The 55,079-nt window shown below is 71.6% G+C and carries 56 protein-coding genes (2 of these 56 only partly in view); 27 read left to right on the top strand and 29 right to left on the bottom strand.

What is annotated here, in order from left to right; genetic code table 11:
* Both ACYU8V_RS03470 and ACYU8V_RS03465 read left to right on the top strand, forming a co-directional pair.
* Positions 1–618 carry the 3' end of an FAD-dependent oxidoreductase gene (locus ACYU8V_RS03470; RefSeq protein ID WP_460845180.1) on the top strand. Its footprint begins 906 nt before the window's first position, so only the last 618 of its 1,524 coding nucleotides appear in the window; the start codon falls outside the window, past its left edge; its stop codon occupies positions 616–618.
* 58 nt (positions 619–676) lie between these two features.
* Complete coding sequence (locus ACYU8V_RS03465; RefSeq protein WP_460845179.1) at positions 677–1,399, top strand: TetR/AcrR family transcriptional regulator; 723 nt, start codon at positions 677–679, stop codon at positions 1,397–1,399.
* A 4-nt stretch (positions 1,400–1,403) separates the two neighbouring features.
* Here ACYU8V_RS03465 and ACYU8V_RS03460 read toward each other — a convergent pair whose 3' ends face one another.
* A complete protein-coding gene (locus ACYU8V_RS03460) occupies positions 1,404–2,447 on the bottom strand; it encodes an LLM class F420-dependent oxidoreductase (protein WP_460845176.1) in 1,044 nt (347 codons plus the stop codon).
* A 60-nt stretch (positions 2,448–2,507) separates the two neighbouring features.
* On the opposite strand from ACYU8V_RS03460, the gene ACYU8V_RS03455 reads away from it, so the two are divergent.
* From ACYU8V_RS03455 to ACYU8V_RS03440, 4 genes are read left to right on the top strand one after another with little or no spacing between them, the layout of a single operon-like run.
* Positions 2,508–3,464, top strand: coding sequence for a Zn-ribbon domain-containing OB-fold protein (locus ACYU8V_RS03455; RefSeq protein ID WP_460845174.1), 957 nt, complete (start codon positions 2,508–2,510; stop codon positions 3,462–3,464).
* 60 nt (positions 3,465–3,524) lie between these two features.
* Positions 3,525–4,580 carry a thiolase domain-containing protein gene (locus ACYU8V_RS03450; protein ID WP_460845172.1) on the top strand — a complete coding sequence of 352 codons (1,056 nt, stop codon included), beginning with the start codon at positions 3,525–3,527 and terminating at the stop codon, positions 4,578–4,580.
* Positions 4,580–5,740, top strand: coding sequence for a thiolase domain-containing protein (locus tag ACYU8V_RS03445; RefSeq protein ID WP_460845170.1), 1,161 nt, complete (start codon positions 4,580–4,582; stop codon positions 5,738–5,740). The genes ACYU8V_RS03450 and ACYU8V_RS03445 overlap by 1 nt, the downstream gene beginning before the upstream one ends.
* Positions 5,740–6,552 carry an enoyl-CoA hydratase gene (locus ACYU8V_RS03440; RefSeq protein ID WP_460845169.1) on the top strand — a complete coding sequence of 271 codons (813 nt, stop codon included), beginning with the start codon at positions 5,740–5,742 and terminating at the stop codon, positions 6,550–6,552. The genes ACYU8V_RS03445 and ACYU8V_RS03440 overlap by 1 nt, the downstream gene beginning before the upstream one ends.
* On the opposite strand, the gene ACYU8V_RS03435 is transcribed toward ACYU8V_RS03440, so the two are convergent.
* Genes ACYU8V_RS03435 through ACYU8V_RS03420 form a run of 4 tightly spaced genes read right to left on the bottom strand, consistent with a single transcriptional unit; the run spans position 6,549 to position 11,670 of the window.
* Positions 6,549–7,358 carry a metallophosphoesterase gene (locus tag ACYU8V_RS03435; protein ID WP_460845167.1) on the bottom strand — a complete coding sequence of 270 codons (810 nt, stop codon included), beginning with the start codon at positions 7,356–7,358 and terminating at the stop codon, positions 6,549–6,551. The genes ACYU8V_RS03440 and ACYU8V_RS03435 overlap by 4 nt on opposite strands.
* Positions 7,355–9,244, bottom strand: coding sequence for a putative nucleotidyltransferase substrate binding domain-containing protein (locus ACYU8V_RS03430; protein WP_460845166.1), 1,890 nt, complete (start codon positions 9,242–9,244; stop codon positions 7,355–7,357). The genes ACYU8V_RS03435 and ACYU8V_RS03430 overlap by 4 nt, the downstream gene beginning before the upstream one ends.
* A gap of 3 nt (positions 9,245–9,247) precedes the next feature.
* Positions 9,248–10,105, bottom strand: coding sequence for a glutamate ABC transporter substrate-binding protein (locus ACYU8V_RS03425; RefSeq protein WP_460845163.1), 858 nt, complete (start codon positions 10,103–10,105; stop codon positions 9,248–9,250).
* Between the two features lie 5 nt (positions 10,106–10,110).
* The gene (locus tag ACYU8V_RS03420; protein WP_460845162.1) at positions 10,111–11,670 is read right to left on the bottom strand and encodes an amino acid permease; all 1,560 of its coding nucleotides are present in this window, start codon (positions 11,668–11,670) and stop codon (positions 10,111–10,113) included.
* A gap of 164 nt (positions 11,671–11,834) precedes the next feature.
* Between ACYU8V_RS03420 and map the strand changes: the two genes are divergently transcribed.
* Positions 11,835–12,602, top strand: a complete 768-nt coding sequence (map, locus tag ACYU8V_RS03415; protein WP_460845160.1) for a type I methionyl aminopeptidase — start codon at positions 11,835–11,837, stop codon at positions 12,600–12,602.
* A 2-nt stretch (positions 12,603–12,604) separates the two neighbouring features.
* Complete coding sequence (locus ACYU8V_RS03410) at positions 12,605–13,141, top strand: MOSC domain-containing protein (protein ID WP_460845159.1); 537 nt, start codon at positions 12,605–12,607, stop codon at positions 13,139–13,141.
* 3 nt (positions 13,142–13,144) lie between these two features.
* On the opposite strand, the gene ACYU8V_RS03405 is transcribed toward ACYU8V_RS03410, so the two are convergent.
* Both ACYU8V_RS03405 and ACYU8V_RS03400 read right to left on the bottom strand, forming a co-directional pair.
* On the bottom strand, positions 13,145–14,380 hold the full coding sequence (locus ACYU8V_RS03405) for a cytochrome P450 (protein ID WP_460845157.1): 1,236 nt from the start codon (positions 14,378–14,380) through the stop codon (positions 13,145–13,147).
* A gap of 13 nt (positions 14,381–14,393) precedes the next feature.
* The gene (locus tag ACYU8V_RS03400) at positions 14,394–15,629 is read right to left on the bottom strand and encodes a cytochrome P450 (RefSeq protein WP_460845156.1); all 1,236 of its coding nucleotides are present in this window, start codon (positions 15,627–15,629) and stop codon (positions 14,394–14,396) included.
* A gap of 181 nt (positions 15,630–15,810) precedes the next feature.
* Here ACYU8V_RS03400 and ACYU8V_RS03395 point away from each other — a divergent pair, with 181 nt between their 5' ends.
* Genes ACYU8V_RS03395 through ACYU8V_RS03385 form a run of 3 tightly spaced genes read left to right on the top strand, consistent with a single transcriptional unit; the run spans position 15,811 to position 19,036 of the window.
* Positions 15,811–16,929, top strand: a complete 1,119-nt coding sequence (locus ACYU8V_RS03395; protein WP_460845155.1) for a steroid 3-ketoacyl-CoA thiolase — start codon at positions 15,811–15,813, stop codon at positions 16,927–16,929.
* 36 nt (positions 16,930–16,965) lie between these two features.
* Positions 16,966–18,399, top strand: coding sequence for an NAD(P)/FAD-dependent oxidoreductase (locus tag ACYU8V_RS03390; RefSeq protein WP_460845154.1), 1,434 nt, complete (start codon positions 16,966–16,968; stop codon positions 18,397–18,399).
* 13 nt (positions 18,400–18,412) lie between these two features.
* Positions 18,413–19,036, top strand: a complete 624-nt coding sequence (locus ACYU8V_RS03385) for a trimeric intracellular cation channel family protein (RefSeq protein WP_460845153.1) — start codon at positions 18,413–18,415, stop codon at positions 19,034–19,036.
* 7 nt (positions 19,037–19,043) lie between these two features.
* On the opposite strand, the gene ACYU8V_RS03380 is transcribed toward ACYU8V_RS03385, so the two are convergent.
* Together ACYU8V_RS03380 and ACYU8V_RS03375 are read right to left on the bottom strand one after the other, a co-directional pair.
* Complete coding sequence (locus ACYU8V_RS03380; protein ID WP_460845151.1) at positions 19,044–19,928, bottom strand: SDR family oxidoreductase; 885 nt, start codon at positions 19,926–19,928, stop codon at positions 19,044–19,046.
* A complete protein-coding gene (locus ACYU8V_RS03375) occupies positions 19,925–20,695 on the bottom strand; it encodes an SDR family oxidoreductase (protein WP_460845149.1) in 771 nt (256 codons plus the stop codon). The genes ACYU8V_RS03380 and ACYU8V_RS03375 overlap by 4 nt, the downstream gene beginning before the upstream one ends.
* Positions 20,696–20,736: 41 nt before the next feature.
* Between ACYU8V_RS03375 and ACYU8V_RS03370 the strand changes: the two genes are divergently transcribed.
* The 4 genes from ACYU8V_RS03370 to ACYU8V_RS03355 are packed head-to-tail and all read left to right on the top strand — an operon-like array spanning position 20,737 to position 24,215.
* A complete protein-coding gene (locus tag ACYU8V_RS03370) occupies positions 20,737–21,513 on the top strand; it encodes an enoyl-CoA hydratase family protein (RefSeq protein ID WP_460845148.1) in 777 nt (258 codons plus the stop codon).
* On the top strand, positions 21,510–22,400 hold the full coding sequence (locus tag ACYU8V_RS03365; protein ID WP_460845146.1) for a CoA transferase subunit A: 891 nt from the start codon (positions 21,510–21,512) through the stop codon (positions 22,398–22,400). Before ACYU8V_RS03370 ends, ACYU8V_RS03365 begins: the two co-directional genes overlap by 4 nt.
* A complete protein-coding gene (locus ACYU8V_RS03360; RefSeq protein WP_460845145.1) occupies positions 22,397–23,155 on the top strand; it encodes a CoA-transferase subunit beta in 759 nt (252 codons plus the stop codon). The genes ACYU8V_RS03365 and ACYU8V_RS03360 overlap by 4 nt, the downstream gene beginning before the upstream one ends.
* Positions 23,148–24,215, top strand: a complete 1,068-nt coding sequence (locus ACYU8V_RS03355) for an NAD(P)H-dependent flavin oxidoreductase (RefSeq protein ID WP_460845143.1) — start codon at positions 23,148–23,150, stop codon at positions 24,213–24,215. Before ACYU8V_RS03360 ends, ACYU8V_RS03355 begins: the two co-directional genes overlap by 8 nt.
* Before the next feature lie 18 nt (positions 24,216–24,233).
* Here ACYU8V_RS03355 and ACYU8V_RS03350 read toward each other — a convergent pair whose 3' ends face one another.
* Positions 24,234–25,376, bottom strand: coding sequence for a choice-of-anchor P family protein (locus tag ACYU8V_RS03350; RefSeq protein ID WP_460845142.1), 1,143 nt, complete (start codon positions 25,374–25,376; stop codon positions 24,234–24,236).
* A gap of 205 nt (positions 25,377–25,581) precedes the next feature.
* Between ACYU8V_RS03350 and ACYU8V_RS03345 the strand changes: the two genes are divergently transcribed.
* Complete coding sequence (locus ACYU8V_RS03345; protein WP_460845140.1) at positions 25,582–25,950, top strand: hypothetical protein; 369 nt, start codon at positions 25,582–25,584, stop codon at positions 25,948–25,950.
* Positions 25,951–25,981: 31 nt separating this feature from the next.
* Positions 25,982–26,629 carry a PilZ domain-containing protein gene (locus ACYU8V_RS03340; protein ID WP_460845139.1) on the top strand — a complete coding sequence of 216 codons (648 nt, stop codon included), beginning with the start codon at positions 25,982–25,984 and terminating at the stop codon, positions 26,627–26,629.
* 14 nt (positions 26,630–26,643) lie between these two features.
* On the opposite strand, the gene ACYU8V_RS03335 is transcribed toward ACYU8V_RS03340, so the two are convergent.
* Genes ACYU8V_RS03335 through ACYU8V_RS03315 form a run of 5 tightly spaced genes read right to left on the bottom strand, consistent with a single transcriptional unit; the run spans position 26,644 to position 30,867 of the window.
* On the bottom strand, positions 26,644–27,807 hold the full coding sequence (locus ACYU8V_RS03335) for an acetyl-CoA C-acetyltransferase (RefSeq protein ID WP_460845138.1): 1,164 nt from the start codon (positions 27,805–27,807) through the stop codon (positions 26,644–26,646).
* Positions 27,800–28,384, bottom strand: coding sequence for a TetR/AcrR family transcriptional regulator (locus tag ACYU8V_RS03330; protein WP_460845135.1), 585 nt, complete (start codon positions 28,382–28,384; stop codon positions 27,800–27,802). Before ACYU8V_RS03330 ends, ACYU8V_RS03335 begins: the two co-directional genes overlap by 8 nt.
* A complete protein-coding gene (locus ACYU8V_RS03325; RefSeq protein WP_460845133.1) occupies positions 28,362–29,165 on the bottom strand; it encodes an SDR family oxidoreductase in 804 nt (267 codons plus the stop codon). Before ACYU8V_RS03325 ends, ACYU8V_RS03330 begins: the two co-directional genes overlap by 23 nt.
* Positions 29,162–30,358: an acyl-CoA dehydrogenase family protein gene (locus tag ACYU8V_RS03320; protein ID WP_460845132.1), complete on the bottom strand. Its 1,197-nt coding sequence runs from the start codon at positions 30,356–30,358 to the stop codon at positions 29,162–29,164. Before ACYU8V_RS03320 ends, ACYU8V_RS03325 begins: the two co-directional genes overlap by 4 nt.
* 32 nt (positions 30,359–30,390) lie before the next feature.
* Complete coding sequence (locus tag ACYU8V_RS03315; protein WP_460845131.1) at positions 30,391–30,867, bottom strand: winged helix-turn-helix transcriptional regulator; 477 nt, start codon at positions 30,865–30,867, stop codon at positions 30,391–30,393.
* A 58-nt stretch (positions 30,868–30,925) separates the two neighbouring features.
* Here ACYU8V_RS03315 and ACYU8V_RS03310 point away from each other — a divergent pair, with 58 nt between their 5' ends.
* From ACYU8V_RS03310 to ACYU8V_RS03285, 6 genes are all read left to right on the top strand, one after another.
* The gene (locus ACYU8V_RS03310; protein ID WP_460845129.1) at positions 30,926–32,341 is read left to right on the top strand and encodes an MFS transporter; all 1,416 of its coding nucleotides are present in this window, start codon (positions 30,926–30,928) and stop codon (positions 32,339–32,341) included.
* A gap of 40 nt (positions 32,342–32,381) precedes the next feature.
* Entirely contained in the window at positions 32,382–33,836 is a 1,455-nt protein-coding gene (locus ACYU8V_RS03305) for a FadD3 family acyl-CoA ligase (RefSeq protein WP_460845128.1), read from the top strand.
* 3 nt (positions 33,837–33,839) lie between these two features.
* Complete coding sequence (locus tag ACYU8V_RS03300; protein ID WP_460845127.1) at positions 33,840–34,994, top strand: acyl-CoA dehydrogenase family protein; 1,155 nt, start codon at positions 33,840–33,842, stop codon at positions 34,992–34,994.
* On the top strand, positions 34,991–35,632 hold the full coding sequence (locus ACYU8V_RS03295) for an acyl-CoA dehydrogenase family protein (RefSeq protein ID WP_460845126.1): 642 nt from the start codon (positions 34,991–34,993) through the stop codon (positions 35,630–35,632). Before ACYU8V_RS03300 ends, ACYU8V_RS03295 begins: the two co-directional genes overlap by 4 nt.
* The gene (locus tag ACYU8V_RS03290) at positions 35,632–36,573 is read left to right on the top strand and encodes an acyl-CoA dehydrogenase family protein (protein WP_460845125.1); all 942 of its coding nucleotides are present in this window, start codon (positions 35,632–35,634) and stop codon (positions 36,571–36,573) included. Before ACYU8V_RS03295 ends, ACYU8V_RS03290 begins: the two co-directional genes overlap by 1 nt.
* A gap of 70 nt (positions 36,574–36,643) precedes the next feature.
* On the top strand, positions 36,644–38,041 hold the full coding sequence (locus ACYU8V_RS03285) for a helix-turn-helix domain-containing protein (RefSeq protein WP_460845123.1): 1,398 nt from the start codon (positions 36,644–36,646) through the stop codon (positions 38,039–38,041).
* Between the two features lie 360 nt (positions 38,042–38,401).
* Here ACYU8V_RS03285 and ACYU8V_RS03280 read toward each other — a convergent pair whose 3' ends face one another.
* The 10 genes from ACYU8V_RS03280 to ACYU8V_RS03235 are packed head-to-tail and all read right to left on the bottom strand — an operon-like array spanning position 38,402 to position 47,764.
* On the bottom strand, positions 38,402–38,818 hold the full coding sequence (locus tag ACYU8V_RS03280) for a TetR/AcrR family transcriptional regulator (RefSeq protein ID WP_460845122.1): 417 nt from the start codon (positions 38,816–38,818) through the stop codon (positions 38,402–38,404).
* Between the two features lie 57 nt (positions 38,819–38,875).
* A complete protein-coding gene (locus ACYU8V_RS03275) occupies positions 38,876–39,901 on the bottom strand; it encodes a trypsin-like serine peptidase (RefSeq protein ID WP_460845120.1) in 1,026 nt (341 codons plus the stop codon).
* Between the two features lie 43 nt (positions 39,902–39,944).
* The gene (locus ACYU8V_RS03270) at positions 39,945–40,577 is read right to left on the bottom strand and encodes a flavin reductase family protein (RefSeq protein WP_460845118.1); all 633 of its coding nucleotides are present in this window, start codon (positions 40,575–40,577) and stop codon (positions 39,945–39,947) included.
* A gap of 18 nt (positions 40,578–40,595) precedes the next feature.
* The gene (hsaC, locus tag ACYU8V_RS03265) at positions 40,596–41,492 is read right to left on the bottom strand and encodes an iron-dependent extradiol dioxygenase HsaC (protein ID WP_460845117.1); all 897 of its coding nucleotides are present in this window, start codon (positions 41,490–41,492) and stop codon (positions 40,596–40,598) included.
* Positions 41,489–42,376, bottom strand: coding sequence for a 4,5:9,10-diseco-3-hydroxy-5,9,17-trioxoandrosta-1(10),2-diene-4-oate hydrolase (gene hsaD / locus ACYU8V_RS03260; protein ID WP_460845115.1), 888 nt, complete (start codon positions 42,374–42,376; stop codon positions 41,489–41,491). Before hsaD ends, hsaC begins: the two co-directional genes overlap by 4 nt.
* The gene (gene hsaA / locus ACYU8V_RS03255) at positions 42,376–43,560 is read right to left on the bottom strand and encodes a 3-hydroxy-9,10-secoandrosta-1,3,5(10)-triene-9,17-dione monooxygenase oxygenase subunit (protein WP_460845114.1); all 1,185 of its coding nucleotides are present in this window, start codon (positions 43,558–43,560) and stop codon (positions 42,376–42,378) included. The genes hsaD and hsaA overlap by 1 nt, the downstream gene beginning before the upstream one ends.
* A gap of 52 nt (positions 43,561–43,612) precedes the next feature.
* Positions 43,613–44,185, bottom strand: coding sequence for a class I SAM-dependent methyltransferase (locus ACYU8V_RS03250; RefSeq protein WP_460845666.1), 573 nt, complete (start codon positions 44,183–44,185; stop codon positions 43,613–43,615).
* Positions 44,186–44,207: 22 nt separating this feature from the next.
* A complete protein-coding gene (locus tag ACYU8V_RS03245) occupies positions 44,208–45,671 on the bottom strand; it encodes an FAD-binding oxidoreductase (RefSeq protein WP_460845111.1) in 1,464 nt (487 codons plus the stop codon).
* 6 nt (positions 45,672–45,677) lie between these two features.
* Positions 45,678–47,330 (bottom strand): long-chain fatty acid--CoA ligase, encoded by a 1,653-nt coding sequence (locus ACYU8V_RS03240; RefSeq protein ID WP_460845109.1) that lies wholly within the window; start codon positions 47,328–47,330, stop codon positions 45,678–45,680.
* A 26-nt stretch (positions 47,331–47,356) separates the two neighbouring features.
* Positions 47,357–47,764 (bottom strand): VOC family protein, encoded by a 408-nt coding sequence (locus ACYU8V_RS03235; RefSeq protein WP_460845108.1) that lies wholly within the window; start codon positions 47,762–47,764, stop codon positions 47,357–47,359.
* A gap of 17 nt (positions 47,765–47,781) precedes the next feature.
* Here ACYU8V_RS03235 and ACYU8V_RS03230 point away from each other — a divergent pair, with 17 nt between their 5' ends.
* Together ACYU8V_RS03230 and ACYU8V_RS03225 are read left to right on the top strand one after the other, a co-directional pair.
* Complete coding sequence (locus ACYU8V_RS03230) at positions 47,782–48,243, top strand: GNAT family N-acetyltransferase (protein WP_460845105.1); 462 nt, start codon at positions 47,782–47,784, stop codon at positions 48,241–48,243.
* Between the two features lie 10 nt (positions 48,244–48,253).
* Positions 48,254–49,195: a hypothetical protein gene (locus ACYU8V_RS03225; RefSeq protein WP_460845104.1), complete on the top strand. Its 942-nt coding sequence runs from the start codon at positions 48,254–48,256 to the stop codon at positions 49,193–49,195.
* A 21-nt stretch (positions 49,196–49,216) separates the two neighbouring features.
* Here ACYU8V_RS03225 and dmpG read toward each other — a convergent pair whose 3' ends face one another.
* From dmpG to ACYU8V_RS03210, 3 genes are read right to left on the bottom strand one after another with little or no spacing between them, the layout of a single operon-like run.
* Complete coding sequence (dmpG, locus tag ACYU8V_RS03220; RefSeq protein WP_460845103.1) at positions 49,217–50,302, bottom strand: 4-hydroxy-2-oxovalerate aldolase; 1,086 nt, start codon at positions 50,300–50,302, stop codon at positions 49,217–49,219.
* Complete coding sequence (locus ACYU8V_RS03215; protein WP_460845101.1) at positions 50,299–51,201, bottom strand: acetaldehyde dehydrogenase (acetylating); 903 nt, start codon at positions 51,199–51,201, stop codon at positions 50,299–50,301. Before ACYU8V_RS03215 ends, dmpG begins: the two co-directional genes overlap by 4 nt.
* Positions 51,202–51,203: 2 nt before the next feature.
* Entirely contained in the window at positions 51,204–52,019 is an 816-nt protein-coding gene (locus tag ACYU8V_RS03210; protein WP_460845100.1) for a 2-keto-4-pentenoate hydratase, read from the bottom strand.
* 25 nt (positions 52,020–52,044) lie between these two features.
* Here ACYU8V_RS03210 and kstD point away from each other — a divergent pair, with 25 nt between their 5' ends.
* The gene (kstD, locus tag ACYU8V_RS03205; protein WP_460845099.1) at positions 52,045–53,703 is read left to right on the top strand and encodes a 3-oxosteroid 1-dehydrogenase; all 1,659 of its coding nucleotides are present in this window, start codon (positions 52,045–52,047) and stop codon (positions 53,701–53,703) included.
* A complete protein-coding gene (locus ACYU8V_RS03200) occupies positions 53,693–54,532 on the top strand; it encodes a MaoC/PaaZ C-terminal domain-containing protein (RefSeq protein ID WP_460845098.1) in 840 nt (279 codons plus the stop codon). The genes kstD and ACYU8V_RS03200 overlap by 11 nt, the downstream gene beginning before the upstream one ends.
* A gap of 54 nt (positions 54,533–54,586) precedes the next feature.
* On the opposite strand, the gene ACYU8V_RS03195 is transcribed toward ACYU8V_RS03200, so the two are convergent.
* Positions 54,587–55,079: the 3' end of an Ig-like domain-containing protein gene (locus ACYU8V_RS03195; RefSeq protein WP_460845097.1), read on the bottom strand. It continues 1,076 nt past the right edge of the window; the window shows 493 of its 1,569 coding nt (coding positions 1,077–1,569); the start codon falls outside the window, past its right edge; it ends in the stop codon at positions 54,587–54,589.

Here is a 55,079-nt window from a genome sequence, read left to right as displayed (position 1 = left end):
TTCACGCTGCCCGAGATGATCGGCCTCTCCGGCGAGCACGACATCGACATCGTGGTCGAGGGCGAGATCCCGACGACCACTGCGAAGACACGGCAGCTGCGGCTGCTCGCCGGGCGCGCCCCGCTCGGCGGTGGCCGCCGGCGGATCGTGTTCCGGTTCCTGGCGGAGGCCGAGCGCATCCTCGGGACCGATCGGGCCACGGGGGTCGAGCTCAAGGGCACCGGGGAGGTCATCGAGGCGGGGCTGGTCATCCGCGCGGTCGGCTATCGGGCGCACGCCGTACCGGACCTGCCGTTCGACGAGGAGCGCGCCGTCGTCCCGAACGAGCGCGGACGCGTCACGCCGGGCACGTACGTCGCCGGGTGGATCAAGCGCGGCCCGAACGGGTTCATCGGCACCAACAAGACCGACGCGACCGAGACCGTGGGGGCGCTGCTGGAGGACGCGCGGGCCGGGCTGCTCGCCGCACCGACGACTCCCCCGCCGGCCCTGGACGCCATCGACCTGCGCGGCTGGCAGCGCATCGCCGCGGCCGAGCGCGCAGCGGGTGTCGCGGCGGACCGGCCACGGGTCAAGCTGCTGGACCGCGAGGCACTGGCGGCCGCCGCGGGACGTTAGTCCCGGGCGTAACGCGCCCGCAACCGTCCCTCGCCCGTCCTGCGGATAGGCTGCGCGCGTGACCGACGTGTTCCCGCCCCGCCGCGCTGCGCGCTGGGACGAGCACAACGCCAACCGCAAGGAGCTCATCGTCGACGCGGCGATCGAGGCCATCCAGGCGGCGCCCGAGGGCTCCGAGCCGAAGGTGCAGGAGATCGCGGAGCGGGCGGGTCTGGTGCGGACCGTCGTCTATCGCCACTTCAACGGCCGCGAGGAGCTCAACCGCACCGTGCAGCGGCGCCTCGTCGAGCAGATGTACGACGCCATCACCGCCGGGCTGAGCCTCGAGGGCACGATCCCGGAGATCATCACGCGCACCACGGCGGCGTACGTCAACTGGGTGGCGGACAACCCCAAGCTCTACCTGGCCGCGACCCGCGACCTCGGCGACGGAAAGCCCAGCGAGGCGGCCGAGGGCATCGACCAGCTGGCCGGCCGGGTGATGTCGGTGATCAGCTTCGCCGCGGGCATCATCTCCAGCGACATCGTCATCGACGCCAAGCTGCTGGAGCCGATGGTCTACGGGGTCATCGCCCAGGCGCGCGGCATGGTCGAGCACTGGACCCGGACGCCTGCAGGCGCCCTGAGCCAGGACATCGTGATCCTCACCCTGTCCCGCTCGATCTGGTTCCAGATCCAGGGCTTCGCCGGCGACCTGGGGATCCCGCTGACCCCCGACGTCGAGCTGCGCGAGCTCTTCGGTCCCCCGGACGCCTACCTGAACGGGCCGGGCGAGGCCTGAGCCGCTACGCCAGGACCTCGGCGACCTGGCGGACCTCCTCGGCGCTGCGGCAGCTGAGCAGGAGCGTCGTGACGCCGGTGGACTCCCACTCGGCGACCCGCTCCTTGACATAGGCCGCGTCACCGACGATGTGCATGTCCTCGACGAGCTCGTCGGGGATGAGCGCGGTCGCCTCGTCGCGCTTCTGGGCGAGGAAGAGCTCCTGCACCTGGTCGGTGATGGCGGCGTAGCCCATCCGCTCGAAGACGTTCTTGTGGAAGTTCTGGTCCTTGGCGCCCATGCCACCCATGTAGAGCGCGACGACGGGCTTCATGGCCTCGATGACCGCCCGGCGCTCCTCCTCGCTGGTGGTGATCTGGAGGTGGCAGGTGGCGGCGATCTCGAAGTCGGCGCGGGTACGCCGCGCGCCGGGCCGCGCGAACCCCTCGTCCAGCCAGGGCTGGTACATCCCCGCGCTCTGGGGCGTGTAGAAGATCGGGATCCAGCCATCGGCGATCTCGGCGGTCTGCGCCACGTTCTTCGGCCCCTCGGCACCCAGCCAGATCGGGATGTCAGCACGCAACGGGTGCACGATCGACTTCAGCGGCTTGCCGAGCCCCACCGCGCCCGGCCCCTGGTACGGCAGCGGATGGTGCGGGCCGTCGTTGGTGACCGGCGCCTCGCGGGCGAGCACCTGACGGATGATCGAGACGACCTCGCGGGTGCGGGCCAACGGCTTCTCGAAAGGTACGCCGTACCAGCCCTCCACCACCTGCGGACCGCTGACGCCCATGCCCAGGACCACCCGGCCGCCGCTGAGGTGGTCGAGGGTCAGGGCGTGCATCGCGATCGAGGCCGGCGTACGACCCGACATCTGCACGATCGACGTGCCGAGCCGCACGCGTGACGTTTCCCGGCCCCACCACGCCAGCGGGGTGAACGCGTCGCTCCCCCACGCCTCCGCGGTGAAGATCGCGTCCCAGCCCGCGTCCTCGGCGGCTGCGACGAGCTCGCCGGTGCCGGTGGGCGGCTGCGCGCCCCAGTAGCCGAGCTGCAATCCGAGCTTCATGCGAAACCTCCGGTGGTTGGTCGTTGAAACCGAATAATAGAACGTGTTCTACTTGGTGTCATGAGTCGCACCCTGTCGGCACCCGTGACGGTGTCATTCGACTACACCCGATCCGTCGGCCCGGTACTGGGCCGCTTCCTGACCGGCCTGCGCGAGCAGCGGATCGTCGGCGCCCGGCTCGACGACGGCCGGGTCGTGGTGCCGCCGCCGGAGTTCGACCCCACGTCGCACCGCGAGGTCGGCGACTTCGTCGACCTGCCCGACACCGGCGTCGTCACGTCGTGGACCTGGGTGAGCGAACCGGTCAAGGGCCAGCCCTTCGACCGACCGTTCGCCTTCGCGCTGATCACCATCGACGGCGCCGACTCGCCGTGGCTGCACGCGGTCGACGTGTCCTCCCCCGACGAGATCTCGACCGGGATGCGGGTGCGGGCGCGGTGGGCCGAGGAGCGGGCCGGTCTGATCACGGACCTCGTCTTCGAGCCGGAGGGCTCGGCGCCCAGCGGGGACCTGCGGCCGCCCGCGAACTACGGCGAGCCCGTGACCGGCATCGTCACGCCGGTCAGCCTCGACTACACCTACGCCGCCTCGCCCGAGGAGTCGGCGTTCTTCCGCGGCCTGGCCGAGGGCCGGATCCTGGGCCAGCGCTGCCCGGTCTGCCGCAAGGTCTACGTGCCGCCGCGGGCGGCCTGCCCTGTCGACGGCGTGCCCACCGAGGAGGAGATCGAGCTCTCCGACACCGGCACCGTGACGACGTTCTGCATCGTCAACGTCCCGTTCCTGGGGCAGAAGATCACGCCGCCGTACGTGTCGGCGTACATCCTGCTCGACGGTGCGGACATCGCCCTGCAGCACCTGATCCTCGACATCCCCGCGGAGGACATCCGGATGGGCCTGCGGGTGAAGGCGGTGTGGAAGCCGCGCGAGGAGTGGGGCACCACGATCGAGAACATCAGCCACTTCGCGCCGACCGGCGAGCCGGACGCGGACTACGACACCTACAAGCACCACCTCTGAATCTCGATACACCCGCCGCTCGTCCCTCGCGGCGGGCACTCGATCACCGAAAGGCTTCAGATGCGAGACGTTGCGGTCGTGGGCTTCGCCCAGCGACAGATGCAGGAGTACGACGGGTCGCCGAGCTGCGGCGAGCTGCTGGTGCCGATCTTCCAGGAGTGCTACGAGCAGACCGGCTGGACCCGCAAGGACATCGGCTTCTGGTGCTCGGGGTCCTCGGACTACCTGGCCGGGCGGTCGTTCTCGTTCGTCTCGGCCATCGACGCGATCGGCGTGATCCCGCCGGTCAACGAGTCGCACGTGGAGATGGACGCGGCCTGGGCGCTCTACGAGGCGTGGCTCAAGATCCAGACCGGCGAGGTCGACACCGCACTGGTCTTCGGCTTCGGCAAGGCCTCCGCGGGCGTGTTCCGCCGCACCCTCGCGCTGCAGCTCGACCCCTACACGCTGACGCCGCTGTGGCCCGACACCGTCTCCATCGCCGCGCTCCAGGCCCGCCTCGGCCTCGACGCCGGCCTGTGGGACGAGCGGGCGATGGCCGAGGTCGTCAACCGGTCGCTGACCGACGCGGAGAAGAACGAGTACGCCGTGCGGTCCGGCGGCTCCTCGGTGGAGGACCTCCTCAAGCGCCCGATGTACGCCGACCCGCTGCGCAAGCACGACGCCTCCCCCGTCACCGACGGCGCGGCCGCGATCGTGCTGGCCGCGGGCGACCGCGCCCGCGAGGTGCGCGACCGGCCGGCCTGGATCAGCGGGCTGGCCCACATCACCGACGGCCTGCACCTCGGCACCCGCGACCTGACCCGCTCGGCGTCGACGGAGCGGGCCGTCGCCGCGGCCGGCGGCGTCGACGGCGTCGACACGGCCGAGCTGCACGCGCCCTTCAGCCACCAGGAGCTCATCGTGCGCTCGGCGCTCGGGCTGGCCGACGACGTACGGATCAACCCGTCGGGCGGCCCGCTCGCGGGCAACCCGCTGTTCACCGGCGGCGCGATCCGGATCGGCGAGGCCGCTCGCCGGATCTGGGACGGGACGTCGGACAAGGCGCTCGCGACCGCGACCAGCGGTCCGGCGCTGCAGCAGAACCTGGTGTGCGTGATGGAGGGACGGAACTGATGGCGAAGACTCCTGCCGCGGTGATCGGCGTGGGCCAGACCCACCACCGCGCGAAGCGTGAGGACGTCTCGATGGCGGGCCTGTGCCGCGAGGCCATGGACCGCGCGCTGGCCGACGCCGGCATGACGCTCGACGAGATCGACGCGATCGTGGTCGGGAAGGCGCCGGACCTGTTCGAGGGCGTGATGATGCCCGAGCTCTACCTCGCCGAGGCGCTCGGCGCCGTCGGCAAGCCCCTGCTCCGCGTGCACACCGCCGGCTCCGTCGGTGGGTCGACGGCGATCGTGGCCTCGTCGCTGGTGCAGTCCGGCGTGCATCGCAAGGTGCTGACCGTGGCCTTCGAGAAGCAGTCGGAGTCGAACGCGATGTGGGCGCTGTCGGTGCCGATCCCGTTCGTGATGCCGGTGCACGCGGGCGCGGGCGGCTACTTCGCGCCGCACGTGCGGTCCTACATCCGCCGCTCCGGCGCGCCGAACCACATCGGCGCGATCGTCGCGGCCAAGGACCGCACCAACGCGCTGAAGAACCCCTACGCGCACCTGCACGAGGCCAAGACCGTCGAGCAGGTGCTGGCCTCGCAGATGCTGTGGGACCCGATCCACTACGACGAGACCTGCCCGTCCTCCGACGGCGCCTGCGCGCTGGTCATCGCCTCCGAGGACGTCGCGGCGGCCTCGCCGAACCCGGCCTGGATCCACGGCACGGCCATGCGGTCCGAGCCGACCTCCGCGGCCGAGCGCGACCAGGTCAACCCCCAGGCGGGTCGCGACGCATCGGCGTACCTCTGGAAGCAGGTGGGGATCACCGACCCGCTCGAGGAGATCGACGTCGCCGAGATCTACGTGCCGTTCGCGTGGTTCGAGCCGATGTGGATCGAGAACCTCGGCTTCACTCCCGAGGGCGAGGGCTGGAAGCTCACCGAGGCCGGCGAGACGAACCTCGGCGGCAAGCTGCCGATCAACGTCTCCGGCGGCGTGCTGTCCTCGAACCCGATCGGCGCCTCGGGCATGCTCCGCTTCGGCGAGGCGGCCCTGCAGGTGCGGGGGCTGGCGGGCGAGCACCAGGTCGACGGCGTACGACGGGCGCTGGGCCACGCCTACGGCGGCGGGTCGCAGTTCTTCTCGATGTGGGTGCTCGGCGCCGAGAAGCCCAGCAACTGATGGAGTTCGTGCTGGAGGAGCGGCACGGGTCCGACGGCGAGGTCGCGGTCGTGACCCTCAACCGCCCCGAGCGGAAGAACTCGATGGCGTTCGACGTCATGGTCCCGCTCCGGGAGCGGCTGGCCGCGCTCAGCGGCGACAACTCGGTGCGGGCGGTGGTGCTCACCGGGGCGGGCGACGCGTTCTGCTCGGGCGCCGACCAGAGCGGCGAGCGGGGGCGGATGCCGGGTGTCGCGGGCCTGACCGCGGTGTCGGTCGCGCTGCGGGCGATGGAGATCCTCGACGAGCTGATCCTGACCCTGCGCCGGATGCACCAGCCGGTGATCGCGGCCGTCAACGGACCGGCCATCGGCGGCGGGCTGTGCCTGGCGCTGGCCTGCGACGTGCGGGTCGCGGCGGCGTCGGCGTACTTCCGGGCGGCGGGGATCAACAACGGCCTCACCGCCTCCGAGCTGGGGCTCTCCTACCTGCTGCCGCGCGCGATCGGGCACTCGCGGGCCGCGGAGATCATGCTCACCGGTCGCGACGTCCCGGCCGGGGAGGCCGACCGGATCGGGCTCGTCTCCCGGGTGGTGCCGGACGGGGCGGCGGTGGACGCTGCCCTCGAGGTCGCCGCCTCCATCACCCGCTGGAGCCGGCCCGGCGTCGAGTTGACGAAGAAGACGCTGTGGGGATCGCTCGACGCCTCCAGCCTCGAGCAGCACATGCACGCCGAGGGCACCGGGCAGCTGCTGATCCGGCTGATGACCCAGAACTTCGAGGAGGCCGTGGCGGCCCGCAAGGACAAGCGCGAGCCCGTCTTCCGGGACTAGTCGAGCACCGCCTGCCACGAACCCCAGGAGTCCGCCGCGTGCTCGCCGTGCCCGGGGTCGATGCCGATGACGCGGCCACCCCGCAGCGCGACCGTGGTGTGTCGCAGCTCGTGGTCGAGGACCGCGTCCTCGACCGGGCTCCCCTGGCGGCCGGCACCGCCGGGCCAGCCGACGAGGCAGCTGTGCCCGTGGATCTGGCTGAACGGCAGGTCGTGCCCGCGCCAGCCGGCGACGACCTCGGTGTCCGCGGCCGCCCACAGCGGCCCCGCGGTCTCGTCCACCACGCCACCGTGGAACTGGCCGGTGCGCAGCAACCGGTCGTCACCGCGCCGCAGCATCTCGTTGAGCAGCGCGGCCGCGTCGGAGGCGTCGTCCGGCGCCCCGAGGTAGAGCCGCCAGTAGGACCGCGTCAGCCCGGCATGGGTCACCAGGAAGGTCTCGCCGCGCGCGTCGAACGCCACCGCCGCGCGGAGCAGGCCCTCCTGCCACCAGCCGCGCAGCGTCTTCGCGGCGGCGCGGTGCAGTCGCTCACCGAGCCGGAACTGGGGGCCGTAGACGTAGTAGGCCTCGTGGTTGCCGATCAGCTGCAGCCACCGGTCCGGGGTACGCCGCAGATGGGTGTCGACGAGCGCGACCACACCCGCCGAGTCCGGGCCGCGGTGCACCAGGTCGCCGACCTGCACCACCACGAGATCCTCGGGTATCTCCCCCGCACCCTGCTCCGGTACGCCGATCCGGGCGAGCTCGGCGCGCAGCGCGTCCAGGTGCCCGCCGACGTCGCCGATGACCGCGATCCGGCGGCTCATCGCTCGGGCGCCGTCCACGACTCGGGGTCGGCATAGGTCGAGACGTTCTCCATCCGGCGCTGCGCACCGGCGATCTCGTGCGCGGCACGCATGATGATGCTGCGGTTGATGGGGGTGAGCGCGTCCAGCCGAACGACGTCGGTCGGCGGTCGGCCCTGCGCCATCTCGCCGAGCTGGTAGCGCAGCCGCAGCCGCTGCAGGACCTCGAACACCTCGACCAGCGCCTGCGCCTGGGGCTGCGGCAGGATCGCCGTACCTCCTGCGGCGCGGAGGCGGTCGGTGGTCGGCAGCACCGAGGACCCCGCGCTGAGCGCGGACCAGCGGGCCAGGTTCACGATCGGGAGCAGCGCGTGCTCCTTGACGTCGAAGGACCCTCGCCGCCGGTTGAGCACGTCGCGAGCCGTACGTCGCCGCGCCCGCTTCGCCAGCGACTCCTGGAGGAGCAGGCGCATCGTCCCCGGATGGGTGCGCAGCTCGCCGAAGACCTTCGACACCTCCGGCAGCCCGGGGTCGCCGTGGATGGGGCGGGCGTCGACCAGGAGCGAGGTCATGATCGCCCCCTCGTCCCGCTCGGGGCTGGCCAGCCAGTGCTGCGCGGCCCTGCGCCACTCGTCGTTGGTGCGCGCGAACGCGCGCCGGGTGGGGGTCGCGCCGTGGGTGTCGATCGAGAGCCCGAGGCTGGCCAGCAGCTCGCCGACCTCCACGAACACGGCCCGGTAGCGGTCGATCTCGGCGGGCGTGACCGCGTTGTCGAACGCGACGGCCGCGTCCACGTCGGAGCTCGGCACGGCCTCGCGGCGGCCGTTGCTCCCGAGGGAGAGCCAGGTGAACGCGTCCGTGGACAGCTCGGTGTGGCGCGCGAACACCAGCCCGATGGCCCGCCGGATCATGGTGTCGATGATCGCGGAGTAGACGGTGATGACCCGGCCCGAGGCGAGGCCCTGCTCGAGGAGGTCGGCGAGCAGTGCCGCCGTACGGCCGCTGAGGGCGCGCAGCTCCTCGACCGACGCGGCCCGCCGCAGCTGCTCGTGCAGGGAGACACCGGAGGTCGTGCCGGACACGACGAGGTCGCGCGCGCCGACGACGCCGCGGAGCGCTCCGCCGGGGTCGGTGACGAGCAGGAAGTCGGCGTTGCGGTCCTGGAGCAGGATGAGCGCCTCGGCGGCCGAGGAGCCCAGCACGACGGCGGGCGGGTCGGGATCCATCAGCTCCGCCGCCCGCGTCCGGTCCGGGTCGACGGGCGCCGCGAGCACGCCGGCCCGCAGGTCGGCGTCGGTGACCAGGCCGGTGCCGCCGTCAGCGCACGAGACGGCGGCGTACCCGACCCCCGCCTCGGTCATCCGCTTCGCCGTCTCCCGCACGCTAGCGTCCGCACCGACCGTCAGCGGCGGGCCCGCCAGCAGCTCGTCCACGGTGCTGTAGCCGGCCCGCCCGGAGGCTAGCTCGACCTTGCGGCCGATCTGGGTGGCGAGGAACTCCGCCCCCGAGGGCGAGGTGAACACCACGGCGACCAGGTCGCGCGGGATCCGCGCCACCACCGCGGCGTCGGAGCCGGCCACCACCCGCGGCCCGATGGCCCGGCCGGTGAGCATCGACGAGAACCCGAACAGGCCGCCCGGGCCGAGCAGCTCGTCGGCGGCGCTGCTGAGTCCGTGGGCGTCGTTCCAGACGTCGACCCGCCCCTCGACGACGATCCAGATCTGGTCGTTGGGCTCGGTGAACGCGTCGAGGACGAGCTCCCCGCGGGCGTAGCGTCGTACCTCGGCCGCCTCGGCGGCCGCGCGCACCACCTCGGCGGGTGCCGAGGTGAACGGTGCGTGCGACCCGAGGAAGGCCTCCAGGCCGTCGGCACCGCCCGTCGCGGCCCCGCCCGTCGTGCGCGACACCGGTCAGTCGGTGCCGGGTGTCGGCGGCGCCGGCAGGCTGTAGCCGGAGGGACCCACGGTCTTCTCCAGCGCCTGCTTCCAGGCACCCGAGTCGATGTACTGGGTGAGCGCGGCGTTCACCTTGCCCACCAGGTCGGTGTCGCCCTTCTTCACGCCGACGCCGTAGAGCTCGTCGGTGAAGCCGTCGCCGACCACCTTGAGCGTCCCCTTGTACTGGTCGCTCGCCGCGTAGCCGGCCAGGATGACGTCGTCGGTGCTGACCGCGTCGACGTCGCCGTTCGCCAGCGCGGAGACGCAGTCGGAGAAGCGCGGGTACTCCCGCAGCGTGATGCTGCCCTTGTAGTGGTCCTCGATGTACTTGGCCGAGGTCGTGCCGATCACCGAGCACAGGGTCTTGCGGTGCAGGCTCGTGGGTCCGGTGATCGAGGTGTCGTCGAGCCGCACCAGCAGCGACTGGTGGGCCTCGAAGTAGGGCCCGGCGAAGTCCACGACCTGCTTGCGCGCGTCGGTGATGGAGTACGTCGAGAAGACCAGCTGCACCTTGCCGCTCTCGAGCAGCTTCTCCCGGTTGTCCGGGGTCGCCTCCACCCAGGTGATGCCCGACGGCTGTACGCCGAGGGCGCCGGCGACGTAGATCGCGGTCTCGTAGTCGAACCCGCTCAGCGTCCCGTCCGAGGACCGGTAGCCCAGGCCGGGCTGGTCCTCGTCGATGCCGATCGTCAGCTTCCCGCTCGCGATCGTGGCGCTGCTGATGACCGTCGGCGCCTTGACCTCGTGGGTGCCGCAGCCGGCCAGCAGGGTCATCCCCAGGGCGACGCCGGCCGCCGTCACGGCCGCGATGGTGCTCCGTGCGCTTCGCATCTCGCTCACACCTCCGGCAGATCGGTGATGTCGGTGTCGAACTCGTTCGCCCCGCCGTGGGCGTCGGCGTACCGCGGACCGGTATCGGTCCACAGCGACCCCATCTGCCCGTTGGTGTTGCGCTTCACGGCCGGCCGCACGGCGAGCCAGCCGATGCCCAGCAGCGCCGCCAGCACGGGGATGCCGATGATGACCACGATGAAGTCGGTCTTCTGCCAGAAGTAGGGGCTGGACTGCCAGCCCGAGATCGCCATGCCGACGATGACGAGGACCAGGAACGCCAGGCCGATGTAGCTGGTCCAGGGCGACCCGGGCGCCCGGAACGGGCTCGGTGGGACCACGCCGAGGTCGGAGAGCCGGCGCAGCCGCAGCTGGCACAGGAAGATCGTGGCCCAGGTGAACACGACGCCGATCGAGGCAGCCTCGAGGGCGATGTCGAAGGCCTCGCCCGGGGCGACCGCGTTCAGCACGATGCCCATGACGAAGACGACCGAGGTCATCAGGATCCCCGCCCACGGCACACCCGAGGAGCTCATCTTCAGTGTGAAGCGGGGCGCCTGCTTGGCCATGCCGAGGCTGCGCAGCACCCGGCCGGTGGAGTAGAGCCCGGAGTTGAGGCTGGACATCGCAGCGACGATGAGGACAGCCTGGATCACGTCACCCATCCAGTCCATGTGCATGCGCCCGAACACCGACACGAACGGGCTGATCCCCGCGACGTAGTTCGAGGTGGGCAGCATCGAGCACAGCAGCAGGATCGAGCCGACGTAGAAGACCGCGATCCGGAAGATCACCGCGTTCACGGCCTTGGGGACCTCGCGCTGGGGGTTCTCCATCTCACCGGCGGCGACGCCGACCATCTCGATGGCCGCATAGGCGAACACGACACCGGACATCACCAGGATCGGCCCGTACCAGTAGAAGCCGTCGCCGGTGGGCCAGAAGCCGCCCGGGTTGTTCCACAGGTTCTGGAAGCCCGCCTTGTGCCCGCCGACCTTGAGGCCGCCGATGACGACCACCAGGCCGACGGCGAGGAAGATGACGATGGCGCCGACCTTCAGCAGCGACGCCCAGAACTCGAACTCGCCGAAGGCGCGCGCCGACAGCAGGTTGATGCCGAGCACCACCACGAGTGCGACCATGACGCTGATCCACTGGTGCAGGTTCGGGAACCAGTGCTGCATGTACAGCCCGACCGCCGACAGCTCGGCGATGCCGGTCAGCGCCCAGTTGAGCCAGTACATCCAGCCGGTGACGTACGCCGCGCTCTCGCCGTAGAACTCGCGCATGTAGGAGACGAAAGCGCCCGACGTCGGCCGGTGCAGCACCAGCTCGCCGAGCGAGCGCATCAGGAAGTAGGCGATGACGCCCACGAACGCGTAGCTGATCAGCAGTGCCGGTCCCGTCGAGTGCAGCCGCGAGGCCGACCCGAGGAACAGGCCGGTGCCGATGGCACCGCCGATCGCGATCATCTGGACGTGGCGTCTGCCCAGGCTCTGCTTGTAGCCGACCTGCTCTGCGTGCAGCGAGCTGCCGATGGGGTTGTCGTTACGGGTGGCGGTCATGTCGGTCCCTCCGTGGTCACGAGCCCGAGGGTGCCCAGACCGGTCCGGTATGTGCAGCGCAACGGGTGTGGTGGCCCGCCGCACTGCGTGCCTCGTACGAGCATCCTTCACCTACGGCGACGCGAAGGACAAGCACCCGGGCGACACGCCCTAGGCTGGACCCCGTGATCGAGCTCCGCACCCCCGCCCAGATCGAGCAGATGCAACCCGCCGGACGCTTCGTCGCGTCCGTGATCAGCGCCCTCGCCGACAAGGCGGCCGTGGGGGTGAACCTGCTCGAGCTCGACGAGCTCGCCCACAAGATGATCAAGGACGCCGGTGCGGAGTCCTGCTACATCGACTACCACCCCTCGTTCGGCGCCAGCCCGTTCGGCAAGGTGCTCTGCACGAGCGTCAACGACGCGGTGCTGCACGGCCTCCCGCACGACTACGTGCTGCAGGACGGCGATCTGCTGTCCGTCGACTTCGCCGCGTCGGTCGACGGTTGGGTGGCGGACTCGGCGCTGTCGGTGATCGTCGGCACCCCGGACCCGAAGGACCAGGCGCTCATCGACGTCACGCAGCGTGCGCTCGACGCGGGCATCGCGGCCGCCCGCCCGGGCAACAAGCTCGGCGACATCTCCTTCGCGATCGGCAGCGTCGCGCACGAGGCCGGCCTGTCGGTCAACCTCCAGTTCGGCGGCCACGGCGTCGGCCGGACGATGCACGGTGAGCCGCACGTCCCGAACGACGGCCGCGCCGGACGCGGCCTGAAGCTCAAGCCGGGCCTGGTGATCGCGATCGAGCCGTGGTTCCTGCAGTCCACCGACGAGATCGTGTTCGACCCCGACGGCTGGACCATCCGGTCGGCCGACGGATCGCGCGGCGCGCACGTCGAGCACACCGTGGCCATCACCAGCGGCGACCCGCTCGTCCTCACCGCCCGGGGCTGACCATGGGCGAGGTCGTGGCCGTGCACCGGCACGCCTCGCACGAGTTCAGCAAGACGTCGTACGACGAGGTGCGACTGCTCGAGGGCCTCGGCGTCGAGGGCGACGCGCACCTCGGCGTGACCGTCCAGCACCGCTCCCGTGTCGCGCAGGACCCGTCGCAGCCGAACCTGCGCCAGGTGCACCTGATCCACGCCGAGCTGTTCGACCAGCTCGCCGCGGCGGGCTTCTCCGTCGCCCCCGGCCAGCTCGGCGAGAACATCACCACCCGCGGCCTGGACCTGCTCGGCCTCCCGGTCGGCACGCGGCTGCATCTCGGCGAGGCGGTCGTGACGGTGACCGGGCTGCGCAACCCGTGCGTGCAGATCGACGCGTTCTCCCCCGGGCTGCTCAAGCGGCTGGTCCGCCCCGGAGCGGACGGCACGGTCGAGCGGCTCGCCGGCGTGATGGGCGTCGTGAGCCGCAGTGGCACCGTCGGACCCGGGACGCCGGTCGAGGTGACGCTCCCGCCCGGCCCGCACCACCCGCTGATCCGGGTGTGAGCCTCAGGCGTAGCGGACCTGCAGGTCCTTGATCCCGTTGATCCACCCGTGCCGGAGGCGCTTGGGCCGCTCCAGCCTGCTGATGTCGGGCGCATGGTCGGCGAGGGCGTTGAAGATCATCCAGATCTCCTGGCGGGCGAGGTTGGCGCCCAGGCAGTAGTGCGCGCCGTGACCGCCGAAGCCGACGTGCGGATTCGGGTCGCGACGCACGTCGAAGCGGAACGGGTCCTCGAACACGTCCTCGTCGAAGTTCGCCGAGGCGTAGAACATCGCCACCCGCTCGCCCTGGGCGACGGCGACTCCCCCGACCTCGGTGTCGGCCATCGCGGTGCGTTGGAAGACGGTGACCGGGGTGGCCCAGCGGACGACCTCGTCGACCATCGCCTCGGGCCGCTCCCGCTTCCAGATCTCCCACTGCTCGGGGTTGTCGAGGAAGGCGTCCATGCCGTGGGTGATGGCGTTGCGGGTGGTCTCGTTGCCCGCGACGGCGAGCAGGATGACGAAGTAGCCGAACTCGTCGTCGGTCAGGCCGCGGCCGTCGTTGTCGGCGTTCAGCAGCTTGGTGACGAGGTCGTCGCGCGGCGCGTCCTTGCGCTCCGCGGCCATCGCCATCGCGTACATCAGCACCTCGGCGGCAGCGTCCTGGTTGTCACCGGCGAAGTCCGGGTCCTCGTTGGCGAGCATCGAGTTGGACCAGTGGAAGAGCTTCTTCCGGTCCTCCTGAGGTACGCCGATGAGGTCCGCGATCGCCTGCAGCGGCAGCTCGGCTGCCACGTCCTCGACGAAGTTCCCGCTCCCGGACGCCACCGCGTCCTGCACGATCCGCACCGCACGGTCCCGCATGGTCGACCGCATCTGCTCGATCCCGCGCGGCGTGAAGCCGCGGGAGACGATCCGGCGCATCGTCTCGTGCTGGGGCGGGTCCTGGTTGAGGATCATCACCCGCTGCAGCTCGATCATCTCGCGGGTCATCCCCTCCGCGAAGCGGATGATGGCGCCGTTCTCCTCGGAGGAGAACACACGGCTGTTGCGCGAGACGGCGGCGACGTCGGCGTGCCGGGTCACCGCCCAGTACCCGTTGCGGGACTCGGGCGCGAAGCCGTCGTACGCCCCCGGCCTCTGCTCGATCCAGCTCACCGGGGCGCTGCGCCGCAGGGCACGGAAGTGCTCGTGCGGCACGGCGTCCCAGTTGACGTCAGGATCGGTGAAGTCGAAGCCGGGGGGCAGTACGTCGGACATCGCTAGCCTCTGCTCACTTGTAGTCGACCTGGAGCTCCTTGATGGCGTTCAGCCAACCACTGCGCAGCCGGCGCGGCTCGCCGGCCAGCTTGATGTCGGGCGCCAGGTCGGCCAGCGCGTTGAAGATCAGGTTGATCTGCAGGCGGGCCAGGTTCGCGCCCAGGCAGTAGTGCGCGCCGTGGCCGCCGAAGGCCACGTGCGGGTTGCTCTCGCGCAGGATGTTGAAGGTGAACGGGTCCTCGAAGACGGTGTCGTCGAAGTTGGCCGAGGCGTAGAACAGGCCGACCCGGTCGCCCTTCCTGATCGGCTGTCCCGCCAGCTCGGTGTCCTGCTTGGCGGTGCGCTGGAAGACGGTGACCGGGGTGGCCCAGCGGACGATCTCGTCGATCGCCGTCTCGGGCCGCTCGCGCTTCCAGAGGTCCCACTGGTCGGGGTTCTCCAGGAACGCGTGCATGCCGTGCGTGGTCGCGTTGCGCGTCGTCTCGTTGCCCGCGACGGTGAGCAGGATGACGAAGAAGCCGAACTCGTCATTGGTCAGCGCGCCGTGGTCGTCGTCCTGGCCGGCACTGATCAGCCGGGTCACGATGTCGTCCTGCGGGTTCGCCCGGCGCTCGTTGGCGAGCTGGTCGAAGTAGCCCAGGATCTCCATCGAGGCGATCGCGGGGTCGGCGCCGATCTCCGGGTCGTCGTACCCCATCATCTGGTTGGACCACTCGAAGAGCTTCTTGCGGTCCTCCTGCGGTACGCCGAGGAAGTCCGCGATCGCCTGCAGCGGCAGCTCGGCCGCGATCTGCTCGACGAAGTCGCCGCTGCCGCCCTCGACGGCGCGCGCCACGATCTCGTGGGCCCGCTGCGCGAGGACGTCCTTCATCGAGGCGATCACGCGCGGGGTGAAGCCGCGGGAGACGATGCCGCGCATCTTGGTGTGGCTCGGCGGGTCGTGGTGGATCAGCATCGCGCGCTGGACCTCGACCTGGTCGCGGGTCATGTCCGGCGCGAACCGGATGATCACGCCGTTCTCCTCGGTCGACCAGTTCTCGTTGTCCTTGGAGACCTGGCGGACCTCCTCGTGGCGCGTGCACGCCCAGTAGCCGGTGTCGAGGAAGCCGGCGCGGGCCTCGGGCACCTGCTCGACCCAGTGGATCGGCGCGTGGGCGCGCATCGCCTTGAACTCCTCGTGCGGCAGGCCCACCGCGTTGATGTCGGGATCGGTGGGGTCCCATCCCTCGGGGAGGTCGAGTCCGGTCACGGGCGTCGCTGCTTGGGTCACTGCGTCGGTCGCTTTCGCTCGGGCAGGCGGTCTCGATGGACGCCACCTGCAACACGTTCTAGTCGCACGCTACAGCGTGTCCGAGAAATACGAAAGAGTTTCGTAACTGTGTCGCGGATCAAATGAGAACACGTTCTAGTTCGGTGCTAGATTGGGTCGCATGGGCAACCCCGTCATCGTCGAAGCAGTCCGCACCCCCCTCGGCAAGCGCAACGGCTGGCTCGCCGGCGTGCACCCCGCGAACCTGCTCGGATTCGTGCAGTCCGAGGTGCTGCGCCGGGCCGGCGTCGACTCCGAGCTGATCGAGCAGGTGATCGGCGGGATCGTCTCGCAGGCCGGCGAGCAGTCCAACGACACGGTGCGCCGGGCCTGGCTGCACGCGGGCCTCGCCCAGCACACGGGAGGCACGACCCTCGACGCCCAGTGCGGATCCGGCCAGCAGGCCGCGCACCTGATCAACGACCTCGTCCGCGCCGGCACCATCGAGGCCGGCGTGGCTTGCGGCGTGGAGTCGATGTCGCGCATCCCCCTCGGCGCCAACGTGCCGGCCGGCATGGGCGACCCGCGGCCCGAGGACTGGACCATCGACATGCCGAACCAGTTCGAGGGCGCCGACCGGATCGCCCGCCACCGCGGCATCTCGCGCGCCGACCTCGAGGCGTTCGGGGTCGCGTCACAGGCCAAGGCCCGCGTCGCGGTCGACGAGGGGCGGTTCAAGCGGGAGATCGCGGCGTACGGCGACGTGGACACCGACCAGGGCCTGCGGGACACGACCGCCGAGTCGCTGGCCGGCCTCAAGCCCGTGCTCGAGGGCGGCCTGCACACGGCCGGCACGTCCTCGCAGATCTCCGACGGCGCGGCCGCCGCGCTGATCATGGACGAGGACAAGGCACGTGCGCTCGGGCTGAAGCCGCGGGCGCGGATCACCTTCCATGCCCTCGTCGGCTCGGACCCCTACTTCCACCTCGACGGCCCCGTCGACGCGACCCAGCGCGTGCTCGACCGCACCGGCATGGCGATGAGCGACTTCGACATCTTCGAGGTCAACGAGGCGTTCGCCTCGGTCGTGCTGTCGTGGGCGCAGGTGCACGGGGTCGACATGGACCGGGTCAACGTCAACGGCGGCGCCATCGCGCTCGGGCACCCCGTGGGCGCCACCGGCGTACGCCTCATCACCACGGCCCTGCACGAGCTGGAGCGCCGCGACGCGTCGACGGCACTGATCTCGATGTGCGCGGGCGGCGCGATGGCGACGGCGACGGTCATCGAGCGGATGTGACCGCGACACGGGGTCCGGACCTGCAAGACTCGCCCCATGGGCTCCCGTCACCACGTCGTCGTCATCGGTTCCGGCTTCGGCGGACTCTTCGCCACCAAGGCCCTCAAGGGCGCGAACGTGGACGTCACGCTGATCTCGAAGACCACCCACCACCTGTTCCAGCCACTGCTCTACCAGGTCGCGACCGGCATCCTGGCGCAGGGCGAGATCGCCCCTCCGACGCGTGAGGTCCTGGCCCACCAGAAGAACGCCCGGGTCGTGCTCGGCGAGGTCAACGCCATCGACCTGAAGGCGCGCACGGTCACCTCCGACATCCAGGGCCGCGTGCACCAGCTCAGCTACGACTCGCTGATCATCGCCGCGGGCGCCGGCCAGTCGTACTTCGGCAACGACCACTTCGCCGACTTCGCTCCGGGCATGAAGACCATCGACGACGCCCTCGAGCTCCGCGGCCGGATCTTCGGCGCCTTCGAGCTGGCCGAGCTGGCCCAGGCCAAGGAGGAGCTCGAGCGCTACCTGACCTTCGTCGTCGTCGGCGCCGGACCGACCGGGGTGGAGATGGCGGGTCAGATCGCCGAGCTCGCCAACCACACGCTGCGCCACGACTTCCGCAGCTTCGACCCCCGGCAGGCGCGGGTGGTCATGGTCGACGCGGCGCCCCAGGTGCTGCCGCCGTTCGGGGCGAAGCTCGGCCAGGTCGCGCAGAAGGCGCTGGAGAAGCGGGGCGTCGAGGTCATGCTCGGCGGCATCGTCACCACCGTCGACGAGCGCGGCATCGAGCTGCAGTACAAGGACGGGACCAGCACCCGCATCGAGACCGCCACCAAGGTGTGGGCCGCCGGCGTCCAGGCATCCCCGCTCGGCAAGACGCTCGCCGAGCAGACCGGCGCGACGCTGGACCGGGCCGGGCGCATCGCGGTCAACCCCGACCTCACCCTCCCCGGTCACCCCGAGGTGTTCGTGATCGGCGACATGATGGCGCTGGACAACCTTCCCGGCGTTGCGCAGGTCGCCATCCAGGGTGGCAAGTACGCCGCCAAGACCATCTCGCGCCGCGTCGACGAGAAGGCGCCGCCGGAGGCGTTCAAGTACTTCGACAAGGGCTCGATGGCCACCATCTCGCGCTTCAACGCCGTCGCCCTGGTCGGCAAGCTGCACTTCACCGGCCTGATCGCGTGGTTCATGTGGCTGGCCGTGCACCTGCTCTATCTGACCGGCTTCAAGAACCGGGTCGCGGCGCTGCTGCACTGGCTGGTCACCTTCGTCACCAACGACCGGTCCGAGCGCACCGCCACGGCCCAGCAGATCTACGCCCGCCGCGCCATCGGCAAGCTCGAGGGCGGCACCGCCGCCGTCGCGGCCTCGTCGACGGAGTGGAACGAGATCCGCGCCCGTCTCGAGCAGCAGGCCGCCGAGGAGGCCCGCCTCACCGACAACCGCAAGCGCGGGTCCAAGGTCGACGCGGGCTGACGGTCACCCGCGCATGCTCGTCGTCGACCTGCTGGCGACCGGGGTGTTCGCGGTGTCGGGCGGACTGACCGCGGTCCGGGCCCGGATGGACGTCGTCGGGGTGATGGTCCTCGCGGCCGTCACAGGGATCGGCGGCGGCCTGATCCGCGACGTGCTGATCGGGGTCACTCCCCCGGTCACGCTGACCGACTGGCGCTACGTGGTGGTGCCGATCGCGGCCGGGCTCGCGACCTTCCTGTTCCACCCGCAGCTCGGTCGTCTCGGGCGATCGATCAACGTCTTCGACGCCTTCGGCCTCGGCCTGTTCAGCGTGACGGGCGCGCTCAAGGCGGCCGACCACGGGGTGACGCCGATCGGGGCGATCGCCCTGGGCGTGGTGACGGGCGTCGGCGGCGGGGTGCTGCGTGACGTGCTCACCGACCAGGTCCCGCTGGTCCTGCGCAAGAGCGAGCTCTACGCGATCCCGGCCGCGGTGGGCGCCGCGCTCGCGGTGCTCGGCGACCGCACCGGTCGGCCCGACAGCCTCGTCGTACCGGTCGCCGCGGCCGTCACCATCGGCTGGCGGCTGCTGGCGATCCGGCGGGGCTGGACCTCCCCCGACGCCGAGGACCCTGCGCGGTGGCGCCGGCGCTGGTGAGCCGGGCTCAGGCCTGCGTGCCGTAGACCGGCTCGGGGGCGGGAGCCTGGGCGAGCAGGTCCTGCAGTGCCGGTCCGACCTTCTCCGCCTCCCAACGGCCGCCGGCATCGGCGGACGGCCCGTGCGACCAGGCGTTCTCCACGGTCATCCGGGAGCCGTCGACCTCGATGACCCGGCCCGTCACCCCGCCGGACTCCTCCGACGCCAGCCACGCGACGATCGGCGAGTTGTCCTCGGGCAGCGCCATCGCGGAGGTGTCGAAGGCCCCCTCGGTCATCCGGGTCTTCGCCACCGGGGCGATCGCGTTGACGGTCACGCCGACCCGGCCGAGCTCGGCCGCGGCCACCAGGGTCATCGTCGCGATCCCGCCCTTGGCCGCCGAGTAGACGACCTGGCCGATCGAGCCCTGCAGCCCGGCGCCGGAGGTCGTGTTGATCACCCGCGCGACCCGCTGGCGGCCCTCCTTGGACTCCGCGCGCCAGTACGCCGCCGCGTGCCGCAGCGGCGCGAAGTGCCCCTTGAGGTGGACCCGCATGACGGCGTCGAACTCCTCCTCGGTGGCGTTGACCAGCATCCGATCGCGGACGAAGCCGGCGTTGTTGACGAGGATGTCGAGGGCGCCGTACGTGTCGATCGCCTGCTGCACCATCGCGGCGGCCTGCTCGAAGTCCGCCACGTCGGCACCGTTGACCACGGCCTCGCCGCCCATCGCCTCGATCTCGGCGACGACGCCGTGGGCCGGCGAGTCGGTCTTCTCGCCGTTGTTGGACACGCCGTAGTCGTTGACGACGACCTTGGCGCCGTGCCGGGCGAGCTCGAGCGCATGCGCGCGTCCGATGCCGCGACCGGCTCCGGTGACGATCGCGACGCGACCTTCCAACAACCTGCTCACGGGGTGGCTCCTTGCTCTTGCTGGGCGATGTGGAGGAAGACGGGCTGCTCGCCGCCGCCGTGGCAGGCGATGCGGGCGCCGGAGACGTACGACGCCAGGTCGCTGGCCAGGAAGGCCACCACCCGGCCGATCTCGGCGACGTCGGCCATCCGGCCAGCGGGGATGGTGGCCTCGATGGCGGCCACGGTCGCGTCGCCGCCGTAGTGGTCGGCGGTGTCGGCGGTGCGCACCAGGCCCACGTCGACCGCGTTGACGCGCACCCGCGGCCCCCACTCCATGGCGAGGCTGCCGGTGAGCGAGTCGAGACCGGCCTTGGCGGCGCCGTACGCGGCCGTGCCGGGGCTCGGGCGGGTGCCGGAGACCGAGGAGATGTTGACGATCGAGCCGCCGCCGGCCTGCTGCATGACGCGGTTGGCGGCCTGGGCGACGGTGAGGGCGGCGGTCAGGTTGAGGCCGAGGATCTTGTCGTGGAAACGCGGGCTCGCGGTCGCCGCGTCGGCGTACGGCGCTCCCCCGGCGTTGTTGACCACGATGTCGAGCCGCCCGTGGTCGGCGACGATGCCGTCCACGAGCGCGGCGACCGCCTCCGGATCCCGTACGTCGCACAGCCGGTGCTCCGCTCCCGCCGGCGGCGCGGCCTCGGTGCGGCCACAGGTGACCACGGTCGCGCCGGCCTCGAGCAGCACCTCGCTGATGCCGCGACCGATGCCGCGCGCACCACCGGTCACGAGGGCCATCCGGCCGGAGAGGTCGATCTCAAGACTCACGAGCCTCACCCTACCAAGCATTTGCTTGGTAGGGTGACCGCATGACATCAGGAAGCGTGAGCAGCGAGCTCCGCGACGACGGCATCCGGGTCATCACGATGGCCGCTCCTCCGGTCAACGCGCTGACCGTGCAGGGCTGGTTCGACGTGGCCGCCGCCCTCGACGAGGCCTCGGCCGACCCGAGCACCAAGGTCGTGGTCCTGCGTGCGGAGGGCAGAGGCTTCAACGCCGGCGTCGACATCAAGGAGATGCAGCACACCACCGGCTTCGACGCGCTGCTCGGCGCGAACAAGGGCTGCTACGCGGCCTTCAAGGCGGTCTACGAGTGCAGCGTGCCGGTGATCGCCGCCGTCAACGGCTTCTGCGTCGGCGGCGGCGTCGGCCTGGTCGGCAACGCGGACATCGTGGTCGCGAGCGAGGACGCCTACTTCGGCGTACCGGAGGTCAACCAGGGTGCCCTCGGCGCCGCGACCCACATGGCGCGGCTCGTGCCGCAGCACATGATGCGCACCCTGTACTTCACCGCCCGCACGATCCCCGCGAAGGACCTGGTCCAGTTCGGTTCCGTGCTCGAGGTCGTTCCGCGCGAGCGGCTGCTCGACGCCGCGCTGAAGGTCGCCGGCGAGATCGCCGCGAAGAACACCAAGGTGATCCGGGCCGCCAAGGAGGCACTCAACGGGATCGAGCGGATCAACGGGGTCGACGTCAACGCGTCGTACCGCTGGGAGCAGGGGTTCACCTTCGAGCTGAACCTGATGGGCGTCAGCGACGAGCTCCGCGACGACTTCGCGGGCACCGACAAGGGAGCGAAGAAGTGACCCGACCGCGCGACAAGCGGATGACGATCGACGAGGTCGTCGCCACGCTCGAGGACGGCATGACCATCGGCATCGGCGGCTGGGGCCCGCGGCGCAAGCCGATGGCGCTGGTCCGCGCGATCCTGCGGTCGGAGCTGAAGGACCTGACCATCGTCAGCTGGGGCGGCGCGGACGTCGGCCTGCTCGCGCGCGCCGGCAAGATCCGCCGGCTGGTCTACGCCTTCGTCTCGCTGGACTCGATCCCGCTCGAGCCCAACTTCCAGCGCGCCCGCCAGGCGGGCACCATCCCCGAGATCGTCGAGCTCGACGAGGGCATGTTCCAGACCGGCCTGTACGCCGCCGCGCAGCGACTCCCGTTTCTCCCGATGCGTGCAGGCCTGGGTTCCGACGTGCTCGTCAACAACCCGTGGATCAGGATGGTCACGAGCCCGTACGCCGACGCGGACGGCGCCTTCGAGGAGCTGACCGCCGTCCCCGCGCTCCATCTCGACGTCGCCCTGGTGCACCTCAACCGCGCCGACGCGCACGGCAATGCGACCTACCTCGGCCCGGACCCGTACTTCGACGACCTGTTCGTGCAGGCCGCCGACCGGGCGTACCTGTCCTGCGAGCAGATCGTCGACACCGCCGGGCTCACCGTCGACACCCCGGTGCAGCGACTGCTGATCAGCCGGATGGACGTCACCGGCGTCGTCGAGACCCCGAACGGCGCGCACTTCACCAACTGCGTGCCGGACTACGAGCGCGACGAGCGCTTCCAGAAGGCGTACGCCGCCGCGGCGGGTGGGTCCGACGAGGACTGGGCCGCCTTCGAGGAGCGCTTCCTCGCCGGCGACGAAGCCACCTATCAGGCCGCCGTGCGGGCGTTCACCGAGGAGCAGGCATGAGCAGCGCAACCAGGGCGGACGTCTGCGCGGCCGCCATCGCCGACGCGTTCGCGGACGACGGGGAGATCTTCGCCAGCCCGATGGGGATGCTGCCGATGCTGGGCGTCCGCCTGGCCAAGCTGACCTCCAACCCGGACCTGGTGATCTCCGACGGCGAGTCGCTGTTCCTCGGAGGAGTGCCGCCGCTGTTCGCCAAGGCCGACGTCGTCGAGGGCTGGATCCCGTTCCGTCGCGTCTTCGACGTGGTCGCCCACGGCAAGAGGCACGTGATGATGGGCGCCACCCAGGTCGATCGGCACGGCAACCAGAACATCTCCGCCATCGGTGACTTCGCCCAGCCGAAGCGGCAGCTGCTCGGCAGCCGGGGCGCGCCGGGCAACACGGTCAACAACCGGACGTCGTACTGGGTGCCCAAGCACGGCCCGCGGGTCTTCGTCGAGCAGGTCGACATCGTCTCCGGCGTCGGGCCGGCGCGCGCGAAGGCGGCCGGTCCGGGTGCCGCGAAGTACAACGACATCCACCGGATCGTCAGCAACCTCGGGGTGTTCGACGTCAAGGGCGCCGACGACACGGTGCGACTGCTGTCGATCCACCCGAGCGTCGCCCTCGACGAGGTCGTCGAGGGCACCGGCTTCACGCTGGAGATCCCGGCCGACGTACCGACCACGCGCGAGCCGAGCATCGCCGAGCTCACCCTCATCAACGAGGTGCTGGACCCGAGAGGCCTGCGCTTCCGGGAGGTCCCGAATGATTGAGCAGCTGCTCAAGACGCCCTTCACCGACCTCACCGGGGTGCGCCACCCCGTCGTGCAGACCGGGATGGGCTGGGTGTCCGGGCCGCGCCTGGTCTCCGGCACCGCGAACGCCGGCGGGCTGGGCATCCTGGCCTCGGCCACGATGACCTTCGCCGAGCTGGAGAAGGCGATCATCGAGGTCAAGAGCCGCACCGACCGGCCGTTCGGGGTGAACCTGCGTGCCGACGCCGGCGACGCCCAGGACCGCTGCCGGCTGCTCATCGACCACGGGGTCAAGGTCGCGTCCTTCGCCCTCGCGCCGAAGCCCGAGCTGATCGCGACGCTCAAGGAGCACGACATCGTCGTGATGCCCTCGATCGGCGCCGCCAAGCACGCCGTCAAGGTCGCCGCATGGGGCGCCGACGCGGTGATGGTCCAGGGTGGCGAGGGCGGCGGCCACACCGGCCCGGTGCCCACCACGCTCCTGCTCCCGACGGTCCTCGACGCGGTGGACATCCCGGTCATCGCCGCCGGCGGCTTCTTCGACGGCCGTGGCCTCGCGGCCGCGCTCTCCTACGGCGCCGCGGGCGTCGGCATGGGCACCCGCTTCCTGCTCACCCAGGACTCCGCCGTGCCCGACGCCGTCAAGCAGCTCTACCTCGCCCAGGGCCTCACCGACACCGTCGTGACCGCCAAGGTCGACGGGATGCCGCACCGGATGCTGCGTACCGACCTCGTGGCGGAGCTCGAGGAGACCAGCGCCGTACGCCGGATGGGGCCGACCCTGCGCCGCACGCTGGCCTTCAAGCGCGAGTCCGGGATGACCTGGACCCAGCTGGCCAAGGACGGACGGGAGATGAAGCGTCAGCAGGGCCGGACCCTCGCGCAGATGACGCTCGCCGCCAACACCCCGATGATGCTGAAGGCGGGCCTGGTCGAGGGCGACACCTCCGCGGGCGTGCTCGCCAGCGGGCAGGTCGTCGGTGTCATCGACGACCTGCCCACCTGCGAGGAGCTCATCGACCGGGTCGTGAGCCGGGCGGCCGAGGAGCTCGGCCGCGCCGCGGCGTACCGGATCTGAGCTCCCCGGCGGAATCGGTCAGTGCTTCTTGCCACCACCCGACGTGGTCGTGGCGGGGCACCCGGCCGGCTGGTGCAGCTGGATGTTGCCGGACGCGATCGGGTTGCCGTTGTAGCCGCCGGTGAACGACAGGTCGTCGTTCGTGCCGGGCTCGCCGTTGTCGGTGGCGTTCACGACCAGGGCACCGTTGTCGTAGGTGATCTGGCGCGAGGTCGGGCCGGTGATCGTGTAGGCGCTCACCGACGAGCCCTGGATGTGCTGGCCGGTGCCGTGGTCGACGGCGTTGAAGTGACCCATCAGGCCGGGGTTCTTCAGACCGCCCACGAACCCGAAGCTGACACCCGCGCCGGTGCTCGACACGAGCTGGCCGCCGCCGGTCACGAAGTCCTTGACCGGGCAGGAGCCACCGCCGGTGGTGCTGTTCGCGCAGCTGATCCCGGCCTCCGCGTGGGAGATCACGATGTCGGCCGTGGCCACGGTGCTGAGCAGGCTGAGCGCACCGTTGACCGAGATGTGCACGGCGTTGACGACGAGGCGTCCACCGCTCATGGTCTGCTCGTTGAGCACGATCCGCACCACGCCGTTGAGCAGGTCGATGGTCGTGTTCGGCGCGGGGTTCGCGGCGATCGCGACCGGCTGGCCGAGCAGGGTGATCGCGACGTTGGCCAGGTGGGCGTTGCCGGCGTACACCGGTCCGGTCGAGGTGCAGGTGGCCGTCGACTGGGCCTGGATCACGCCGGCGCTGATGTTGAGCAGGCCGTCCACGCCGCCGGTGAGGCCGACGGTCTCGGCGTTGGCGTCGGTCGTGAGGCCGGACCCGACGACCACGGCGTCGACGACGTCCGCGTCGAGGGACACTCCGGACAGCGCCACGTTCGCGGTCAGGAGGGACCGGTCGACCTCGCCGCCGGCGGCCGGCAGCTCGCCGGTGTCGGAGAGCACGACCGGGCCGACCTTGACCAGGTCGGCGAGGGCGGTGGCCGCCGCCGACAGGCCGTAGGCGTGGCCGGCGTAGGAGGTGGCGATGGGGGTCGTCGTCGTACCGCCGCCGGAGCCGCCGCTGGGCGGCTTCGCCATCGCGGTGGCGGGCAGCGCCAGTGCGCAGGCCACGACGAGGGAGAGCAGAGTGGGAATTCTGAGGATGGTTCTGTTGCGCGACATCGGGGAGCCTTTCGGGGAGTCGGTGCGCCCGAGTCGCCGGATTCCATTGAAGGCCCGCCGCGACGGGCGCGCCATGACCGGGCCCACTGGTACCGCCCACCCGTATAGACGTCTAGGCGGCTGCGTGCCGCCACCGGCGCCCGTTCCAGGCTCAGCGGATGCCGTTGGTTGGGGCCAGGACCCAAACGCCCGATATTCTGGGGACATGGACACGCAGACGACCTCGGGCCACTCCACGGCGCCGCGGCGTCGGCACCTGATGGATCCCAACGCGCCGCGCGTCAAGCGCGACCCCGAGGCGGTGAAGCGGCTGGAGACGGTCCAGCGGCGCGTGGTCTCGGTGCTCGCCATGACCACCATCGCCCACCTCACCGCGGGCATGATCCTGGCGGCCGTCCTGGACGCCGACCACGCCTCGGTCGGCGTGCAGATCGGCCTGGTCGTCATCGGCGTGCTCTTTTGGAACGTCGGTGTCGCCGCCGTGCTCGGCATCAACCGCCGCCCGATCGTCTCCTGGTGGCACCTGACGGCCGTCCTGCCGCTCGCCATCGGTCTCTGGCTCGTTCTGCGCTAAGACGCGCCCCCGGCCTGCCGATGGGTGGGTCATGCCCGCGTACGACGGACTCGACCAATTGCTGGATGTCCTCCAGCCCGTGACCGTGTCCGTGCACCGGACCAGCGGCGCGGTCGTCACGGCAGCGACCCGGGTCCTGGACTTCGAGCAGCGCGGTGACGCGGCTGTCGTGATCGTCGCGTGCCCGCCCGGGGTCGACGGCGCGGAGCACCACTTCGAGGCCGAGCTGTCCTGGACGCACCCGCTGGGGCGGGTGAGCTGCTCGGTGGCGACCCACCCCGGACGCCGGCCGTACGGCGCCGTGTGGGTGCTCGCGCCCCGAGGACCCGCCCGCCGGGTCCAGGAGCGGCGTCACTTCCGGGTGCGGATGAGCGTTCCGCTGCGCCTGGAGTGGGAGACCGACGACGCCACCGAGCACAGCGAGGCGTTCACCGTCGATGTCAGCGAGGGCGGGGTGCTCGCGCTGCTGCACGGCGAGCCGCCGGAGGTCGGGACCGTGCTGGACACCACGCTGGTGGTCGACGGAGCCGAGCTCAGCGGCCCCGCCAGCGTCGTACGGCACGTGCCGTACCCGGGCGGTGTCGGTATCGGGGTGATGTTCCCCGAGCCCAACGCGAACGCCGACCGGCTGCGGCGGGCCGCCTTCGATGCCGAGCGCCGGATGGTCCGCGGCGTCTGAGGGGTCTGAGGGACCTAGAGGCGCTCGATGATGGTCACGTTGGCCTGACCGCCGCCCTCGCACATGGTCTGCAGGCCGTAGCGGCCGCCGGTGCGCTCGAGCTCGGACAGCAGCGTCGTCATCAGCCGCGCCCCCGTGGCGCCGATCGGGTGACCCAGCGCGATGCCGCCGCCATTGACGTTGACCTTGTCGTGCGGTGCGCCGGTCTCCTTCATCCACGCGAGCACGACCGAGGCGAACGCCTCGTTGCACTCGAACAGGTCGATGTCGTCGATGGTCATGCCGGCCTTCGCCAGGGCGTGCTTGGTCGCCTCGATCGGACCGGTCAGCATCCAGACCGGGTCGTCGCCGCGCACCGAGAGGTGGTGGATCCGGGCACGCGGGGTGAGCCCGTGGTCCGCGACGGCCTGTGCGGACGCGACCAGCACGGCCGCCGAGCCGTCGCAGATCTGCGAGGCGACACCGGCGGTGATCCGTCCGCCGGGAGCGAGCGGCTGCAGGGCCGCCATCCGCTCCAGCGAGGTCTCGCGCGGGCACTGGTCGGTGTCGAATACGGTGCCGTCGGGCAGCGGGTACGCCGTGATCTGCTCGGCGAACCGGCCCTCCGCGACCGCCGTACGGGCACGCTCGTGGGAGGCGAGGGCGAACGCCTCCATCTCCTCGCGGCTGATGTCCCACTTCTCCGCGATCATCTCGGCTGAGCGGAACTGGCTGACCTCCTGGTCGCCGTACCTCTTCGCCCAGCCGGGCGACTCCGCGAACGGCGTGGTGAAGCCGTACTGCTGGCCGACGAGCATCGCGGCCGAGATCGGGATGGCGCTCATGTTCTGCACGCCGCCGGCGACGACGAGGTCCTGGGTGCCGGACATGACGCCCTGCGCGGCGAAGTGGACCGCCTGCTGGGAGGAGCCGCACTGGCGGTCGATGGTGACGCCCGGGACGTGATCGGGCAGGCCCGCCACGAGCCACGCGGTGCGCGCGATGTCACCGGCCTGGGAGCCGATGGTGTCGCAGCAGCCGAGGATGACGTCGTCGACGGCGCCGGGGTCGATGCCGGTGCGGTCGACGAGCGCGCCGAGCGCGTGGGCGGCGAGGTCGGCGGAGTGGATGCCGGCGAGGGCTCCCCCGCGCTTGCCGACCGCGGTGCGGACGGCGTCGATGATGTAGGCCTCAGGCATTGCTGATCCCGTCTAGGAGGATGCGGACGTACTGGTCGGCGACCTCGGTGTGGGTCAGGCCGCGGCCGGGTCGGTACCAGCGGACGGCGACCCACACGGTGTCGCGGATGAAGCGGTAGGTCAGGGTGATGTCGAGGTCCTGGCGGAGCACCCCCGACGCCACGCCCTCCTCCAGCAGCGAGACCCACACCTGGCGCGACTGCGCGTTGCGGTCGGCCAGGTAGCCGAAGCCCTCGAGCCGGCTCAGGTGGTCGGCGTCGTTCTGGAAGATCGCCACCTCGGCCGGGTGGTTCTCGATCGCCTCGAAGGAGACCCGGAAGGCCCGCTCGAGCTTGGTGCGGGCGTCGGCGTCGCTGGCCAGGATCTCGTCGTACTGACCGAAGAGCTCGTCCTGGAAGGTGCGCAGCAGCTCGTCGACCATCGACTCCTTGGAGGGGAAGTGGTGGTAGAGGCTGCCGGACAGGATGCCGGCGGCGTCCGCGATGTCGCGGACGGTCGTGAACTTGTACCCCTTGCTGGCGAACTGCTGGCCGGCGATGGCGAGCAGCTCCCCCCTACGCGTGCTGGCTGCTGACACTGAGCACCTCTCCGGTCAGGTACGACGAGTAGTCGCTCGCGAGGAACACCATGACGTTCGCGACCTCCCACGGGGCGGCGGCGCGGCCGAACGCCTCGCGCTGCTTGAGCTCGACGAGCAGCTCCGGCGAGGTCACCTTCTCCAGGAACGGGTGCATCGCCAGGCTCGGCGAGACCGCGTTGACCCGGATCCCGTGGGGGGCGAGGTCGAGGGCGGAGCAGCGGGTCAGGGCCATCACGCCGGCCTTCGCGGCGGCGTAGTGGGCCTGGCCCTCCTGGGCGCGCCAGCCGATGACCGAGGCGTTGTTGACGATGACGCCCTTCCTGCCGGCCGCCACGAACCGGTTGCCGGCCGCGCGGGTGCAGCGCATCGTGCCGGTCAGGGTGATGTCGATGACCCGGCTCCAGGTCTCGTCGGTGACCTCGAGGATGTCGTCGGTGCCACCGAGGCCGGCGTTGTTGATCATGATGTCGACGCCGCCGAACTCCTCGGCCGCGTCGAGGAGCGCCTGGACGTCGGCCTCCTGGGTCACGTCGCACACCAGCTGCCGCACCCGCTCGTCGCCGAACTCGGCCGCGAGCGCCTCCTCGGCCTCGGCGAGGCGGCGGGCGTGGGTGTCGGAGAAGACGACCGCCTTCGCGCCCTCCTCCAGCGCACGTCGTACGACGGCCGCACCGATCCCGGCGCCCGCGGCGGCCGTCACGACGACGACCTTGCCCCGGAGGAGGTCGTGGCCGGGGACGTAGTCGGGGGTGGGCTGCTCGGGTCGCGTGACCGTCATGCGCGGGCCTCTCGCGGTAGGCCGAGCACACGCTCGGCAAGGATGTTCTTCTGGACCTCGTCGCTGCCGCCGTAGATGGTGTCGGCGCGGGAGAAGAGGAAGAGCCGCTGGTGGGCGTCCAGGTCGTAGCCCGGCCCCGCGAGCAGGCCCTCGCGGCCGGCCACGTCCATCGCGACCTCGCCGAGGCGGCGGTGCCAGTTGGCCCAGGCCAGCTTGAAGATCGAGCCGGCTCCGCCGCCGGCGGCGGAGTCCTGGCCGCCCTCGACCAGCGCGAGGGCGCGCAGCGCGAAGGAGCGGATGGCGGTCAGCTCGGCCTTGAGACCCGCGAGCCGGTCGCGGACCACCGGGTCGTCGATGGCGCCGTTGTCGCGGGCGCGGGCGATCACCGACCCGAGCTCGCGGGCGAAGCCCACGGTCTGGCCCAGCGTCGAGACACCGCGCTCGAAGCCGAGCAGGCCCATCGCCACGCCCCATCCGGCGCCGGGCTCGCCGACGATGTTCTCGGCAGCCGTCCGAGCGCCGGTGAGGAAGACCTCGTTGAACTCCGAGCCGGACGTGAGCTGCTCGATCGGGCGGATCTCGACCCCGTCCTGGCGCAGCGGCACGAGCAGGAACGACAGCCCGTGGTGCCGGGTCGAGCCCGGCTCGCTGCGGGCCACGACGAAGCACCAGTCGGCCACGTGGGCCATCGAGGTCCACACCTTCTGGCCGTCGAGCACCCAGTCGCCGCTCGCCTCGTCGCGGCGGGCCCGGGTCTGCACGTTGGCCAGGTCGGAGCCGGCGTTCGGCTCGGAGTAGCCCTGCGCCCACAGCTCCTCGACCGCCACGATCGGCGGGAGGAAGCGCTGCTTCTGGGCGTCGGTGCCGAACGCGATGAGCGTCGGTCCGAGCAGCTGCTCCCCGAGGTGGTTGACGCCCGCGGGGGCGTCGGCGCGGGCGTACTCCTCGTGGAAGATCACCTGCTGCCACAGGCTCAGCCCGCGCCCGCCGTACTCCTCGGGCCAGCCGACGGCCGTCCAGCCGTGCTCGGCGAGGTGCCGGTTCCAGGCGAGCCGCTCGTCGTGGGCCTCGTGCTCGCGACCCGGGCCCCCGAGGCCCCGCAGCGCGCCCCACTCGCCGGCGAGGTGGTCGTTGAGCCAGGTGCGCACCTCCGCGCGGAAGGCGCGGTCAGCAGCGCTCTCGGTCAGGTCCACCCCGACACCCTACCAAGCATTTGCTTGGTTCGTCAGCGGCGCCGTCCCGTGACGACCACGTCGGTCTCCGCGACGTCGTGGCCCGCCTCGCAGCGCAGGGCGACGTGCACCGGCGCATCGCAGTCGGCATGGGTGAGGGCGAGACGGCTGCGGTCGTCCGGGAGGTAGGTCCGACCCCACTCCAGCAGCGCGATGAGCGTCGGGGCCAGGGCCGCGCCGGACTCGGTCAGGACGTACTCGTGCCGGGTGCGCTGGCCCGGCTCCTGGTACGGCCGCTTCTCCAGCACGCCGGCGGCAACCAGCTCGCGCAGGCGCTGGGACGCGACGGCCTCGGTCACGCCGACGCGCCGGACGAGCTGCTCGAACCGCGTTGCGCCGTAGAACGCCTCGCGCAGCAGCAGCATCGCCGTCCTGTTGCCCAGCACGCCCATCGCGCGATCGATCGGGCACGCCGGTCCGAGCGGAACGTCCCCGCGCTCGGCCAGCCGCCCCGCCATCCGCATGCTCATGGGAGCCATCCTACCGGCTGGGTTGCTTTTCCCATAGCCAGCCTTCTACCCTCTGGCTATGTCCGCCCCAAGCCAGACCCGGCGCCTCGGCCTCGTCACCGCACTCCTCACCGGCGCCACGTTCCTCGCGGGCCTCGACCTGTTCATCGTCAACGTCGCCTTCGACGACATCGGCCGCGACTTCGCCGCGCACGGCTCGGCGCCGACGCTGAGCCAGCTGAGCTGGGTCCTCAACGGGTACGCCGTCGTCTTCGCCGCCCTCCTCATCCCGATGGGCCGGCTCACCGACCGCTACGGCCGCAAGGCGGGCTTCGTGGCGGGTGTCGCCGTCTTCGCCACCGCCAGCCTGGCCTGCGGCTTCGCGGTGAACGTCTGGATGCTCGTCGCCTTCCGCGTGCTCCAGGCCGTCGGCGCCGCCGCGATGACGCCGGCGAGCCTCGGCCTGCTGCTCGGGGCCCTCCCCGCCGAGCGCCGTGCCGCCGGAGCCCGGCTGTGGGCGCTGGCCAGCGCGGTGGCGGCCGCACTCGGCCCGGCCGCCGGCGGCAGCCTGGTCCAGATCTCCTGGCACTGGGCGTTCTGGATCAACGTGCCGATCGGCGCCGCGCTCGCGCTCGCCGCAATCCGCTACGTCCCGGACGTGCGGCGCAACGACGGCGCACCCCGTCCCGACCTGGTCGGCGCCGCGCTGATCGCGGGCAGCATCGCCGCCCTCATCCTCGGCATCGTCCAGGGCAACGACTGGGGCTGGGGCTCCGCCGGCGTCCTGGGATCGTTCGCCGCGTCCATCGTCCTGCTCGCCGGCTTCGTGCTGATCAGCGCCCGCCACAGCGCCCCGGTCATCGATCCCGCGCTGCTGCGGGTCCGCCAGGTGCGGTGGGCGAACCTGGCGGCCCTGACCTTCAACACCGCGTTCGGCTCCTCCCTGCTGCTCGGCATCCTCTGGATGCAGCACGCGTGGGACTACTCGGCGCTGCGCACCGGCTTCGCCGTCGCCGCCGGGCCGCTGATGGTCCCGCCGTCCTCGATCCTCGCCGCACGACTGCTCCCCCGCGTCCGGCCGGGCCGGCTGATCGCAGCCGGCAGCCTGCTGCTCGGCGTCTCGGCGCTCTGGCAGGCGGCGGTCATCTCCGCGACCCCGGCGTACGCCTCGACGTACCTGCCCGCCTGGCTGCTCGGCGGCGTCGGCGTCGGCCTGGCGATGCCCAACCTGGTCGCCGCGGCCACCGCCGGCCTCCCGCCCGAGCAGGCCTCGACCGGCGGCGGGATCGCCAGCATGGCCCGTCAGGTCGGCATGGCGCTCGGCGTCAGCATCCTGATCGGGATCCTCGGCTCCGGCTCGGTCGGCCTGGACGACGTCCGTCACGGCTGGCTGTTCATCGCGATCGCCTCGGGCGTCTCGGTGCTGACCGCCCTCACCATCGACGGCGTGCGCAGCCCGGTCCGCGAGGAGGCGGTCCTCGAGCCCGTGGGATGACCCCGCGCCCAACCAAGCAAATGCTTGGTAGGGTGTCGGCATGGACACGATCCCCGCGCTCCTCCGGCATGCCGCGGCGACGTACGGCGACAAGCCGGCGTACGTCGAGGGCGACCGCACCGTCTCCTACCAGAACCTGCAGGGCCTGGTTGCGGCCACCGCGGCAGGCTTTCGCAGGCGTGGCTTGCAGCTCGGGGAGCGTGTCGCGCTCTGGGCCCCCAACAGCATCGACTGGGCGGTCGCCGCCCTGGCCGTGACCTACGCGGGCGGAGTGCTCGTCCCGCTCAACTCGCGCTACACGGCGACGGAGGCCGCCGACATCGTCGAACGGTCGGGGGCGACCCTCGTGATCGTCGCCGACGGCTTCCTCGGACGGACCCAGATCTCAGACCTGCGTGCAGCGAGCGCGCTGCCGCACGTGCGCGAGATCCTCGACATCGCCGAACTCGGATCCGTCCGCCCGGACGGGGGCGATGGAGGGGAGTCCGTCTCCCCCGACGACGTCGCCGACATCCTCTTCACCTCCGGCACGACCGGCAGGCCCAAGGGCGCGATGAGCGCGCACCGCCAGTCCATCGGCGTCGCCCGCGCCTGGGCCGAGCTCGGCGGCGTGAGCGCCGACGACCGCTACCTCGTCGTCAACCCGTTCTTCCACTCCTTCGGCTACAAGATCGGCATCCTGGTCGGGCTGCTGACCGGCGCGACCCTCTACCCGGTGGCCGCCTTCGATGTCGACGCCACGATGGAGCTCATCGAGCGCGAGCGGATCACGCTCCTGCCCGGCGCCCCGACGATCTACCAGTCGATCCTCGCCTCGCCGAACCGCCAGAGCCACGACCTGAGCTCGCTGCGGCTGGCCGTGACGGGGGCCGCGAGCGTGCCGGTCGTGCTGATCGAGCGGATGCGTGAGGAGCTGCGGATCGACCACGTCGTCACCGCGTTCGGGATGACCGAGGCCGTGGTGGTCACCATGTGCCGGGAGGACGACTCCGCGGAGACGGTGGCGACCACGAACGGCCGCGCGATCCCGGGCATGGAGATCCGGATCGCGGACGGCGGCGAGCTGCTGGTGCGCGGCGACTACGTGATGCTCGGCTACCTCGACGACCCGAGCGCGACGGCCGAGGCGATCGACGCCGACGGCTGGCTGCACACCGGCGACGTCGGCGTGATCGACGAGGCCGGCAACCTGCGGATCACCGACCGGCTCAAGGACATGTACATCTCCGGCGGCTTCAACGTCTACCCCGCCGAGGTCGAGCAGGCCCTGCTGCGGATGGACGGCGTCACCGACGTGGCCGTCGTCGGCGTACCGGACGAGCGGATGGGCGAGGTCGGCAAGGCGTACGTCGTCGGCCCGGCCGCTCCCGAGGACGTCATCGCCTTCGCCAGGGAGCGACTGGCCAACTTCAAGGTGCCGCGGTACGTCGAGCCGATCGACGCCCTCCCCCGCAACCTGTCCGGCAAGGTCCTGAAGAACGAACTGCGAGGCTGACGAATGGATCTGGACCTGAGCGAGTCGGAGCTCGCCTTCCGCGACGAGGTGCGCGCGTGGCTGGCCGCCAACGTGCCGGCCGAGCCGCTGCCCTCCCTGGACACTCCCGAGGGCTTCGAGCTGCACCGGGAGTGGGAGGCGAAGCTGTCGGCCGCCCGCTGGTCGGTCGTGTCGTGGCCCGAGGAGTACCACGGCCGTGGCGCGTCGCTGGTCGAGTGGGTCATCTTCGAGGAGGAGTACTACCGGGCCGACGCGCCGCTGCGGGTCGGCCAGAACGGCATCTTCCTGCTCTCCCCGATCATCTTCGAGCACGGGACCAAGGAGCAGCAGGACCGCTTCCTGCCCGCGATGGCCACCGGCGAGACGGTCTGGGCGCAGTGCTGGAGCGAGCCCGAGGCGGGCTCGGACCTGGCCTCGCTGAGGTCGACGGCCCGTCGTGACGACGAGCGCGGTGGCTGGGTGCTCAACGGCCAGAAGACGTGGTCCTCGCGGGCCGCCCTCGCACACTGGGGCTTCGGCCTGTTCCGCTCCGACCCGGAGGCCGAGCGCCACCGCGGCCTGACCTACTTCCTCTTCCCGCTCGACGCGTCCGGCGTGACCGTGCGACCGATCGCCCAGCTCGACGGCGAGGCGGGCTTCGCGGAGATCTTCTTCGACGACGTCTTCGTCCCCGACGCGGACGTGCTCGGCGCGCCGGGAGACGGCTGGCGGGTCGCCATGAGCACCGCCGGCAACGAGCGCGGCCTGTCGCTGCGCTCCCCCGGCCGCTTCACCGCCGCCGCCGACCGCCTCCTGGACCTGTACGCCGCCACGCCCGACGGTCCCGACAAGGACGAGGCCGCCCGCGGCGTGGTCGACGCGTGGACCCGTGCGGAGGCCTACCGGCTCTACACCTGGGGCACGGTCACCGCCCTGGCTGCCGGCGGCGACATCGGCGCTGCGGGATCGGTCAACAAGGTCTGGTGGTCCGAGCTCGACGTCGCGCTGCACGAGACCGCGCTCGGGCTGCTGGGCGAGGCGGCCACCGAGGAGTCCCGCTGGCTCGACGGCTACATCTTCAGCCTGTCCGGGCCGATCTATGCCGGCACCAACGAGATCCAGCGCAACATCATCGCCGAGCGGATCCTCGGCCTGCCGAGGGAGGCCAAGGGCCGATGAGGTTCATCCTGACCGAGGAGCAGGTCGCGCTGCGCGACGCGCTCGACGGCGTCATCTCCGGCAGCGAACCCGCCGTCGTCTGGTCCCGGCTCGACGACCTCGGCATCAACGAACTGGTCGCCGAGGCGACACCGGTCGAGGTGGTCGTCGCCTTCGAGACACTCGGCCGGCACTGCGTCGACGACGCCGTCGCCTCCGTCGCGGGCGTGGCCGACGACGCCGAGCTGGCGACGCTCGCGACCGCGGCGTACCTGCTCGGCGCCGGCGAGCGGGTGCTGGCCGACACGGTCGCCTACGCCCGGCAGCGCCGGCAGTTCGGCCGCGAGATCGGCTCCTACCAGGCGATCAAGCACCAGCTGGCCGACGTGCGGATCGCGCTCGACTTCGCCCGGCCGCTGGTCTTCGGCGCCGCCCTGGCGCCCGCGCCCCGGTCGGTGTCGGCGGCGAAGGTGCAGGCCGGCGAGGCGGCGTACCTCGCCTCCCGCACCGGCCTGCAGGTCCACGGCGCGATCGGCTACACCCGGGAGCTCGAGCTGAGCCGGTGGATCACCCGGATCCGCGAGCTGCAGTCGGCGCAGGGGACGGCGGCGTACCACCGCCGGCGCATCCTGGACTCGCTGCTGGCGGAGCGCGCGTAGTGGACTTCTCGCTCAGCCCAGAGCAGGCGGAGCTGGCCGCCACCGTCCGCAGCGTCCTCGGCAAGCAGGCCGACCCGGACCTCGCCTGGGCGACGCTCTGCGACCAGGTCGGTGTGCCCGCCCTCGCCATCCCCGAGGAGTACGACGGAGCCGGCGTGACCTTCTTCGAGACCGCGGTGGTCCTCGAGGAGCTCGGTCGCGCCCTCACCCCGACGCCGCTGCTCGCCACCGTCGTCGCCACGGAGGCGCTGCTCGCCGGCGGCACCGCCGAGGCGAAGGCCCGTCTCCTCCCGCGGATCGCCGCCGGGGAGATCGCGACCCTCGCGCTGGACGACGCGCCGGTGCTCGACGCCGACCGGGCGGGCGTGGTGCTGGCACTGGACGGGACCGATCTGGTCGAGCTGACCGGCGCCTCGGCGAGCTGGGCCGAGTCGATGGACCAGACCCTCCACCTGGCCCGCCTCGACCGTGGCTCCGCCTCGAGCACAGTCCTGGGCGATGGCGCCGCGGCCCGAGCGCGGGCCGAGCTCGTCGGCGCCGCGGCCTGCGCCGCCCTGGCGACCGGCCTGTGCCAGCGCGCCCTCGACATGACGGTGGCCTACAGCAAGGAGCGCGTGCAGTTCGGGCGGCCGATCGGCTCGTTCCAGGCACTCAAGCACCGGATGGCCGACATGCTGGCGCGGACCGAGCTGAGCCGCTCGGTGACCTGGTCGGCGGCGTACGCACTCGCCCAGGGGTCCGACGACGCGGCGGAGCAGGTGCACGCGGCCGCGTCGTACGCCCTCGACGGCGCCCAGCACCTGGCCGGGGAGTGCATCCAGCTGCACGGCGGTATCGCGATCACCTGGGAGCACGACGCGCACGTGGTGTTCAAGCGCGCCCACGCCCTGGGCCGGCTCTTCGGCCCCGCGCACCGTCACCGGGCCGCGCTCGTCCTCTGACCGGTCAAGTTTGTCAACGAATTTGCCAAGAAGGGTGTACGCGGCGGCACATTCGCCGATGATGGAGCGCATGCACGAAGAACACGCCGAGCTGCTGCGCGCCCTCGACCCCGCCACCTTGGGTGCCCGGGTGCGTGCGGCACGGGTGGCGCGGGGGCTCACCCAGGCCCAGCTCGGCGGCGACGGCATCTCGACCGGCTACGTCTCCCGCATCGAGAGCGGCGCGCGCCGGCCGACCCTCAGCGTGCTGGCGACCCTGGCGAGCCGCCTCGACACCTCGCTCGACCACCTGTTGCGCGGCATCTCCGGCGATGAGTACGACGAGATCCGGCTGACCCTGGACTACGCCGAGCTCGCCTTGGAGACCGGCGAGCTGAGCGACGCCGAGAGCCAGGCCCGGTCGGCGCTGGCCGACGCGCGGCGCACGCGCCAGGTGACTCAGCAGAACCGGGCCGCCTACCTGCTCGGGCGGGCCGTGGAGGCGCAGGGCCGACTCACCGAGGCTGTCGCGATCTTCGAGGAGCTGGAGCGCACGGCGGCCGGACTCACGCTGGCGGAGTGCGGCATCGCGCTCGTCCGCTGCTACAAGGACCTCGGCGACCTGACCCTGGCCATCGAGACCGGCGAACGGATCGAACGGCATCTTCGCGACTCCGGCCTGCCCGACTGCGACGAGTCGGTCAGGCTGGCCGTCACGATCGCGGGCGCGTTCGTGTTCCGCGGCGACCTGAATCGTGCCGCCGCCCTGTGCGCTGCGGCCCTCGAGGCGGCGGATCGGCTGGACTCGCCGATGGCGAAGGCCGGCGCCTACTGGAACGCGAGTCTCGCGCGAGCGCGTGCCGGCGCAACGGTGGAGGCCATCGAGATGGCGGAGCGTGCGCTGGCGCTGCTCGGCGAGGGCAGCGATGCGCGGAACGTCGCGCGACTGCGGACCGAGGTGGGCCGCATGCTCCTCTGCACCGCGGACGGTGATGTCGCCGTCGCGCTGGGGCACGCGCAACGGGCTCAACGCGAGCTGACGCAGACCTCCGCGAGCGCCCTCGAGATCGCCATGGCCGACTACGTCATCGCCCAGGCTCATCTCGTCGCTGGGGATCTCACCGCAGCGGTCGACGCCGCCGAGCGCGCACTGCTGGCCACCCCGGCGGACGCACCCCTGCAGCGAGCCGAGATCCTCGTCGTGCTCGGCCGGGCCATGGCGGGAACGACGGGCCACGACGAGGCGAACAGGCTCTTCCACGCCGCGGCCGACCTGCTTCGGGAGCTGCCGCCCACGGACGACACCGCACGAGCATGGACCGATCTCGCCGCGGAGTTCGAGGCTGTCGGCGAGGTGGGCGCCGCGCTCGACGCCTACCGGAGTGCGACCGACATCGCCGGTCTCACCAGCCTTCGCCCCGTCCTGCGAGTCGGGGAGCGCCGAACCGGTCGGGCGCCCGACTCAGCAGCAGCTGCCCTGCGACGCTGAGACGACCCCTGCGTCTCCGGGCGCCGCGACGACGGCGCTGGAGGTGGCGAGAACGGCGATGAGTGCGGCGACGGCGAGCTTGATCTGCTTCATGGTGAGGTCCCTTCCCCGAGAGCGGCTGGTTCCGCGTAGCAAGATCGTGTCACAAATTGTCGAATTCGGATGGCAAATTCCTGCTATGCTCGGCCATGTCGGGGTGGGGACAAGCAGTTCGACGTCCAGGTCTTCCGGGGAAACACCCCCAGTGCTCCGGAGGACGAGGGCAGCGGACTCACGAGTTCACTTCGACTCTCGGGCCACGGCCCGGGTCGTGGCCCCTCGCGAGTCGGCGCTCGCGAGGGGCCACAACTGCGTCCGGGGCTACTCGTCGCCGTCGACGACCACAGGCAGCAGCTCGGGCACCACGAGGCCCGACAGGGAGTCCTCCCCCTGCAGCGCGGCAGCGATCGACGGAGCCGCCAGCCGGACGACCTCGTCGACCGAGGCGGACGCCAGCGGCTCCACCTCCAGCACGTAGCGCACCATCGCGAGCCCGACCAGCTGCGAGGCCACCAGCTCGGCCTTCATGGCCGACATCGAGCGCATCCGCGCGGGCGCCGCCGGGTGCAGCACGACACGGTTGATCCAGCGGTACAGCCGCGGGCTGTCGTCCCCGTGCTTGGTCGCGTTGCGGATCATCCGCAGCATCCGCGCCCGCGTCCGGGGGTGCTCGCAGAGCCTGAGGAACCGCCGGACCAGGACGATCGCGAAGTCCTCGGTCGGCTCCAGGCTGCGCATCCGTGCATCGTCCCAGACGCCGGGCACCCGCGCGCCGTGATCGCGCGTGTGAGGTCGCTAACCCCCGGCGCGGTTGATCAGCGTGCGCAGGGAGATCGGCAGCGGCTGGGCCAGGATCAGGTGCGGGCCGCTGGTGGTGATCCGCGAGGTCACCGCGAAGATCGTGCCGACGTTGATCGTCCGGCGGCCGGGCAGCAGCCACGGGCCGCCGCTGGCGCCGCCGTTGAGCCCGCAGGTCATCGCGGCGTCACCCGGCGCCGCGACCGACGAGGCGCGGGTCGGGCCGTCACAGCGCCAGGCCGTCTCCCCGTCGTACGGCGAGCCGGCGGGCCAGCCCCAGATCCGGACGCCCTGGTGGTCGGTGCCCGCGCCGAGCGCGACCCGGTTCCCGCCGGTCACGTCGACCAGCTTGCGGCCGTTGAGTCGGGCGACGGTGAGGATCGCCTGGTCCTGCTGGAACCGCTCGTCGTCGATCCAGCCGCTCGCGACGTAGGCGTGGGTCGCGACCCACTTGCCCAGCGGCGCGTTGCCGTTGCTGTAGCGCGGGACGTAGACCCAGTCGGAGTAGTAGCGCGGCGCGCCCGCCAGCAGGCCGGTGCCGAGCAGCCCGCCCTCCGGGTGCGGGCCGGTGTGGGCGCAGTGCCCGGCGGTGAGGACCTGGTTGCGGCTCCGGGTCGCGATGGCGGCCGCCGAGCAGACGTAGTCGGAGCCGCCGTCGGAGAAGAACAGCTTGCCGACGGTCTTCGGGAAGATCACGCCGCCGGTGTTGTTCTGGACGGTGTTGCTGGTCAGCCCGGTCGTGCGGGCGCTGGTCCGGGGGCTCGTCCGCGCCGTCGCGGTGGTCGTCGCGGAGTCGACCGGGATCGCCGCGAGCATCCGCGCCCTGGTCCAGTAGGCCCGGACGCGCGCGATCCGGCCGAGCGGACGGGTGGCCCGGGCGTGGACGAGCTGGACGACGCCGTCGGCGTGGGCGGGCGTGGTCGGCGCGACGGCCAGCGACCCAGCGCCGAGCGCGAGCACGGCGGTGAGGCCGGCCAGGCTCCGGCGTACGGTGTGCGGCGCGGTGTTCTTGTGATCCCCCATAACGGGGGTTCAACGGGCGAGCACTCCGCGGGTGACGGGCGTCTCAGTCGGTGGTGCGGTAGCGGCCCTGGAAGTAGAGCAGCGGCTCGCCCGCGACGCCCTGCTCGAGGTGCTCGACCCGGCCGATGACGACGAAGTGGTCGCCGGCCTCGTGCACGGTGTGGATGGTGCAGTCGAGGTGGGCGAGCGTCCCGGCGATGACCGGCGAGCCGGTGACGCCGGCGGGCGTCCACTCGATGCCGGCGAACTTGTCGGCGCCCTTGGTCGCCATCTGCGCCGACACGTGCTCCTGCTCCGAGGACAGGACGTTGACACAGAAGCGGCCGGAGCGGTGGATCAGCGGCCAGGCGCGCGAGGTGCGCGCGGGGATGAACGTCACCAGCGGCGGCTCGAGCGAGACGCTGGAGAAGGACTGGCAGGTCATGCCCACGGGGCCGTCCGGGCTCATCGTGGTGATCACGGTGATGCCGGACGCGAAGCAGCCGAGGACGTCGCGGAAGGTCCGCGCCGCCTCCCGCGCCGCCGGGTCGTCGTGGACGACGACGTCCTCGCCGGGCCGGAACTCGAAGTCGACCTCGGCGTCGCCGAGGAAGTCACCGATCAGGGAGGGGTGCGGCCACGTCTCACGAGCGTCGTCACTCATGCCTTCGGGGAGCCCGTCGGTCTGTTCGGCCATGCTGGTCACGGTATCGACTCAGCCGTTCCCGCCGAAGTTGTGTCCCCAGTAGGAGACGGCGGTGGACTCGCGCGCCACCCAGCGGCCGTCGTCGACACGCAGGCCCTCGGTGCCGAACTCCACGTCGAACCCGCCCGGCGACCGCACGTAGAAGGACACCATCTCGTCGTTCATGTGCCGGCCGAGGGTGGCCGACAGCGGGGCCTTGTGCTTCTTGACCCGCTCCAGCGCGCGGCCCACGTCGTCGAGCTCCTCGACCTCGAGCATGATGTGCACGCACTTGCTCGGGTTGGGCATCGGCAGGAACGCCAGCGAGTGGTGGCGGGGGTTGACGCCGAGGAACCGCAGCCAGACCTTCGAGCCGGGCTCCTTACCGACGAACTCCCCCGGCATGCTCATCGAGTCGCGCAGCCGGAACCCGAGCACGTCGGTGTAGAACCGCAGCGCCTCCACGTCGTCCAGCACCGGCACCACGATGTGGCCCATGCCCTGGTCGCCGGTGACGAACCTGGCGGCGTACGGCGTCACGACGGGCCGCGACTCGTAGGTGATGCCGTGGAACAGCTCGAAGACGTTGTCCCACGGGTCGCTGAACCGGATGAGCTCCTGCACGCGGCGCTCGGCCAGCTCCTCGGCCGTGCCCTCCTCGAACGCGACGCCGGCCTTCTGCAGGTGCTCGCGGGCCTCCTGCAGGGCGCGGTGGTCGGCGAGCTCCCAGCCGGTCGCGGCGAGCTCGTCGCGGTCGGAGGGCACGACGACCAGGCGGGCGCTGACCTCGTCGATGCGCCAGTACTGGTGGTCGGGGTTCGGGCCGCGGCCGGCGGCCAGGCCGAGCACCTTGCCCGCGAAGGTCTCCCACGCCGACAGGTCGGTGCTGTTGACGCGGACGTAGCCCATGGACCTGATGTCGATCATGTGCGCTCCCGGTGGTCGGAGAGGAAGGTGGTGCAGACCTTCGCGAACTCCTCGGCCGCCTCGATCTGCGCCCAGTGGCCGCAGCTCGGGAAGACGTGCAGCTGCGCCTTGGGGATCTGCTTGAGGGCGACCAGCGCGCCGTCGAGCGGATTGACCCGGTCCTCGCGGCCCCAGGTCAGCAGGGTGTGCTTGCGGATCCGGTGGACCTCGCGCCAGAGCATGCCGTCCTCGGCCCACTCCGGGTTCCAGAACGAGGCGCCCATCGAGCGCATCGCCTCGAGCGATCCCGGCGCCGTGGCGTCCGCGAAGCGCTCCTCGACCAGCTCGTCGGTGACCAGGGCCTGGTTGACGACCATGCTCGAGATGAACGCGCGCAGCCGCTCCCGGGTGGGGTCCATCGAGAACTCCATCAACCGCTGCACGCCCTCGGTCGGGTCGGCGTGGAACAGGTTGAGGCTCAGGCCGCCCGGCCCCATCAGCACCAGCCGGCCGACCCGGTCGGGGTAGGACAGCGTGAACCGCGTGGCCGTCCCGCCGCCCAGGCTGTTGCCGAGCAGGTGGACCTTCTCGATCTGCAGCTCGTCGAGCAGCTTGAGCAGATAGTCGGCGGAGTGACGGAAGTAGTTGGCCGTCACCGGCGGCTTGTCGGAGGCGCCGAAGCCGGGCTGGTCCACGAGCAGGGTGCGGAAGCTCTGCGCGAAGCGCGGCAGGGCCGAGCCGAAGTTGCTCCACGCGGAGGCGCCCGGGCCGCCACCGTGCAGCATCAGCAGCGGCAGGCCGGCGCCGATGTCGGTCGGCTCCCCCGCCTCGTAGTAGTTCAGGGTGATGTCGCCGGCCTTCGCGGACCGGCGTACGTCCTCCTTGTCGATGGGGGCCAGGGACATCAGTACATCCCCGGGTCGACCTTGTGCCCGAACTGCTGGGCGCCGTACATCTGCAGGGCGCGCTCGGGGTCGTTGGCGGCGTGCACCCGTCCCGCGTGCGAGTCGCGCCAGGCGCGCTGCAGGTAGGTGCCCTCGGCCAGCGCCCGGCCGCCGGACGCCTCGAACAGCGCGTCGATCGCCTCGATGGCGCGCGCCGTGCCGAGCACCTGGTCGCGGCGGACCCGCAGCCGCAGCTCGAGCGGGACCGTCTCGCCCCTCGCGACGTGGGCCTGCTCCTCGCGGATGTTGCTCATCAGCAGCGCCCACGCGGCGTCGATCTCGGAGGACGCGCGCGCGATGCGGACGGCGGCGAACGGGTCCAGCGACGCCTTCTCGCCGAGGTACGCCGCCCGGACCCGCTTCTGCTGCATGTCCACGTGCTCGGCGTACGCGCCCTTGGCCATGCCCACGATCGGGGTGGCGATCGTGGTGGTGAAGATCGAGTGGAAGGGCAGCTTGTACAGGTCGCTGGTGTTCACGGCCTGGCCCGGGCCCTTGCACGCGCCGGTCTCGCCCATGGACAGGGTGAACGCCTCGGGGATGAAGGTCTCCTCGACGACGATGTCGTTGGAGCCGGTGCCGCGCAGGCCGACGACGTTCCAGACGTCGACGACCTGGTACTTCTCCCGCGGCACGAGGAAGGTGCGGAAGTCGACGACCTGGCCCTCCTCGTTGAAGACCAGGCCACCGAGCAGGACCCACGAGCAGTGGTCGCTGCCCGAGGAGAAGCTCCACTTGCCGGACAGCTTGAAGCCGCCCTCGGTGATGACGGCCTTGCCCGTCGGGGCGTAGCTGGAGCTGAGCCGGGTCTTGGTGTCCTCGCCCCAGACCGCCTGCTGCGCCTCGTCGGCGAAGAGCGCGACCTGCCAGGGGTGGACGCCGACCACGCTGGAGACCCAGCCGGTCGAGCCGTCGGCGCCGGCGATGTCGCGGACGGCGGAGTAGAAGGCGACCGGGTCGGCCTCGAGACCGTCGTACCGCTTCGGCTGCAGGAGCCGGAAGAACCCGGTCTCCTCCAACTCCTTGATCGAGGCGTCCGGCACGACGCGCAGGCGATCGCCCTCGTCGGCACGGTCCCGGAAGGTCGGCAGCAGATCCCTGACGCCGTCCAGGACGGCCTGTACCTCGGGAGCGAAATCAGTCATGGACCAATACTAGAACACGTTCTCGTTTTCTGCGAGAACGTGTTCTTCCGCGTCAGCGTGTCGCGGTAAAGCCGAAGGCGCCCGCGATGTGCAGCGGCTCCACGGCGACGTCGCGCAACCCGATCCGGGTCAGCTCGGCGCGGAGGTCGTCGGGGTCGATCATCCGCACCGTCGAGCGGGTGAGCTGGTGGATCGCGCGGCTGCGCCCGGAGTCGGCGAGGTCGTAGCCCACCAGCCGGCCGCCGGGCTTGAGCACCCGCGCCGCGTCGGCCAGGACCCGCTCCCAGGTGATGGTGTGGTGCAGCATCAGCCAGCTGGTGACGGTGTCGAAGCTGCCGTCGGCGAAGGGCAGGCCGGACGCGTCGACGACCTGGGTCTCCGCGCGATCGTCGCCCGCCAGCTCACGGCCGGCGAGCCGGACCATGGCCGGGTCGACGTCGGTCGCGACGTACCGGGTGATGCCGGGCCGGGCGCGCAGGACCTCGGCCGCCATCGCCCCGCTGCCGCAGCCGATCTCGAGGACCTCCGGCCCGATCTCGTCGGTGAGCACGCGAGGCACGACGAAGCGGCGGGCGAAGACCCGCCACAGCGGCGTACGGCAGAAGACGGACTCCAGGTCGGACATGCGGGCCACGGGCCGAGCCTATTCAGAAGTCCTGGGGCTGGGTGAAGAAGCCATGGGGGTCGTACGTCGCCCGCACCTGCGCGAGCCGCGGCGCGTTGTCGCCGAAGTACGCCGACCGGTAGTCAGGCAGCGACGCGTCGGCGTAGTTGACGTAGGCGTGGTCGCCCCAGTGCGGCTGCATCGCGCCGCGGAGCCGGTGGACGGCGCGATCGGCCTGTGCGGCCGTGCCGCTGGGGAAGGTCGCGGTGTACTGCACGGTCGCCAGCGCGGCCCGGTGCACGAAGGCGGTGTCGCCCGGGGCCGGCTCCCCCGCCACGCCGCCGAGGGCGTCGATCGAGGCGCCGGTCTCCTTCAGCCCGGCCCGACCCACCGCCTCGACGGCCGCCACGAGGTCGGCGATGCCGGTCCGGTCCAGCAGGTCGTAGGCGACGTGGGAGGTCGCCGCGAACGCCTCGCGCGGGGCGCCGGCGCCGCCGTAGGCAGCCATCGCGTCGGCGTACCCACGGACGTGGACCGTGCGGCCCGACGGCGGGGGCAGGGCGCTCAGCAGGCCGTCGAGCCGGGTGTCGAGCGCGGACGCCGCGCCGATCCAGGTGCCCGACACGAACACCGTCGGTCCGGACGGATGGGTCGCGCCGCCGAGCAGCTTGAGCGTCGACCAGAGACGGTGGTCCGCGGTCGGCGCCCATCGCTGCCAGGCGTCGACCACGTCAGCCGCGCTCGGCCAGGGCCAGGCCAGGTAGAAGCTGGTGATCGTGGGCGCGAGCGAGGTCGCGAGCTCGAACGACGTCACGACGCCGAGGTGCCCGCCTCCCCCGCCACGCAGCGCCCAGAACAGGTCGGGCTCCTGGTCGGCCGAGGCCGTGCGGACCCGGCCGTCGGCGGTGACGACCTGCATCGACCGGACCGCGTCGCAGGTGAGCCCGAGCGCCCGGGTCAGCACGCCGACGCCGCCACCGAGGGCCAGGCCGCCGATCCCGACCGTCGCGCACGACCCGCCCGGGATCGCGCGGCCGCGGGCGGCGATCCGGTCGTAGACCTGGGCCAACGCCGCACCCGCGCCGATCGTGGCGGTGGTGCCGGACCAGGTCACCGCCGACAAGGGGCGAACGTCGATGACCAGCGCCCTCGGGCGGCCGCCACCCGACCAGCCCGGATAGCCGTGACCGCCGGAGCGGATCGCGATCGGCAGCCCGTGGTCCTGCGCGAACGCCAGGCCGGTCGTGATGTCGCGCGGCGCCGCGGCCGAGAGGACGGCGAGCGGTCGCTCGGCGTCGTACCGCGGGTTCTGCAGCAGCCGGACGCGGTCGTACGCCGGATCGCCGGGCACCGCCAGGGATCCGGAGAGGTGGCGGCGCAGCCGGGACCAGCGGACCGGCGCGACCGGTGCCGTGCTCGCGCCCGGTCGGGGCTCCGGGCTGCCGCAACCGGCCAGGGCGCCGAGCCCGCCGGCAGCGAGGACCGCCCGGCGGCTCCAGCCGGTCACCGCCCGTCAGCCGTCGGTGGTGCGGACCTCGAGCTCGCCGTCGGCGTACTCCTTGCGCAGGACCTTCTTGTCGAACTTGCCCACCGAGGTGCGCGGGACCTGGTCGATGAACGCCCACGCCGAGGGCAGCTGCCACTTCGCGAAGTCCTTGGCGAGGAACGCGCGCAGGTCCTCAGGGCCGGCAGACGCGCCCTCCTTGAGCACGACCGAGGCCAGCGGCCGCTCCTGCCACTTCTCGTCCGGGATGGCGACGACCGCGGCCTCGATCACGTCGGGGTGCGCCATCAGCGCGTTCTCGAGGTCGACCGACGAGATCCACTCGCCACCGGACTTGATGACGTCCTTGGCACGGTCGGTCAGGGTCAGGTAGCCGAGCGGGTCGATCCGCCCGACGTCGCCGGTGCGCAGCCACCCGTCGTGGAACTTGCTGCCCACGTCGGGGTCGTCGGACTCGTAGTAGCTGCCCGTGATCCACGGCCCGCGCACCTCGACCTCGCCGACCGCCTCGTCGTCGTGGGGCAGGGCCTCGCCGTCGTCGGCGGTGATCCGGGCCTGGACGCCGCAGACGAAGCGCCCCTGACCGCCGCGGTAGCGCCACTCGTCCTCACCGCTCACCCCGAGAGGTACGCCGGCCGCGCTGGCCACCGGCGAGGTCTCGGTCATGCCCCAGGCCTGCCGGATCTCGAGGCCGTGCCGCTCCTTGAGCGCCTTCTGCAGGGCGATCGGGACGGCCGATCCGCCGCACAGGATGCGGCGGATCGTGTCGATGCGGATGTCGGGGTGGGCGTCGAGGTAGAGCAGCACGTCGTTCCAGATCGTCGGCACGGCGCCGCTGAGCGTCGGCTTCGACGCCTGGATGAACCGCACCAGCGGCTCGGCCTGCAGCCAGCGGTCGGGCATGCACAGCGACGCGCCGCTCATCAGCCCCGCGTAGGGCATCCCCCAGGCGTTCGCGTGGAACATCGGCACGATCGGCAGGATCCGGTCCGACCAGGTCAGCCCCGCGACGTTGCCCGTGCAGACGGCCTGGGAGTGCAGCCACGCCGAGCGGTGGCTGTAGACCACGCCCTTGGGGTTGCCGGTCGTGCCGCTGGTGTAGCACATCGCGGCAGCGTCCCGCTCGTCCACCTCGGGCCAGGAGAAGTCCTCGTCCTGCGCGGCCAGCACCTCGTCGTACAGGTGGATCTGCTTGCCGGAGGCGCGCAGGGAATCGAGGTCGGCGGAGGCGGCGTCGGGGCCGGCGACCAGGACGTGCTCGACCGTGGTCAGGTGCGGCAGCTGCGCGGCGAGCAGGCCGACGAGCGAGTCGTCGACGATGACGACCTTGTCCTCGGCGTGGTTGGCGACGTACACCAGCTGCTCGGGGAAGAGGCGGATGTTCAGGGTGTGCAGGACCGCACCCATGGACGGGATGGCGAGGTACGCCGCGAGGTGCTCGGTGTTGTTCCACTGGAAGGTGCCGACGCGCTGGTCGCCGGTGATGCCGAGGCTCCGCAGGCCGTTGGCGAGGCGGCCGACCTGGCCGTGGAGATCGGCGTACGACGTGCTCCGGGTGCCGTCGGCCGTCGCCGTCACGACCTCGGAGTCGCCGTGGAGCCGGGTGCCGTGCTCGAGGATCGAGCCGATGGTGAGCTGGACGTCCTGCATCGTGCTGCGCATGGGCAGATCCTCCCCCGTGACCGCCGTCACGTCGAGGGACTCGCCGCAACCTCATCCCCCGACCGCAGGATGCAGAACTCGTTGCCCTCCGGATCGGCCAGCACGACCCATCCGGTGCCCGGCCCGTACTTGCCGCGATGGTCCTCGACCTGCGTCGCGCCGTGCTCGATCACCCAGGCGACCTCCTCGTCCCGGCTGCGCTCGCGCGGCCGCAGGTCGAAGTGCACCCGGTTCTTGACCGACTTCGCCTCCGGCACCTCGATGAACAGCACCCGGGGCTCGATCCCCTCGGGGTCGACGATCATGCACTCGACGTGCCCGGGGAGGTTGGGGTCGTCCGGCAGGTCGACGTAGCCCAGCACCGGCTTCCACCACTCGGAGAGCTCGTAGGCGTTGCGGCAGTCGACGGTCGTGTGCGAGATGAGCGAGGCCATGGTCCTAGCCTGACCCCATGACCGGGATCCGGGTCGGCGGACCCGCCGACGCAGCACTGCTCGGCCGGATGCTCGCGGAGTTCAACGAGGAGTACGGCGAGACCGAGCCGACCGCCGATGTCATCGCCGGCCTGGCGACGGCGCAGCTGGCCTCGGGCGAGGTCGCGGTGCTGTTCGGGCCGGGCGACCCGCCGGCCGGCTTCGCGCAGCTGCGCTTCCGCGGGTCGCTCTACTCCCCCGGCCCCGACGCGTGCCTGGAGGAGCTCTGGGTCCGGCCCGCCGCTCGCGGGGCCGGCCTCGGCCGCGCACTCCTGGAGGCCGCCATGGGCCTGGCCCGGGAGCGGGGCGCCGACCGGATCGACCTGAACACCTCCGTCGAGGACGAGGCCGCCCGGTCGCTCTATGCCAGCGCCGGCTTCACGAACGCGGAGGGCGGCCCGGGCGGGCCGTCGATGCTCTACTACGAGCGCGATCTCTAGGCTGCCTGGCATGGTGCGCTTTCGCAGCCGGTCCCGCGGCGCCGCAGGCGGTCGGACCCCTCGCGAGGTGTGGGCCGACTGGCAGGCCGCCCCCGATGCCCGGACGGCCGAGACCCACGCGGCCGAGATGATGGCCATCGACGCCTCCTTCACCACCTGGTTCGAGGCCGGTCTCCTGGCCAAGGCGCAGCGGCGATGGCCCGACTGCGCCGCGCGGAACGCGCGCGCCGTCGAGCTGTTCGGCCCGGAGCACGCGGCCGAGTGCGACGGCGTCAACCCTGCCGCCTGGAACCTCGGCATCGCCGCGACCGCCCTCGCCGACTGGCCGCGGGCGAGGCGCGCCTGGGCGGCGTACGGCATCTCCGGCATGGACGCCGAGGACGGACCGATCGACATCGGCTTCGGGGTGGCGCCGATCCGGCTCAACCCCGATCGCCCCAGCCTGAGCCACCAGGACATGTTCCGGACCGGCGAGACGGAGGTCGTGTGGGCGTGGCGGCGCAGCCCCGCCCATGCGGTGATCGCCAGCGTGCCGTTGCCCGAGTCGGGCCACCGCTTCCGCGACGTCGTCCTGCACGACGGCGAGCCGAAGGGGTCCCGCCTCCTCGACGGCCGGGAGCACGCCGTGTTCGACGAGCTGGACCGGCTGCACGACTCCGGAATCCCCACCTGGCAGGCGATCGTCTCGGGCGCACGTGACGGCGATGTCGGCGACCTCGCGGACGACCTCGGGTCGCGCGGGCTCGGCCTCGACGAGTGGTCCGGGATCCGGATCTACTGCGCGAGCTGTTCCTACGGCCCGGCCGGCCCGGAGCACGACCACCCCCCGGCCGAACCGGACAGCACCCGCCTCGGGCTCGCCGGCTCCGAGGACGACCTGCGGACGGCGCTGGACCCGTGGCTCGCCGCACGTCCGCACCTCACCCTCGAGGACCTGACTCTCCTCTGGTGACACCCGGGTACGGCGCCGGCCTCAGGCCCCGGCAGTCTCCTGCTGGGCCTTGAGCATCAGCGCGATGTCGATGAGCTGGTCCTCCTGGCCGCCGATCAGCTTGCGCCGGCCGGCCTCGAGCAGGATCTCGGCGCCGGAGACGCCGAAGCGCTCGGCGGCGTTGCCGGCGTGCTTGAGGAACGACGAGTAGACCCCGGCGTACCCCATCATCAGGGTCATCCGGTCGAGCTGGCACTCCTCGGGCATGGCCGGCTTGATGACGTCCTCGGAGGCGTCGACGATCTTGAGGAAGTCGACGCCGGTGGTCCAGCCGAGCTTGTCGGCGACACCGACGAACGCCTCGAGCGGCGTGTTGCCGGCACCGGCGCCGAAGCGGCGGACCGAGCCGTCGATCTGGGTCGCACCGGCGCGCGCGGCGATGACGGTGTTGGCGACGCCGAGGCCGAGGTTCTCGTGGCCGTGGAAGCCGACGTCCGCGTCGCGGCCGATCTCGGCGACGACCGCGGAGACCCGGTCCGCGGTCTGCTCCATGATCAGCGCGCCGGCGGAGTCGACGACGTACACGCACTGACAGCCGGCGTCGACCATGATCCGGGCCTGCTTCGCCAGGACCTCGGGCGGCTGGGTGTGGCTCATCATCAGGAAGCCGACGGTCTCCAGGCCGAGCTCGCGGGCCAGGCCGAAGTGCTGGATCGAGACGTCGGCCTCGGTGCAGTGCGTGGCGACGCGGCAGATCTGGCCGCCGTTGTCCTGCGCGGCACGGATGTCGTCCTTGGTGCCGAGGCCGGGCAGCATCAGGAACGCGATCTTCGCGCGCTGTGCGGTCTTGGCCGCGATCGCGATGAGCTCCTGCTCGGGGGTGCGGGAGAAGCCGTAGTTGAAGCTGGAGCCGCCGAGGCCGTCGCCGTGGGTGACCTCGATGACCGGTACGCCGGACTCGTCGAGCGCGCGCACGATGTCCTCGACCTCCTGGGCCGTGAACTGGTGGCGCTTGTGGTGCGAGCCGTCGCGCAGGCAGGTGTCGGTCAGGCGAAGGTCCAGCTTCCCGAACGGCTCGTCGCCGTGGATCCCGCTCCAGGTGCGGTCGAGTGCGTTGATGTCGCTCACAGCATGCTCCTTGCGATGTTCTGGCCGACCTGGGTCGCGGCGGCCGTCATGATGTCGAGGTTGCCGGCGTACGGCGGCAGGAAGTCGCCCGCACCCTCGACCTCCACGAAGATCGACACCCGGCGCATGCCGCGGGTGAAGTCCGACGGGCCGTCGAACTGCGGCTCCTGGAGCAGCCGGTAGCCCGGGACGTACTCCTGGACGGCCTTCTCCATCCGGTGCACGGACTCGGCGATCGCGTCGGTGTCGGCGTCCGGGTCGACGGCGCAGAAGATCGTGTCGCGCATGATCATCGGCGGCTCGGCCGGGTTGAGGATGATGATGGCCTTGCCCTTCTGGGCCCCGCCGATCGACTCCACGCCGGCCGAGGTGGTGCGCGTGAACTCGTCGATGTTGGCGCGCGTGCCCGGGCCGGCGGAGGCCGACGAGACCGAGGCGACGATCTCGGCGTACGACACCGGGGTGACGCGGGAGACGGCGTTGACCATCGGGATCGTGGCCTGGCCGCCGCAGGTGATCATGTTGACGTTCATCGCACCCCCGACACCACAGTGCTCCTGGCCGTTGACCGGCGGGATCACCGCCGGGCCGACCGCGGCCGGGGTCAGGTCGATGGCGCGGATGCCGGCCTCGGCGTACCGCGGGGCGTACTCGCGGTGGACGTAGGCCGACGTGGCCTCGAAGAGCAGGTCGGGCAGCTCGTCCTGCTTGAGCAGCCAGTCGACGCCCTCGTGCGTGGCCACCAGGCCCTTGTCCGCGGCGATCCGCAGACCCTCGGAGGCCGGGTCGACGCCGATCATCCAGCGCGGCTCGATCACCTCGGAGCGGAGCAGCTTGTAGAGCAGGTCGGTCCCGATGTTGCCGGGCCCGACGATCGCGGCGGTGAGCTTCTTGCCCATCTTCACTCCTCGAAGGTGACGGTCAGGGGCGCGAACCCGCTGATGGATGCCGTGACGCGGTCGCCCGCGGCGAACGGCACGAACGGGCCCAGGGCCCCGGACAGGATCAGGTGGCCGGCCCGCAGCGGGTCGCCGAACCGGTGGGCCTGCACGGCCAGCCAGCGCAGCGCCTCGAGCGGGTCGCCCAGGCAGGCGGCACCGTTGCCGCTGGAGCGCACCTCGTCGTTGATGGTGAGCGTCATGTCGACGTCGCGAGGCTCCAGCTCCGCGAGGCTCTTCCCGTCCCGGCCGATCACGAACAGCCCGCTGGAGGCGTTGTCGGCGACGGTGTCGGTGAAGCCGATGTCCCATCCCCCGATCCGGGAGTCGACGATCTCCAGCGCGGGCAGCGCGACGTCCACCGCCGCGCGCACCAGGTCCAGGGTGATCTCCTCCTCGGTTGCCGGGGCGATGTCGGCGGCGAGCCGGAAGGCCACCTCCGCCTCGACGCGGGGCTGGAGCAGGGTGCGCATGGAGATCGGGCTGCCGTCGACGCCGGCGCTGACGTCCATGTCGTCGAGCAGGTAGCCGAAGTCGGGCTGGTCCACGCCGAGCTGGTCCTGCACGGCCTTCGACGTCGCGCCGATCTTGCGGCCCACCACGACCGCTCCCCCGGCGATCCGGCTCCGCACCAGACCCTGCTGGACGGCGTACGCCGCCGGGAGGTCGTCGGTGCCGATCAGGTCCCGCACGGCGGCACACGGCGTACCGCTCGCCTGGGCGGTCGCGAGGCGCTCGACGGCGGCCGAGATCACGTCTGGAGAGGTCACGCCACCCATACTAGAACCTGTTACAGTTTTTCGCATGAAGGACTCCTACGACGTCGTGGTCGTCGGCGCCGGCGGTGCCGGCATGTCGGCCGCCCTCGCCGCCTCCCGCAAGGGTCTCGACACCGTGCTGATCGAGAAGAGCGCCTACTTCGGCGGCTCCACCGCGCGCTCGGGCGGCGGGGTGTGGATCCCCGGCAACTACGCCCTGGAGGCTGCGGGCCAGGTCGATCCCGGCGACCGGGAGGCCGCGAAGACCTATCTCGACGCGATCGTGGGCGACACCGTCCCGAAGGTCCGGCGCGACACCTACCTCGACCGGGGCCCCGAGGTGCTGGAGTTCCTCCGCGACAACACGCCGGTCACCTTCACCTGGGTGCCGGAGTACGCCGACTACCTGCCCGAGCGGCCCGGCGGCCGTCCCCGCGGCCGCAGCGTCGAGCCGGTCCCGCTGGACGCACGCTTCCTCGGCGACGAGCTCGAGCGGCTGCACCCGCCGTACACGAAGGCTCCGGCGAACCTGATCGTCACCCAGGCCGACTTCCGCAAGCTCAGCCTCGGGCTGCGCACGCTCCGCGGTCCGCTCACGATGATCAAGGTGATGCTCAAGCGGCTGCTCGCCATGGCGACCGGCAAGAGGATGTTCGCGATGGGCAATGCGATCGCGATCGGCCTGCGCCAGGGGCTGATCGACGCCGGCGTGCCAGTCGAGTACGACACCGCCCTCGCCGACCTGCTGGTCGAGGACGGCCGCGTCGTCGGCGTCGTGGTCGAGCGCAGCGGCGAGCGTCGCGAGATCCGGGCGACCCGCGGCGTGATCCTCGGCTCCGGCGGGTTCGAGCACAGCCAGGAGCTGCGCGAGAAGTTCCTGCCGCAGCCGACGTCGGCCGCATGGTCGACCGGAGCACCGTCCAACACCGGCGGCGGCCTCCTCGCGGGCACCGCCGCGGGCGCGGCCACCGATCTCCTCGACGACGCCTGGTGGGGTCCCACCATCCCGCTGCCGGGGCGCGCGTGGTTCTGCCTGGCCGAGCGCAACCTGCCCGGCTCGATCATCGTGAACTCGGCCGGCCGGCGCTACATGAACGAGGCGCTGCCCTACGTCGAGGCCACGCACGAGATCTACAAGGGCGAGGCCACCGGGGTCGGCCACGTGCCGTCGTACATGGTCTTCGACCAGACCTACCGCAACCGCTACCTGTTCGCAGGCGTCCCGGGCCGACAGCCGTTCCCGGGCCGTTGGTACAAGGAGGGCGTGGTCACCCGCGCCGACACCCTGGAGCAGCTGGCCGAGAAGGTCGGCGTGCCGGCCGAGAGCCTCACGGCGACCGTCGAGCGCTTCAACGGCTTCGCGCGTTCGGGCGTGGATGAGGACTTCCACCGCGGCGAGAGCGCCTACGACAAGTACTACTCCGACCCCACGGTCAAGCCGAACTGCTCGCTCGCACCGATCGAGAAGGGCCCGTTCTACGCGGTCAGGATCGTGCCGGGCGACCTCGGGACGAAGGGTGGCCTGGTCACCGACGAGCGCGCCCGCGTCCTGCGCGAGGACGGCACCGTCATCCCGGGCCTGTACGCCGCCGGCAACGTCTCGTCGGCCGTCATGGGCCACACCTACCCCGGGCCCGGCGGCACCATCGGCCCGGCCCTCGTGTTCGGCTACCTCGCGGCGGAGGACCTCGCAGATGCCCATTGATCCCTCGATCGCGATCGGCGCCGACCTCGGCGCCCGCACCTTCACCTGGTCGGAGAGCGACGTGCTGCTCTACCACCTGGCGATCGGCGCCACGGACCTCTCGTACACCCTCGAGAGCGCTGGCCTGCAGGTGCTGCCGTCCTTCGGCGTCGTCGCCCCAACCTTCCACGAGACCGACCCGCCGCCGCTGGACCTGCCCGGCTGCGACATCAACCTCGCCCAGGTCGTCCACGGCTCGCAGTCGATCGCGGTGGCCGGCTCGCTCCCCACCAGCGGGTCCGCCACCGTCACCACCACCCTCACCGACGTGTGGGACAAGGGCAGGGCCGCCGTCATCTGGCAGGAGGGCGTCGCGACCTCGGACGCCACCGGCGAGGAGCTGTGGCGGGTGCGCTCCTCGATCTTCGTCAAGGGCGAGGGCGGCTGGGGCGGCGACCGGGGCGCCAGCACCGCGGTCGAGATCCCCGACCGGCCGGCCGACTTCACCGCGTCGTACGCCGTGACGCCGCAGCAGGCGCTGCTCTACCGGCTCTGCGGGGACCGCAACCCGCTGCATGCCGACCCGGACTTCGCCAAGGCGGCCGGCTTCCCGGCGCCGATCCTGCACGGCCTGTGCACCTGGGGCATCGTGCTCCGCGAGCTCACCGACGGAGTACTGGGCGGCGACGCGACCCGGGTCGCGAGCTACGGCGCCCGCTTCGCCGGCGTGGTCTTCCCCGGCGAGACGCTCACCGTGAACGCATGGGACACCGACGCCGGCATCGTCGCGACCGCCACGGTCGGCGACGATGCGCGGCCGGCCCTCGCGGACTGCCTCCTCACGCTCTGACGGCACGGGCCGCCGCGCGACATGTGTCGCGCGACGGCCCGGTGCCGGCTGGGATCAGCCTCCGTAGATGTGGTTCCAGTAGTTGGTCCAGTAGTTCGTCCAGTACTGGGCCCAGTAGTCCGCCCAGTACTGCGCCCAGTACTTGGTCCAGTACTCCTTCCAGACCGCCGTCCAGTACGCGGTCGCGGCCGGGTCGTTCACCGTGACGCTCACCTTCGCGGTGGCGTCGGCCTTGCCGTCGGAGACGGTGTAGCTGAACTCGTCGGAGCCGGTGAACCCGTCGGCCGGGGTGTACGTCGCCTGGTCGCCGTCGACGGTGACCGTGCCGTGGGCGGCGTCGCCCGCGGTGTAGGTCAGCGCGTCACCGTCGGCGTCAGCACCCTTGAGGGTCACGGTCACGGCCTTGCCGGCGTCGGTGGTGGCGGTGACCGGGTCGGCGGTCGGCGGGGTGTTCGCCGGCGTCACCTGGTTCACGGTGACGCTCACCTTCGAGGTGGCGTCGGCCTTGCCGTCGGAGACGGTGTAGCTGAACTCGTCGGAGCCGGTG

The sequence above is a fragment of the Nocardioides ultimimeridianus genome (assembly GCF_054777895.1).
The sequence above is the reverse complement of the archived record's forward strand: the minus strand, read 5'-3'. Positions and strand labels throughout refer to the sequence as shown.

Bases quoted from the DNA above. Each gene is read 5' to 3' on its own strand.
- ACYU8V_RS03460 (WP_460845176.1), bottom strand. From the start codon at position 2,447: ATGAAGCTCGGATTGCAGCTCGGCTACTGGGGCGCGCAGCCGCCCACC.
- ACYU8V_RS03455 (WP_460845174.1), top strand. From the start codon at position 2,508: ATGAGTCGCACCCTGTCGGCACCCGTGACGGTGTCATTCGACTACACC.
- ACYU8V_RS03450 (WP_460845172.1), top strand. From the start codon at position 3,525: ATGCGAGACGTTGCGGTCGTGGGCTTCGCCCAGCGACAGATGCAGGAG.
- ACYU8V_RS03445 (WP_460845170.1), top strand. From the start codon at position 4,580: ATGGCGAAGACTCCTGCCGCGGTGATCGGCGTGGGCCAGACCCACCAC.
- ACYU8V_RS03440 (WP_460845169.1), top strand. From the start codon at position 5,740: ATGGAGTTCGTGCTGGAGGAGCGGCACGGGTCCGACGGCGAGGTCGCG.
- ACYU8V_RS03435 (WP_460845167.1), bottom strand. From the start codon at position 7,358: ATGAGCCGCCGGATCGCGGTCATCGGCGACGTCGGCGGGCACCTGGAC.
- ACYU8V_RS03425 (WP_460845163.1), bottom strand. From the start codon at position 10,105: ATGCGAAGCGCACGGAGCACCATCGCGGCCGTGACGGCGGCCGGCGTC.
- ACYU8V_RS03420 (WP_460845162.1), bottom strand. From the start codon at position 11,670: ATGACCGCCACCCGTAACGACAACCCCATCGGCAGCTCGCTGCACGCA.
- ACYU8V_RS03410 (WP_460845159.1), top strand. From the start codon at position 12,605: ATGGGCGAGGTCGTGGCCGTGCACCGGCACGCCTCGCACGAGTTCAGC.
- ACYU8V_RS03405 (WP_460845157.1), bottom strand. From the start codon at position 14,380: ATGTCCGACGTACTGCCCCCCGGCTTCGACTTCACCGATCCTGACGTC.
- ACYU8V_RS03395 (WP_460845155.1), top strand. From the start codon at position 15,811: ATGGGCAACCCCGTCATCGTCGAAGCAGTCCGCACCCCCCTCGGCAAG.
- ACYU8V_RS03390 (WP_460845154.1), top strand. From the start codon at position 16,966: ATGGGCTCCCGTCACCACGTCGTCGTCATCGGTTCCGGCTTCGGCGGA.
- ACYU8V_RS03385 (WP_460845153.1), top strand. From the start codon at position 18,413: ATGCTCGTCGTCGACCTGCTGGCGACCGGGGTGTTCGCGGTGTCGGGC.
- ACYU8V_RS03370 (WP_460845148.1), top strand. From the start codon at position 20,737: ATGACATCAGGAAGCGTGAGCAGCGAGCTCCGCGACGACGGCATCCGG.
- ACYU8V_RS03360 (WP_460845145.1), top strand. From the start codon at position 22,397: ATGAGCAGCGCAACCAGGGCGGACGTCTGCGCGGCCGCCATCGCCGAC.
- ACYU8V_RS03355 (WP_460845143.1), top strand. From the start codon at position 23,148: ATGATTGAGCAGCTGCTCAAGACGCCCTTCACCGACCTCACCGGGGTG.
- ACYU8V_RS03350 (WP_460845142.1), bottom strand. From the start codon at position 25,376: ATGTCGCGCAACAGAACCATCCTCAGAATTCCCACTCTGCTCTCCCTC.
- ACYU8V_RS03345 (WP_460845140.1), top strand. From the start codon at position 25,582: ATGGACACGCAGACGACCTCGGGCCACTCCACGGCGCCGCGGCGTCGG.
- ACYU8V_RS03340 (WP_460845139.1), top strand. From the start codon at position 25,982: ATGCCCGCGTACGACGGACTCGACCAATTGCTGGATGTCCTCCAGCCC.
- ACYU8V_RS03335 (WP_460845138.1), bottom strand. From the start codon at position 27,807: ATGCCTGAGGCCTACATCATCGACGCCGTCCGCACCGCGGTCGGCAAG.
- ACYU8V_RS03325 (WP_460845133.1), bottom strand. From the start codon at position 29,165: ATGACGGTCACGCGACCCGAGCAGCCCACCCCCGACTACGTCCCCGGC.
- ACYU8V_RS03315 (WP_460845131.1), bottom strand. From the start codon at position 30,867: ATGAGCATGCGGATGGCGGGGCGGCTGGCCGAGCGCGGGGACGTTCCG.
- ACYU8V_RS03310 (WP_460845129.1), top strand. From the start codon at position 30,926: ATGTCCGCCCCAAGCCAGACCCGGCGCCTCGGCCTCGTCACCGCACTC.
- ACYU8V_RS03305 (WP_460845128.1), top strand. From the start codon at position 32,382: ATGGACACGATCCCCGCGCTCCTCCGGCATGCCGCGGCGACGTACGGC.
- ACYU8V_RS03300 (WP_460845127.1), top strand. From the start codon at position 33,840: ATGGATCTGGACCTGAGCGAGTCGGAGCTCGCCTTCCGCGACGAGGTG.
- ACYU8V_RS03295 (WP_460845126.1), top strand. From the start codon at position 34,991: ATGAGGTTCATCCTGACCGAGGAGCAGGTCGCGCTGCGCGACGCGCTC.
- ACYU8V_RS03285 (WP_460845123.1), top strand. From the start codon at position 36,644: ATGCACGAAGAACACGCCGAGCTGCTGCGCGCCCTCGACCCCGCCACC.
- ACYU8V_RS03280 (WP_460845122.1), bottom strand. From the start codon at position 38,818: ATGCGCAGCCTGGAGCCGACCGAGGACTTCGCGATCGTCCTGGTCCGG.
- ACYU8V_RS03275 (WP_460845120.1), bottom strand. From the start codon at position 39,901: ATGGGGGATCACAAGAACACCGCGCCGCACACCGTACGCCGGAGCCTG.
- ACYU8V_RS03270 (WP_460845118.1), bottom strand. From the start codon at position 40,577: ATGGCCGAACAGACCGACGGGCTCCCCGAAGGCATGAGTGACGACGCT.
- hsaC (WP_460845117.1), bottom strand. From the start codon at position 41,492: ATGATCGACATCAGGTCCATGGGCTACGTCCGCGTCAACAGCACCGAC.
- hsaD (WP_460845115.1), bottom strand. From the start codon at position 42,376: ATGTCCCTGGCCCCCATCGACAAGGAGGACGTACGCCGGTCCGCGAAG.
- hsaA (WP_460845114.1), bottom strand. From the start codon at position 43,560: ATGACTGATTTCGCTCCCGAGGTACAGGCCGTCCTGGACGGCGTCAGG.
- ACYU8V_RS03250 (WP_460845666.1), bottom strand. From the start codon at position 44,185: ATGTCCGACCTGGAGTCCGTCTTCTGCCGTACGCCGCTGTGGCGGGTC.
- ACYU8V_RS03240 (WP_460845109.1), bottom strand. From the start codon at position 47,330: ATGCGCAGCACGATGCAGGACGTCCAGCTCACCATCGGCTCGATCCTC.
- ACYU8V_RS03235 (WP_460845108.1), bottom strand. From the start codon at position 47,764: ATGGCCTCGCTCATCTCGCACACGACCGTCGACTGCCGCAACGCCTAC.
- ACYU8V_RS03230 (WP_460845105.1), top strand. From the start codon at position 47,782: ATGACCGGGATCCGGGTCGGCGGACCCGCCGACGCAGCACTGCTCGGC.
- ACYU8V_RS03225 (WP_460845104.1), top strand. From the start codon at position 48,254: ATGGTGCGCTTTCGCAGCCGGTCCCGCGGCGCCGCAGGCGGTCGGACC.
- ACYU8V_RS03215 (WP_460845101.1), bottom strand. From the start codon at position 51,201: ATGGGCAAGAAGCTCACCGCCGCGATCGTCGGGCCCGGCAACATCGGG.
- ACYU8V_RS03210 (WP_460845100.1), bottom strand. From the start codon at position 52,019: ATGGGTGGCGTGACCTCTCCAGACGTGATCTCGGCCGCCGTCGAGCGC.
- kstD (WP_460845099.1), top strand. From the start codon at position 52,045: ATGAAGGACTCCTACGACGTCGTGGTCGTCGGCGCCGGCGGTGCCGGC.
- ACYU8V_RS03200 (WP_460845098.1), top strand. From the start codon at position 53,693: ATGCCCATTGATCCCTCGATCGCGATCGGCGCCGACCTCGGCGCCCGC.